General features: G+C 68.0%; 42 protein-coding genes and 1 pseudogene (1 of these 43 running past the window's edge). 27 read left to right on the top strand and 16 right to left on the bottom strand.

Features of this window, described 5'->3' with window-relative positions; genetic code table 11:
* On the bottom strand, positions 1-654 hold the beginning of the coding sequence (locus tag HUA76_RS37200) for a SpoIIE family protein phosphatase (protein ID WP_174455709.1). 1,161 nt of this gene lie to the left of the window's left edge; only the first 654 of its 1,815 coding nucleotides appear in the window; the start codon lies at positions 652-654; its stop codon lies beyond the left edge, outside the window.
* A 244-nt stretch (positions 655-898) separates the two neighbouring features.
* Here HUA76_RS37200 and HUA76_RS37195 point away from each other — a divergent pair, with 244 nt between their 5' ends.
* The 4 genes from HUA76_RS37195 to HUA76_RS37180 all read left to right on the top strand — a co-directional run bounded on the left by HUA76_RS37195 (position 899) and on the right by HUA76_RS37180 (position 4,834).
* Entirely contained in the window at positions 899-2,041 is a 1,143-nt protein-coding gene (locus HUA76_RS37195) for a M50 family metallopeptidase (protein ID WP_174463558.1), read from the top strand.
* Between the two features lie 124 nt (positions 2,042-2,165).
* A complete protein-coding gene (locus tag HUA76_RS37190) occupies positions 2,166-3,173 on the top strand; it encodes a thiamine pyrophosphate-dependent dehydrogenase E1 component subunit alpha (protein WP_174463557.1) in 1,008 nt (335 codons plus the stop codon).
* Positions 3,174-3,176: 3 nt separating this feature from the next.
* On the top strand, positions 3,177-4,235 hold the full coding sequence (locus HUA76_RS37185; RefSeq protein ID WP_174455711.1) for an alpha-ketoacid dehydrogenase subunit beta: 1,059 nt from the start codon (positions 3,177-3,179) through the stop codon (positions 4,233-4,235).
* Positions 4,236-4,339: 104 nt separating this feature from the next.
* Positions 4,340-4,834 (top strand): GNAT family N-acetyltransferase, encoded by a 495-nt coding sequence (locus HUA76_RS37180; RefSeq protein WP_141648395.1) that lies wholly within the window; start codon positions 4,340-4,342, stop codon positions 4,832-4,834.
* 29 nt (positions 4,835-4,863) lie between these two features.
* On the opposite strand, the gene HUA76_RS37175 is transcribed toward HUA76_RS37180, so the two are convergent.
* Positions 4,864-5,235: a TIGR02266 family protein gene (locus tag HUA76_RS37175; protein WP_141648396.1), complete on the bottom strand. Its 372-nt coding sequence runs from the start codon at positions 5,233-5,235 to the stop codon at positions 4,864-4,866.
* Positions 5,236-5,429: 194 nt separating this feature from the next.
* On the opposite strand from HUA76_RS37175, the gene HUA76_RS37170 reads away from it, so the two are divergent.
* Both HUA76_RS37170 and HUA76_RS37165 read left to right on the top strand, forming a co-directional pair.
* Positions 5,430-6,296 carry a hypothetical protein gene (locus HUA76_RS37170; RefSeq protein ID WP_174455712.1) on the top strand — a complete coding sequence of 289 codons (867 nt, stop codon included), beginning with the start codon at positions 5,430-5,432 and terminating at the stop codon, positions 6,294-6,296.
* Positions 6,297-6,509: 213 nt separating this feature from the next.
* The gene (locus HUA76_RS37165) at positions 6,510-7,781 is read left to right on the top strand and encodes a GDSL-type esterase/lipase family protein (protein WP_174463556.1); all 1,272 of its coding nucleotides are present in this window, start codon (positions 6,510-6,512) and stop codon (positions 7,779-7,781) included.
* 22 nt (positions 7,782-7,803) lie between these two features.
* Here the strand turns inward: HUA76_RS37165 and HUA76_RS37160 are convergent, their stop codons facing one another.
* The 3 genes from HUA76_RS37160 to HUA76_RS37150 all read right to left on the bottom strand — a co-directional run bounded on the left by HUA76_RS37160 (position 7,804) and on the right by HUA76_RS37150 (position 11,747).
* Positions 7,804-8,511 carry a hypothetical protein gene (locus HUA76_RS37160; RefSeq protein WP_141648399.1) on the bottom strand — a complete coding sequence of 236 codons (708 nt, stop codon included), beginning with the start codon at positions 8,509-8,511 and terminating at the stop codon, positions 7,804-7,806.
* 22 nt (positions 8,512-8,533) lie between these two features.
* Complete coding sequence (locus tag HUA76_RS37155; RefSeq protein WP_174463555.1) at positions 8,534-11,206, bottom strand: phosphoenolpyruvate carboxylase; 2,673 nt, start codon at positions 11,204-11,206, stop codon at positions 8,534-8,536.
* A gap of 73 nt (positions 11,207-11,279) precedes the next feature.
* Complete coding sequence (locus HUA76_RS37150; RefSeq protein ID WP_174455715.1) at positions 11,280-11,747, bottom strand: hypothetical protein; 468 nt, start codon at positions 11,745-11,747, stop codon at positions 11,280-11,282.
* Between the two features lie 266 nt (positions 11,748-12,013).
* Between HUA76_RS37150 and HUA76_RS37145 the strand changes: the two genes are divergently transcribed.
* Complete coding sequence (locus tag HUA76_RS37145) at positions 12,014-14,365, top strand: glycosyltransferase family 39 protein (RefSeq protein ID WP_174463554.1); 2,352 nt, start codon at positions 12,014-12,016, stop codon at positions 14,363-14,365.
* Positions 14,366-14,545: 180 nt separating this feature from the next.
* Positions 14,546-15,040: a hypothetical protein gene (locus tag HUA76_RS37140; protein WP_174463553.1), complete on the top strand. Its 495-nt coding sequence runs from the start codon at positions 14,546-14,548 to the stop codon at positions 15,038-15,040.
* 3 nt (positions 15,041-15,043) lie between these two features.
* Here HUA76_RS37140 and HUA76_RS37135 read toward each other — a convergent pair whose 3' ends face one another.
* Complete coding sequence (locus tag HUA76_RS37135; protein ID WP_141641234.1) at positions 15,044-17,590, bottom strand: RNA helicase; 2,547 nt, start codon at positions 17,588-17,590, stop codon at positions 15,044-15,046.
* Between the two features lie 276 nt (positions 17,591-17,866).
* Here HUA76_RS37135 and HUA76_RS37130 point away from each other — a divergent pair, with 276 nt between their 5' ends.
* Complete coding sequence (locus HUA76_RS37130) at positions 17,867-20,494, top strand: galactose oxidase-like domain-containing protein (protein WP_371823573.1); 2,628 nt, start codon at positions 17,867-17,869, stop codon at positions 20,492-20,494.
* Positions 20,495-20,518: 24 nt separating this feature from the next.
* Here HUA76_RS37130 and HUA76_RS37125 read toward each other — a convergent pair whose 3' ends face one another.
* From HUA76_RS37125 to HUA76_RS37115, 3 genes are all read right to left on the bottom strand, one after another.
* Entirely contained in the window at positions 20,519-23,257 is a 2,739-nt protein-coding gene (locus HUA76_RS37125) for a bifunctional acetate--CoA ligase family protein/GNAT family N-acetyltransferase (protein WP_174463552.1), read from the bottom strand.
* A gap of 90 nt (positions 23,258-23,347) precedes the next feature.
* Positions 23,348-24,070, bottom strand: coding sequence for a siderophore-interacting protein (locus HUA76_RS37120; RefSeq protein WP_174463551.1), 723 nt, complete (start codon positions 24,068-24,070; stop codon positions 23,348-23,350).
* 141 nt (positions 24,071-24,211) lie between these two features.
* Positions 24,212-25,111, bottom strand: a complete 900-nt coding sequence (locus HUA76_RS37115; RefSeq protein ID WP_174463550.1) for an NmrA family NAD(P)-binding protein — start codon at positions 25,109-25,111, stop codon at positions 24,212-24,214.
* Between the two features lie 80 nt (positions 25,112-25,191).
* Here HUA76_RS37115 and HUA76_RS37110 point away from each other — a divergent pair, with 80 nt between their 5' ends.
* The 13 genes from HUA76_RS37110 (at position 25,192) to HUA76_RS37050 (ending at position 41,647) form a co-directional block, all read left to right on the top strand.
* Entirely contained in the window at positions 25,192-26,205 is a 1,014-nt protein-coding gene (locus HUA76_RS37110; RefSeq protein WP_174463549.1) for a LysR family transcriptional regulator, read from the top strand.
* A 125-nt stretch (positions 26,206-26,330) separates the two neighbouring features.
* Positions 26,331-26,951, top strand: coding sequence for a DUF2378 family protein (locus HUA76_RS37105; protein ID WP_141641193.1), 621 nt, complete (start codon positions 26,331-26,333; stop codon positions 26,949-26,951).
* A gap of 187 nt (positions 26,952-27,138) precedes the next feature.
* On the top strand, positions 27,139-27,939 hold the full coding sequence (locus HUA76_RS37100; protein ID WP_141641194.1) for a DUF3014 domain-containing protein: 801 nt from the start codon (positions 27,139-27,141) through the stop codon (positions 27,937-27,939).
* Positions 27,940-28,052: 113 nt separating this feature from the next.
* Positions 28,053-30,167 carry a nitrogen regulation protein NR(II) gene (locus HUA76_RS37095; protein ID WP_174463548.1) on the top strand — a complete coding sequence of 705 codons (2,115 nt, stop codon included), beginning with the start codon at positions 28,053-28,055 and terminating at the stop codon, positions 30,165-30,167.
* Complete coding sequence (locus HUA76_RS37090; RefSeq protein WP_141641196.1) at positions 30,157-31,518, top strand: sigma-54 dependent transcriptional regulator; 1,362 nt, start codon at positions 30,157-30,159, stop codon at positions 31,516-31,518. The genes HUA76_RS37095 and HUA76_RS37090 overlap by 11 nt, the downstream gene beginning before the upstream one ends.
* An 11-nt stretch (positions 31,519-31,529) precedes the next feature.
* A complete protein-coding gene (locus tag HUA76_RS37085) occupies positions 31,530-31,889 on the top strand; it encodes an OmpA family protein (protein ID WP_174463547.1) in 360 nt (119 codons plus the stop codon).
* Between the two features lie 379 nt (positions 31,890-32,268).
* Positions 32,269-32,484 carry a hypothetical protein gene (locus HUA76_RS37080; protein ID WP_174463546.1) on the top strand — a complete coding sequence of 72 codons (216 nt, stop codon included), beginning with the start codon at positions 32,269-32,271 and terminating at the stop codon, positions 32,482-32,484.
* Between the two features lie 64 nt (positions 32,485-32,548).
* On the top strand, positions 32,549-34,111 hold the full coding sequence (locus tag HUA76_RS37075; protein WP_174463545.1) for an FAM151A/B family protein: 1,563 nt from the start codon (positions 32,549-32,551) through the stop codon (positions 34,109-34,111).
* A 173-nt stretch (positions 34,112-34,284) separates the two neighbouring features.
* The gene (locus HUA76_RS37070; RefSeq protein ID WP_174463544.1) at positions 34,285-34,746 is read left to right on the top strand and encodes a hypothetical protein; all 462 of its coding nucleotides are present in this window, start codon (positions 34,285-34,287) and stop codon (positions 34,744-34,746) included.
* Positions 34,747-34,801: 55 nt separating this feature from the next.
* Complete coding sequence (locus HUA76_RS37065; RefSeq protein WP_174463543.1) at positions 34,802-35,104, top strand: hypothetical protein; 303 nt, start codon at positions 34,802-34,804, stop codon at positions 35,102-35,104.
* A 244-nt stretch (positions 35,105-35,348) separates the two neighbouring features.
* Positions 35,349-36,809 carry a hypothetical protein gene (locus HUA76_RS37060; protein ID WP_174463542.1) on the top strand — a complete coding sequence of 487 codons (1,461 nt, stop codon included), beginning with the start codon at positions 35,349-35,351 and terminating at the stop codon, positions 36,807-36,809.
* A 196-nt stretch (positions 36,810-37,005) separates the two neighbouring features.
* Positions 37,006-38,448, top strand: a complete 1,443-nt coding sequence (locus tag HUA76_RS37055) for a hypothetical protein (protein WP_174463541.1) — start codon at positions 37,006-37,008, stop codon at positions 38,446-38,448.
* Positions 38,449-39,007: 559 nt separating this feature from the next.
* Complete coding sequence (locus HUA76_RS37050; protein WP_174463540.1) at positions 39,008-41,647, top strand: DUF4038 domain-containing protein; 2,640 nt, start codon at positions 39,008-39,010, stop codon at positions 41,645-41,647.
* 180 nt (positions 41,648-41,827) lie between these two features.
* On the opposite strand, the gene HUA76_RS37045 is transcribed toward HUA76_RS37050, so the two are convergent.
* The gene (locus HUA76_RS37045; protein WP_174463539.1) at positions 41,828-42,361 is read right to left on the bottom strand and encodes an autotransporter outer membrane beta-barrel domain-containing protein; all 534 of its coding nucleotides are present in this window, start codon (positions 42,359-42,361) and stop codon (positions 41,828-41,830) included.
* Positions 42,362-42,807: 446 nt separating this feature from the next.
* A pseudogene (locus HUA76_RS45840) lies at positions 42,808-42,960 on the bottom strand (acetyl-CoA C-acyltransferase); the annotation flags it as partial.
* A 160-nt stretch (positions 42,961-43,120) separates the two neighbouring features.
* On the opposite strand from HUA76_RS45840, the gene HUA76_RS37035 reads away from it, so the two are divergent.
* On the top strand, positions 43,121-44,212 hold the full coding sequence (locus tag HUA76_RS37035) for a hypothetical protein (protein WP_217440744.1): 1,092 nt from the start codon (positions 43,121-43,123) through the stop codon (positions 44,210-44,212).
* Between the two features lie 405 nt (positions 44,213-44,617).
* Here HUA76_RS37035 and HUA76_RS37030 read toward each other — a convergent pair whose 3' ends face one another.
* Both HUA76_RS37030 and HUA76_RS37025 read right to left on the bottom strand, forming a co-directional pair.
* Complete coding sequence (locus HUA76_RS37030) at positions 44,618-45,607, bottom strand: alpha/beta fold hydrolase (RefSeq protein WP_217440742.1); 990 nt, start codon at positions 45,605-45,607, stop codon at positions 44,618-44,620.
* Positions 45,608-45,728: 121 nt separating this feature from the next.
* Positions 45,729-46,640, bottom strand: a complete 912-nt coding sequence (locus tag HUA76_RS37025) for a transposase (protein ID WP_174463538.1) — start codon at positions 46,638-46,640, stop codon at positions 45,729-45,731.
* 158 nt (positions 46,641-46,798) lie between these two features.
* Here HUA76_RS37025 and HUA76_RS37020 point away from each other — a divergent pair, with 158 nt between their 5' ends.
* Positions 46,799-47,353, top strand: a complete 555-nt coding sequence (locus tag HUA76_RS37020) for a hypothetical protein (RefSeq protein ID WP_371823572.1) — start codon at positions 46,799-46,801, stop codon at positions 47,351-47,353.
* On the opposite strand, the gene HUA76_RS37015 is transcribed toward HUA76_RS37020, so the two are convergent.
* The 3 genes from HUA76_RS37015 to HUA76_RS37005 all read right to left on the bottom strand — a co-directional run bounded on the left by HUA76_RS37015 (position 47,317) and on the right by HUA76_RS37005 (position 53,392).
* The gene (locus HUA76_RS37015; RefSeq protein WP_174463536.1) at positions 47,317-50,010 is read right to left on the bottom strand and encodes a phosphodiester glycosidase family protein; all 2,694 of its coding nucleotides are present in this window, start codon (positions 50,008-50,010) and stop codon (positions 47,317-47,319) included. The genes HUA76_RS37020 and HUA76_RS37015 overlap by 37 nt on opposite strands.
* Positions 50,011-50,474: 464 nt before the next feature.
* Positions 50,475-50,831: a hypothetical protein gene (locus HUA76_RS37010; RefSeq protein ID WP_174463535.1), complete on the bottom strand. Its 357-nt coding sequence runs from the start codon at positions 50,829-50,831 to the stop codon at positions 50,475-50,477.
* A gap of 494 nt (positions 50,832-51,325) precedes the next feature.
* Complete coding sequence (locus HUA76_RS37005; RefSeq protein WP_174463534.1) at positions 51,326-53,392, bottom strand: hypothetical protein; 2,067 nt, start codon at positions 53,390-53,392, stop codon at positions 51,326-51,328.
* Positions 53,393-53,942: 550 nt separating this feature from the next.
* On the opposite strand from HUA76_RS37005, the gene HUA76_RS37000 reads away from it, so the two are divergent.
* The 3 genes from HUA76_RS37000 to HUA76_RS36990 all read left to right on the top strand — a co-directional run bounded on the left by HUA76_RS37000 (position 53,943) and on the right by HUA76_RS36990 (position 57,279).
* Positions 53,943-54,116, top strand: a complete 174-nt coding sequence (locus HUA76_RS37000) for a hypothetical protein (RefSeq protein WP_174463533.1) — start codon at positions 53,943-53,945, stop codon at positions 54,114-54,116.
* A 154-nt stretch (positions 54,117-54,270) separates the two neighbouring features.
* Entirely contained in the window at positions 54,271-56,742 is a 2,472-nt protein-coding gene (locus HUA76_RS36995) for an Ig-like domain-containing protein (RefSeq protein ID WP_174463532.1), read from the top strand.
* 84 nt (positions 56,743-56,826) lie between these two features.
* Entirely contained in the window at positions 56,827-57,279 is a 453-nt protein-coding gene (locus HUA76_RS36990) for a hypothetical protein (protein WP_174463531.1), read from the top strand.
* Positions 57,280-57,671 lie beyond the last annotated feature (392 nt).

Below are 57,671 nucleotides of genomic sequence, written 5' to 3'. Positions count from 1 at the left end.
CTGCACCAGTCGCTGCTCGACGACTCGCTTGGCGGGCGCATCATCGGAAGCGCCATCGGCGGCGGGCTTGTCGGGCGCATCGGCGGCCTTCGGCTCGCTGTCCGCCATCACCACGCCCTCCGGGTCGATGATCTGCACGCGGAGGATGTTGGGGTTGGCCCCGACCATGGAGCCGGCCACGCCCTGCAGGAAGTCGTAGTTGTTGTCGCGCAGGTTGGTGACGGAGGTCAGCGCCAGCGTCCTGCCCACCGTCTGCCCCAGCTCGCGGGCCTGCTCCTGGATGCGCTCGGTGGAGCGGCGCGCGGTCTCCTCGAACTGGGACTGCGTGGAGGCAACGGACAGCGCCGCCACCATGCCGACGATGACCACCACCAACGCGGTGGTGGTGAGCAGGAGGATCTGGTCCAACCGGAGGCCACGGATGGCCGCCACATTGGGCAGCTCCCCGGCTTCCAGCGGAGCGATGAGCGTGCCCGTCGCCTCGACGTGGGGCAGGCCCACGTTGGACGTCAGCCGCGTGGCGGTGGACTCGCGGGTGCCGGTGATTTCCCGAGAGCCCGTCCTATCGGCGGGCGACAGCGTGCCGCCGGGGGACGTGCCAGGGGACGTGCCGGGCTCGGGTGTGGGGTTCAGACGCGTGTTCGTGCTGGACAAGGACACACCCGGAAGGCCACGCCAAGGCGCGGCGGGGAGCGGGAAAGAGTCGCGACTCTAGCGCACTTCTCCTGCTTCGCGAGACCTTGCCCCCCACGGCACGTCACGTCGGGCCCTCGGGCCGAGGCTTCCCACGAGGTGTGGTGCGCGGGTTGGCCTGGCGGACACTTCACATCCGGTGCGAAGCGGAGCACCGGGCCTTCACCGGGCGTCCGCTCGAAACGCCGGTTAGCATCCCGGACGCATGAAGCCCCACTTCCACGTGTCCGGGTTTCCCGTCCGCGTCCATCCGCTCTTCTTCCTCACGACCGTGGCGACGGGCTGGAGCTTCGCCTCCGGGCTGGCCCACCTGGCACTGTGGGTCGCGGTGGTGTTCGCCTCGGTGCTCCTCCACGAGCTGGGCCACGCGTGGGCGTTCCGCCACTTCGGCTCCACAGCGAGCATCTCCCTGCACGGGATGGGTGGAACCGCGCAGGGCACGGACCAGCTCACGCACCGCCAGTTCGCGTGGGTGAGCTTCGCGGGCCCCGGGGCGGGCTTCCTGCTGGGCGGGCTGGTGTGGGCGGCCTCGGTCGTCACGCCGCTGGGCGAGCAGGGCGGGCTGGTGGGCCTGGCCGTGCGGCAGCTGCTCTGGGTGAACCTCGGCTGGGGACTCTTCAACCTGCTGCCCGTGCAGCCCCTGGATGGAGGTCACCTGCTCGCGTCGCTCGTGCGAGCGCGCAAGGGGTACCGGTATGAGCGGGCCCTGCACCTCGTCGGCATCGTCACGGCGGTTGTGATGATGGGGCTCGCCGTCTGGCAGCGCACCGTCTGGGTCGGGGTGATGGCCCTGATGTTCGGGGTGATGAACCTGGAGCAACTGCGACAGCTCCCCCGCGAGGTCCGCTTCCAGCCCGCTTCACCCCCTCGCCGCGTGGCCCCGCGACGCGCGTCGACGGTGGGCGCCGTCACCCTCGACCAGTTGCTGGGTCGAAGCCCCGCCCCACCCTCCCCCACCGCCACCAACGAAACGGCCACCACCGCCGAGGCCCCCGTCCTCGCCCGACGTCCCGAGCTGGAGGACACCGGACCGGAGGCCCCTCATGACCCGGCCGCGGTGGGACAGCTGCTTTTGGACAGCGGCCTCGCGACCCTGGCGGTGAAGCCCCTCCAGGAGGCCTTCTCCCGGACGCCCTCATCCCACACGGGACATGCCCTGGTCCTCGCGCTGCTGGAGGCCGGACGCACACCGGAGCTGACCGCGCTGCTCTCGGGGCCTCGGGCCGCGAACCTGTCCGACGAGACGCTGGAGACCATCTCCGTGCGAGCCGGCGCCGACGGGGAGCTAACGGACCGCGTCACGGCCCTGCGACGGGCCGCCACTCCTAAGTTGGATGAGCAAGGCTGATTGCCGCGCCGCGCCACCGGGCGCCCTTTGACCAGGGGGCCGACAGGAGGCCATCTGCACGCTTGAGAAAAGGGGGCGCATCCGGGTTATAGGGGCGTCCCCTCCAGCCAGAGGAAGCCCGCGCGTGTCTCGACCCAGACTCATCAAAGAATCGTCCGCGCCGCTCCCGCTCGACAGGGAGCTGCTGGTTCGTATCCACGACCTCATGGTCAAAACGCGCGTCCTCGAGGAGCGCCTCATCCAGATGTACAAGCAGGGCCACGGCTACTTCTGGATTGGCGGTCCCGGTGAGGAGGCGTTCAACGTCCCGCTCGGCCTGCTGATGAAGAAGGGCCAGGGCCCCGAGTACGACTACCTCCACGCCCACTACCGCCAGTCCGGCACGCTGCTCGCCCTGGGCGAGGAGCCCATCGGCGCGCTGCGGCAGATGAAGAACACGGCGTCGGACCCGTACTCCGGCGGTCGCAACTTCGCGGGCCACTTCTCCCTGCGCAAGTACAACGTGGCCCCCGTCAGCTCGCCCATCGAGGTCCAGTACTCCATCGCACCGGGTACGGCCATGATGCAGAAGCGCGTGGGCGGTGACTCCATCACCATCGTCACCGGCGGCGACGCCGGCACGGCCGAGGGTGATTTCGCCACCTGCCTCATCTGGAGCAGCCGCCCCGCCAACCCGCTGCCGGTGCTCATCATCGTCACCAACAACAAGTGGGGCATCTCCACCTCGGCGGAGGGCCAGCACGGCGAAACGCGCGTGAGCGAGCGCGGCAAGGCGTTCAACATCCGCTCGAAGACCATCAACGGCAATGACCCGGTGGAGGCGTACACGGAGCTGAAGGAGGCGATGGAGTACGTGCGCACCGAGCGCAAGCCGTTCCTCCTGGAAGCCAACGTGTCGCGCCTGTACGGCCACTCGTCCGCGTCCGGCGCCAACTACGTGTCCGAGGAGATCGACTGCCTCAAGCAGTTCGAGACCCGGCTGGAGGCCGACGGCGTCCTGACGCGCCAGCAGATGGACGAGCTGCGCAACCGCTACACCGAGGACATGGCCGCCGCCGCCCGCATCGCCCGGGACGAGCCGCTGCCGGCCCCGGAGACCATCTGGAAGCACATCTTCGCGGAGGACAAGTAACCCATGGCCAACATGGCACAGGCCATTCGCATGGCCCTCCACTACGCCGAGGAGAACCTCGGCGTGACGGACATCTTCGGAGAGGACGTCGGCGCTCCGCTCGGCGGCGTCTTCACCTGCACGCAGGGTTTGAAGACGGCGTGGAACTCGCCCCTGGACGAGCGCGGCATCATCGGCGCGGCCATGGGAATCTCGCTGGGTGGCGGTCGGCCCGTCGCGGAGATCCAGTTCTGCGACTACGTCTACAACACCATCGACCTGCTCAAGCTGGCGGGCAACACCTGCTGGGCGAGCAACGGCGACTGGAACCTGCCCATGGTGGTGCGCACCCCGGTGGGCAGCGGCATCCGCGGGTCCATCTACCACTCGCACTCGTTCGACGCGACGATGACGCACATCCCCGGCTGGAAGGTGGTCATGCCCTCCACGCCGCTGGATGCGTACGGGCTGCTCATCTCCGCGTGCAAGGAACAGAACCCCGTCATGTTCCTGGAGCCCAAGGCGCTGTTGCGCGTGAAGGGCGACGAGCGCATCCCCGGCGAGCCGGACGACGACCGCGCGCTGTCGAAGATGATCGACGCGCCCCTGGGTGACCGCTCGCAGTGGAAGCCCCAGTGGCCCGCGGAGCTGGAGGCGTTCGCCATTCCCATTGGAAAGGGCAAGCTCCTGCGCGAGGGCACGCAGCTGACCGTCGTCAGCTACGGCCGCACCCTGCCCCTGTGCGCGCGCGCCGCGGCGACGCTCGCCGACGAGGGCATCAGCGTGGAGGTCATCGACCTGCGCTCGCTGTGGCCCTACGACTGGGAGATGATCAAGACCTCCGTCCAGAAGACGGGCCGCGTCCTGTTCGTCAACGAGGACACCGAGGTGACGAACTTCGGTGAGCACCTCTTGCGCCGCACGGTGGAGGAGCTCTTCTACTCGCTGCTCGCTCCGCCCCGCCTCGTGGCCGGCAAGTTCGTCCCCGGCATCGGCCTGGCCGACACGCTGGAGATGGCCTCCGTGCCCCAGCAGAACGACATCACCGACGCCCTGCGCTCCCTTGCTGGCGAGCAGCCGTAAGCGTCGCACCCACAAGTACGCCGTGGTTCCCGCACCACGGAAAGTTCCGGGCCGCCGTTCCTCTTTGGAGGAGCGGCGGCCCTTTCGTTAGACTCCCAACTGCCTTGTCACAGCCAATCGTCCGGACCGTCACCCCCGCGGGAACAGATGCCCCCGCCTTTCGCATTCGCCGCGCCCGTCGGGGCGACGCGGAGGCAATGGCCTTGCTGCTTCGCGAGCTGGGCTATCCCCAGGGCACGGACCAGCAGACCGTGCACTGGGTGGTGAGCCATCCGGAGATTGAAATCTTCGTCGCGGGCGACCCCCAGGACAAACCGGTGGGCATGCTGTCGTTCTCGCACCGGCCGCAGCTGCGGCTGCGCGGACGCGTGGCCACCATCGACGAGCTGGTGGTGACGGAGACCTGGCGGCGTCGGGGCGTGGGCCGCGCGCTCATCAAGCAGATCCTGGAGCGCTGCAAGGTGCTCAGCGCCCGTCAGCTCCAGCTCGTCTCGCCCATGGCCATCACCCCGGAGGCACGCAACTTCTATACGGCGTGCGGCTTCTCCGAAATCGATGCGGGCGTGTTCCGCCATGTGGAGACAGAGGGCCGCCACTAGGGCCGGCTCCATCGTGTCTCCACCGGACGTCAGCGCTTCTTGAAGCTCTCCACCACCCGGTGGAGCCGCGCGCGGTCCTCGTCGCTCACGTCCGTGAAGCGCACGCCAATGGCCTCCTCCTCATCGCGCACCCACGCGATGATGCCATTGAGGTGGAACTCCTCGCCCGCGATGTCCATGGACAGCCGCACCTGCGAACCTACGTCGTAGGCCTTGCGCGTGCGCAGGCACAGGCCGCCCGCCGACACGTTGATGGAGAACACGCGCAGCGCTCGCGCGGCGTCCTCCGTGTGCTCGAAACGAACCGCGAACTTCGCCGCCACGCGCTCATCGGTGCGACGGTTCGCGTACGCGGAAGGATCTCCTGGTGCCATCTCTGCTTCCGCCACCTTGCTAGTCATGTGCACCCGCTACCCCCTGGCCACTGCTGGCGACCCGCTGCCATCCCAACCTCAGGGATTCTGACGCGCCGAGCCACCCCTTGGGCATCGGTCATCCGGCAAGTGTCCGCTGCTTTCCAGGCACGATTCAAGTGGGCCCCCACGAATGAACTCCATCAGGTAAGTCCCCGCTGACTTCGATTCGGGAGCGTGGGATGCGCGCGTGGCTCGCGGTGTTGACGGGGACCCTCTTCCTGGCGCTCTTGGCGCCTGGATGTGATGACGATGACAACAAGCCCGCGCCCAACGGTGAAGACTCCGGGGTGCCGGGGGACCCGGATGGCGGCGGGCATCCGGGAGACGGCGGGCCGAGCCCTGACTTCGCATGCAACGTCGCAAGGCAGGAAGGCTGTGGAACGGGCCAAAGCTGCCACTTCGCGGACCTGGGGAGCGGCAAGACGGGCAGCCGGTGCTTCGCGGCGGCATGCGACGTCGTCCAGCAGAACTGTGCGCAGGGTCAGCGCTGCACATACGTGAGCGCGGGCGCGACGACGGAGCGGCGGTGCGTGGAGGCGGGTGCGAGCGCGGAGGGCGCGCGGTGCACGCTGGCGCCCACGGATGGCGGCGTCGAATACGACACGTGCGCCGCGGGCCTGTTCTGCAAGGACGAGCGGCAGGACGACGGCGGCACGGGCTTCTTCTGTCGCCGGCTGTGCCACGCGACGACGCAGTGCGGGGATGCGGGCGAGTGCAACACGGTGCTGCGGCTCGCGGGCACGTCGGAGCTGCCGCTGCTGTGCGGGCCGCGCTCGCAGGCGTGCGACCCCTTCGCCCAGGGCTGCACCGCGCCGCTGAGCTGCTATCCGGCCTCGTCGGGCCCCGTCTGTGCGGGCAGCGGCACGCGCGGCACGGGCGAGACGTGCGACTTCAGCAACCAGTGCGCGCCGGGCAGCGCGTGTGTGAATACGGGGCGTGGGCTCAACTGCCGGCCGCTGTGCCGGCCCTCGGGCACTTCCGCCTGTACCGCCGGGACGTGTCGTCCACTGAATGACAATCCCGGTGTGGGCGCATGCATCCCCTGAAGCGGAGTGCCCACGCGGGGTAACTCCGTTGCCCTGAGTGGACGCCGCGAGGCCACGCAAGGGCGGCGAATGCGCACGCGAGGGACACTCGCGGCTCCGTCTCGCCCGGAGACCAGGGAGGCGTGCGCCGCGCGCCTCGGGCCTTGCGCGTGTGTCGGGTGGTCGTCGCGGGAATGAGCGGTGAGCATCGTGCGTCCTCGGGAGGGAGCGACGATGCGAATGTGGCGGACGTGGCTCGGAGTCCTGGCGTGTGTGGGCGGTGCGCAATGGGCGTGCACTCCCAGCAACGCGGAAGACCCCGTGTGGGAAGAGCCCTCTCAGGAGCAGAATGAAACCTCGAATGCGCCGGACGCGTCCGTGGAGGTGGCACCGCCGCTGGTGCTGAACGACGAGGGGCAGGTGCGAACCGCGCCCCCACCCGCGCAACCGACACCGCCGGCCGTGAGCTTCCAGCCCGGCTTCCATCAGGCCCTGCGCTGGTCCTACTCCGTGAGCAGCGTCACCACGTTCCGCATGCGGGTGCCGGTGGCGCGGGCCGGAGAGCGAATCCAGGTGACGTTCCGCGCGGGTGACGGAGCGCTCACGCTCCAGCGCGCCACCGTGGCGCGGGCCGGCGCGGACGGCTCGCTCGTGACCACGCCGGTGGCCTTGAGCTTCGAGGGCAAACCGGGCTTCACCTCGGGCGCGCGCGCCCTGGTGAGGTCGGACCCGCTCACCTTTCCGGTGACGTTCCGCGACGACCTGGCCATCACCTTCGAGGTTCGCGGCGCGCTGGCGGCCAGCGCCATCAACGCGTTTCCCGGCAGCTTCGCGCGGGTCGGCACGCACTCCCAGGCGTCGGAGGCGCTCGGTGGCGAGGCCTTCGAGCGCTCCGTGGGCGTGGCGACGGTGGACGTGGAGGGCCCCACGGGCCGGGCCTTCCTGGCGATGGGCGACAGCATCACCGAGGGCTATGTCGACCTGCGCAACGACACGCGCAACGCGTGGCCCGCGCTGGTGGAGTCCCAGCTGGGCGTGCCCGTGGTCAACGCGGGCGTCAGCGGCCAGGGCTTCTACGACGCGCTGATGCTGCTCGACGACGAGGTGCTCGCGGTGAAGGGCATCACCGACTGCCTGGTGCTCCTGGGCACCAATGACCTGGGCGACGAGGGCGCGGAGGAGCAGATGGAGACGCGGATGCTCCTGCTGGTGCAGCGGCTGGAGCCCTTCTGCCACGTCTGGGTGAGCACGCTGCTGCCAAAGGAGAAGACGAACTACGGCGCCTATGAGTACGTGAAGTCGCAGCGGCTCAGCTTCAACGCGTGGCTGCGCGCCGGCGGCACGGGCGCGGAGGTCATCGACCTGGAGTCGGTGATGAGGCGCACGGGCAACGTGCACCTCTACCTGGAAGGGCTGGGCGTGGACGGCATCCACCCGAGCACCGATGGCCACCGGGTGATGGCGACCGAGGTGGTGCGCACCCTGCGCGAGCGCGGCCAGTTGTAGCCGCGCGCGTCGCGGCGGCGGCTCAGCGAGGACCGAGCACGCCGTGCAGGACGAGCAGCTCCGCCAGCCCTGGCGGCAGCAGGAGCCAGTCGTTCTCCGCGGGCACCCAGCGCACCGGCGCGCCCGCGGCCTCCAGCTGTGCATTCACGCGCAGCAGCAAGGGCGCGAAGGTCTTCGCGGGCGCATCCCAGTCACCCTCGCCGACCTCGACCTCGACGGCGCCCGGGTCCACGACGAAGGCGTTGCGCCCTTGCAGCGGCTTCACGGCGAAGCCCGGGAGGTAGGGCTGCATGGCCGCCTCCAATCGCTCCAGCAGCGCGCCGTCCTTGAACGGATGCGACAGCTCGAAGTCAAAGAACGTCGGGAGCTGGGACAAAAGCTCCTGGCGCAACGGGTCCTCTCGGCTGTCGCGCCAGTGATGCTCCGCGAGTTCCATGGCCGTGGCAGGCACCTTCAGCTCCCACGGCTCCAGCTTCGCGAGCAGCTCGCCCATGCGCTCCACCAGCTCGTAGGGAGGCTCCGCGCGCGACACCCAGGCCACGTCGGCCACGGCCTGGCCCCGGCGCAGCCCCGTCACCCGGTCTCCCTTGCGAAGCTGGAAGGGCGGCGCGCCGGACTCCGGCTCCGGATAGAGCGGCGCGTTGAAGAGCCCCTCGCCCGAGTCCGGACGCAGCCGCGCGAAGCCGTGCTTCGGGTTGACGTCCTCCACCGTGAATGTGTCCCTGGCCATCCGACGCCTCCTCCCGGAAAGACTAACCCGTGTTGCGCATGCCGGCCGCGATACCGTTGAGCGAGAGCAACAGGGGCCTGTCGCAGTCACACGCGCTCTCGCGCTTGCGGCGCATCAACTCCACCTGGAGGAAGGACATCGGGTCCACGTACGGGTTGCGCAGGGAGATGGCGCGCTGGAGCTGGGGGTTGTGGTCCAAGAGCCGGGCCTCCCCCGTCAGTCGCTTCACCTGCCGACGCGTGCGCCGATGCTCCTGTTGAATCAGGCGCCACAGCGGACGCGTGGACGCGGGGGCAAGGGCCGCGTACCGGCCCGCGATGGCCATGTCCGACTTGGCCAGCACCATGGTGACGTTGTCGATGACGGCCTTGAAGAAGGGCCACTGGCGGTACATGCGCTTGAGCAGCGCGGGTCCACCGGGCTCCTTCGCGAACGCCTCCAGCGCGGAGCCCACGCCGTACCAGCCGGGGATGATGGCCCGGTTCTGCGTCCAGGCGAACACCCACGGAATCGCGCGCAACGTCTCCAGTCCTCCCGCCTTGCGCTTGCTGGGGCGCGAGCCGATGGGCAACGCGGAGATCTCCTCCACCGGCGTCGCGGCGGTGAAGAGTTCCAGGAACCGGGGGTCGTCCCACACCAGGGCGCGGTACGCCTCGCGGCCCGTCTCGGCCAGCGTGTCGAACGCGGCGCGAAACTCCTTCTCGTCTTCTGGCGACGGGCGCGGCTGCGCATCCAGCAGGTGCGGCAACACGCCTCCGACGATGAGCTCCAGCGTGCGGCGCGCGAGCTCCGGGCGCGCGTACTTGTGGTCCAGCGCCTCGCCCTGCTCCGTGGCCTTGTAGCCACCCGCCACCGCGCCAGGAGGCAGCGCGAGGATGGCCTCCTGCGCCGGGCCGCCACCGCGAGCCACCGACTCACCTCGCCCATGGAACAGCCGCAGCGGGACACCCGCCTCGCGCGCCGCCTCGGTGAGCGCCACCTGCGCGCGGTAGAGCGCGGCGCTGGCGGCCAGCAACCCCACCTCCTTGCCCGAGTCGCTGTAGCCGACCATGACCTCTTGCGCGCCCCGCGCGTCGACGTGCTTGCGGTATTCGGGATGCGCGAAGAGCGTGCGCAGCACGTCAGGTCCGGAGTCCAGCGCGCCCAGTTGCTCGAACAGGGGAACCACGTCCACGGTGGCGCAGCCCCGTTGCGCGTCCCACAGGCCCGCGTGCTTGATGCAGCGGAAGGCCGCGAGCACGTCCTCGGCGGTGCTGGCCATGCTGAGGATGAGGGTGCGGCAGGCGGGCTCTCCCGCCTCGGCCTGGGCCTCGCGCAGCTTTTCCAGCACCGCGAGCAGGCGCTTTCCACCTTCTGACGGCGCGGGCCCACCTGGCGCCAGAGAGGCCGCCGCGCTCACCGCGTCCTCGGCCGGAACACGGGCCTCCAGTTCAGCCAGGGACAGGCCCAGCGCGCACACCCGCTCGCGCATGCGCCGCACCTGTCGGAGCCCCGCGTTGCCGGCCTTCGCCTCCACCAGTGAGCGCGCCAGCAGGTCCAAATCGGAGAGCAGCGACTCCGGCGTCCGGTACGCGCTCTCGGGCATCGGCCCCGCGTCGCCGGTGCGCTGGGCCAGCACGTGGCGCAGCGCCTGATGCAGCCGCTCCTCCATGAAGCGCAGCTTGCGACGCCAGGGCTCGCCCACGGTGCGAGGCCCCAGGCGCTGCTCGGCCTCGGGAAGCTGCGCCGCATCGCGCTCCAGCGAGGCGAGCAGCTCCTGTGATGGCTTCGCGTGTCGATCCGACTGGGAGAGCATTCCGCCCAGGCGCTCCAGGCCCTGCATCAAGAGACGCAGCCCGCGAGCCCGGTGCGCGCGCAACGTGTCGCCGAAGACCTCGGGCGTGACGAGCGGGTTGCCATCCATGTCCCCGCCCACCCACGAGTGGACGCGCACCGGAGTGTCCACCTGCCCGAGCGGCTCGCCGTACGCGCGCTCGAAGGCCCACTCCAGCACCTCGGGCAGCTCCGAGAGCTGCTCGGCGAGCACCTCCTCCACGTACCAGAGGATGTTCTTCACCTCGTCGCCCACGGTGGGCCGCTCGCGGCGCAGCTCGTCCGTCTGCCACAGCGTGGTGATCTCCTCGCGGAGCGACTCCACGTTGTCGGCGCTCTCGCGCGGGGTCAGCTCGCAGCGGTCCCGCTCCTCCAGCAGCCCCGCCATCCGGTAGAGCTTCTCCAGCAACGTGCGGCGCACGGCCTGCGTGGGATGCGCGGTGAGCGTCAGCGTCACCTTCATCTGTCGGAGCGCTTCGCGCACGCGTGAGGCGGAAATGCCCGCGTCCTTGAGAGACAGCAGCGTCGCCTCCAGCGAGCCTCGCTGGGGACTGGGGGACTCGGCGCCAGCATGGGCGCGGGCGCGGCGGATGCGGTGGTGCTGCTCGGCCAGATTCACGAGCTGGAAGTAGACCGAGAAGGCGCGAAGCACGGGCTCGGCCTGTTCCAGGGGCAGACGTTTCAGGATGTCCGCCAGCTCGGCCGCGGAGGCACGTCGCCCCGGCACCGGGCCACGCCGCCGCTGGATGGCCAGCCGGCGCACCTCTTCCTCCAGGTCGAACAGCTCCTGCCCTTCCTGTTCGACGAGCACTTCTCCCAACAGTCGCCCCAGCAGGCGGACATCACGACGGAGCGGCTGATCCACGGCGCGCATACGAGCCATATGTCGTGGACCGTAACCGCTTCCGCCAGGGTTCGCGCGGGCAATGTCCGGGGGCCCCCACTTCTCGTCCGACTCAGAACCCGAGGTACTCGAGCTCGTCATCCGTCAGCTGATGCAACGGCTGCCGGCTCTTGACCTCTCCCGTCCTGGGGTCGTTGTACAGCTCCGACTCGGGGAGGTTCCGCAGGACCAGCTCCAGCTTGCGGATTTGACCTCGCTCCGAGTCGATCATCTCCCGCTCACGGATGATGTTGGCGATGACCCCAGCGGGCACGACGGTGTCACGGGGAGAGCCGCCTTGAGCCTGGTAGGAGACGAAATCAGACTCTTTGTTCTGGTACTGGATGACCAGGGTGGCCAGACGCTCGGGGTCGATCTGGTACTCGTCGCGAATTCGCTGCAGCCGGCCTTCGCGCTCTGCGATGCGCTTCTCAAGCTCCTCGACCTTCTTCCGCATTGCCCCGCGAAGGTCGGGGGTCGTCTTGGTGTTGTAGCGAACGGACTCGAACAGCTCCGCAGGACGCTCGATGCGATAGCCCATGGTCCAGCTCCTCGTTTGATTCGTCGTATTGGGATGGCGATGGCCGCGCTGAAGGCAACCTGAACCGACCCGCTGGGGGGGTCGGCCAGCGAGCCACCGCGCCGACGGCTCGGCCAGCAACGAGCTGACCAGGCTCCGTGCCAAAGGGGGGCTCTGATGCGGTCCGGCCATGAGCAGGAGCGGCGCCCCTTCACACCACCTCTCGCCCCCCACCCGACCAGGCGAGCGCCGACGATTCCAGCAGGCACATCCGGTATGGTCCCCCCGTGAGCTTGAGCCGCCCCTTCCCCCGTGGGCTCCTACCCCTCGTCCTGCTGGTGCTGTGCGTCGCGCACGTCGCGCTGGGGCTGGTGCTGCTCCCCGGGAGCATGTTCGCCAAGTACCCCGACAGTGCTCGCCTGCTGATGACGGACCGGATGCTCCCCGAGCAGGGCGCGGACTTCAGCCCGCTCTACCTGCTCCTCAACGTCGCGCTGTCCCCCACTGCGCTGCGGTGGGTCCAGAGCCTCGCGGGCGCCCTCGGACTCATCGCCGTCTATGTGCTCGGCGCCCGACTGCTGTCGCGAGCCGTGGGCCTGCTCGCCGCCGCGCTCGTCGCGGTGACGACGCCGGTGCTGCTTTATGAGGCCACCCTGGAGCCGGACCTCCTGGTGATGGTGCTCAACCTGGGCGCGCTCGCGCTGCTCGCCCACGCGAGGCCTGGCTTCCGGACACGTTGGCTGGTAGGCGCGGGCGTCCTGCTCGGACTCTCCGCGGCGACGCGCCCCACGGGGCTCGCCATCCTCGTCCTCGCCACGGGCTGGGTGCTATGGGAGACCCGGCACGCGGCGCGACGCACCGGCCTCAAGGTGGCCGGAGTGCTGCTCGTCACGGGGCTGTTCTCCTCCTGGCTGCCCGCGCAGGTCATCCGCGCGACGGTGGGCTCGCATCTCGGCGCGACCATGAGCGCGGGCGCGGTGCTGCACATGGGCAACCGGCCCGAGGGCACCGGCCTGGGCGCCCAGCCCCCCACGCTCATCAAGCAGTACGAGGCCCAGCTCCGCTCTCCCGAGCGGCCTGACCACGCCCACAGCCTCTACCGCCAGTTCGCTCGCGCGGAGGCAGGTGAAGACCTCTCCCCCACTCGCACCGAGTTGTACTGGATGCGCAAGACGCTGAACTTCGCGCTGGAGGAACCGGGCACCTTCCTGGGCCTCTTCGGTCGCAAGCTGGCGTTCTTCCTCTTCGGCCCGGAGGGACACGACCTGGTCGAAGTGCGCCGGGCCGAGGCGGGGCTCGCGGGCCTGCCGCTCCTGAATGCCCAGGTCCTCGGGCTGCTGGGACTCGCGGGGCTGGGCGTGATGTTCGCGCGGCGACGGCCCATCGGTCTCGTCGTGCTGTACCTCGCGGCGAGCACCGCGCTGGCCGTGGGCTTCTACGTGGTGAGTCGTTATCGGGTGGCCGCCCTACCCGCGTGGGCACTGCTCGCGAGCGCCCTCGCCGTCGCGATGTTCGAATCGCGACGTCAGCCTCGCGTGTTGGGCGCCAGCGTGGCGGCCTTGGCGCTGTGCCTGGCGCTGCCGTCATTCTTTCCCTTCGTCCGTGACGTGGACCGGATGTTGGAACGCACCGAGGCGGTCGGCAGCCCGGGCACCGCGCTGAACGAGGCCCTGCGCGCGGGCCACTATGACGAAGCAACGCGGGCCTTCGAACAGCTCCAGGCAGCGCATCCGTTCACCGCGCTCAGCCGAGCCTTGCGCGGTGTCCCCTTCGAGTCACCCGCCGTCGCCGAGCGTTCCGGAGCGCTGTCCGTGGAGAAGCTCGGGCTCGATACGCCCATGGACCTCTACTTCGCCTCGGAGCTGGCGCGGCGAGCGGGCCACTGTGAGCAGGCGCTCGACGCGGCGAGGGCGGCACAGGCCGCGGGCTATCGGGGCGCTCTCTATGACACGTCGCTGGATCCGGCCCTCGTCGTGGCGGACTGCCTGCTCACACAGGGCGACCGCGCGGGGGCACTCAAGGCAGCGGCGGCGTCCCTGGAGCAGCGAGGCGGAACGCTGGATGCGCTGGCCTTCGCGGTCGTGGGAGCCGAGGTATTGCCCGAGGCAGCGGGCGAGCAACGCGCGCCCTGGGAGGCAAGTCTCTTCGCGATGCACGACCTGTTGAGCGCACGACATGCGCGAGGACTGGCGCGCGTGCGGTGGGGTTTGTATGCGGGCGCGCTGGAGGATGCGGACGCGGTGCTCGCCGCCGTTCCCGACCTCGCCGTCACCCACCATCTGCGGGCCGTGGCACTCACGGGCCTGGGCCGATACGCCGACGCGCTGCGAGCCTATGCGCGGGCGCTGCAGGCCCTGCCGGGCTTCAACTTCGCGACCGCACCCCTGGAGAAAGCCGTGGCGGCGGGACTCGCGGCGGCCCCCAAGGCGCCAGCCATGCTGAACGTGGCCGCCGAGCATCACCTCCGCGCGGGACGCCTGGAGCTGGCACGCGAGCTGGCGACACGCGCGAGTACCCTCGCCCCGAATGACGAGGGCCTCGCGTGGCTCGCCAAGGAGCTGGCCGAGGCGCGCTCCTCCGAAGTCCCCATCCCGCCCCCGCCCGCCCCGCCGCAGCTCCGCTCCACGACGACCCCTTGAATCAGAGCGAAGCGCCCGCAGGTCACCGCGCGCGGAACCACGGGAGCGGACTGAACGCCCCCCAGACACAGGCTCACCGCTGTGTCTCCGCGCCCGCACGCAGGCCCGGTCCGCGCCTTGCAGAACCCCTGTGCACGAGACGCGGCCCACAGCGCCGCTCAGGAGCACAAGGTCATGTGGATGACACGGTGTTGGAAGGTGGCGGCGATGTGCGGCTTTCTGGCCGCGCCCGGGGCCCTGGCGAAGCCGACGACGCTCGCTCAGCCCTCCGAGCAGACAGACACGACTCCGTCCCTCTTCGACGCGGGGATGCCGGAGCGCGAGGACCTCTTCGAGGGCGCGCCGGACGAGATGGCCCCGCCCCGCCTGCGCCACGCGGAGCCCGTGTCCTGCATCGCCGCGCCGGAGGGCCGCCTGTGGGTCGCCTCCACCGAGGAGTGCGGCGACACCGAGTGCATCGACAAGATGACGGTGTGGGTCGGCTCGTGGACCGTCGAGGACGTGGCGGTCGACGTCCAGTGCGACGCCGAGCACGTCATCCTCTCCACCCACGACTGGCGGATGGTCCTCATCTCCGACGGCAAGGGCGACTTCGACGTCGAGGAGTCCACCCTGGGCGAAGAAAAAGCCCCGCTGGCCGGAGGCGAGCTGACGACGCCCGCCTCCGAGAGCTGAACCTCACGGACCGATGCGGCGCAGGATGAGGATGGGGCCTTCGTCCAGCCGCCTGTCCCGCAGGTCAATCTCGCAGTCGATCATCCAGTCACCATGGCCCTCGGGGTCCATGATGCGCTGCTGGACCTCCCAGAGCCGCTGTCCCGACTCCTTCAGGAACGTGTTGGCCGGCTTGCGAGCCTGGGGCGTGAGCACCACGATTTTGTGCTCCTCGTGGTACGGCACCATGGCCTGCTCCAGCTTCGGCGCGGTCCACTCGCCCAGGGCGTTGTCCAGGAGCGACAGCGCATCCGAGTAGCGCTTCTGCCCCAGCGCGCGCAGCAGCCGGTGCAGCTCCTCGCGCACGCGGGCCGCGAAGGCGCGAGGGTCCTCGGTGAGCTCCTTCGGCTTGAGCTCCACGGCCGGCTTCGCCTCGACGACGGCGCCCGGGTTCTTCATCCGCTCCCACTCGTCCACGAGGCTGGAGTCCACCTGACGAATGGTGGCCCGCAGGTGGTCGATGATGTCCTCCACCTCCTCCGTGCGGAAGCGCTCCGGCACCGTCTGCGACAGCGTCTTGTACACGTCGCTGACATAGCGCAGCAGCACGCCTTCGCTGCGCTGCAGCCCGTACTCCCGCACGTAGTCGTGGAAGGACATGAAGCGCTCGAACATGTCGCGCACCACGGCCTTGGGCCGGATGTTCTCCTCGCCCACCCACGGATGCTTGCGCGCGAAGGCGTTGAACGTGCCGTAGATGAACTCGCGGTTCGGCTTCGGCCACTCCAGCTTCTCCAGCTCCTCCATGCGGTCGTCGTATTCGACGCCGCGCGCCTTCATCTCTTGAATCTTCTCGCCCTTGAGCTGGTGCAACTGCGCGTAGAGCACCACCTCCGGGTTCTCCAGGATGGACTCCACCAGCGTCACCACGTCCAGCGCGTACGTCTCCGTGGTGGGGTCCAACAGCTCCAGCGTCTCCAGCAGGTACAGCGACAGCGTGTGGTTGAGGCTGAAGTCGTACTGGAGCTCCTGCGCCACCTTCACCGTGGCCCCCGAGCCGCCCTCGCCACGCATCACCTCCACGATTCCCGCGCCGCGCAGCGTGCGGAAGTCCCGCGCCGCCTCCCTCAAGTGCCGCCGCTTCAGGAAGTCCGAGTCATGGCAGCGCTGGATGAGCTGCACCAACCGGTGGTAGCCCCCGGTGCCCCGGATGTGGTCGCTCTGGAGCAGGTTGAGAATCATGCCGTGGGACACGGCGAAGCGGGACTCCAGCGGCTCAGGCATGCCCGTCTGGAGCCGCTCGAAGGTGCTCTTGTCGTACTGGACGAAGTTCTTCTGCGGCGGCTTCGCCTTGGGCGTCTTCTTCTTGCCCGCGGCTTCCTTGGCGGCCTGCTTGACGTTCTCGACGACATACTCGGGCGCCTGGGCGACGACGCTGCCCTCGTTGTCGAACCCCTTGCGGCCCGCGCGACCTGAAATCTGCAGGAAGTCGCGCACGCTCAGCGTGGTGAGCTTCTCGCCGTTGAACTTGAAGAGCTGCGTGAAGAGCACCGTGCGGATGGGGATGTTCACGCCCACGCCCAGGGTATCCGTGCCGCTGATGACCTTGAGGTGGCCGCCCTGGGCCAGCTTCTCCACCAGCAGGCGGTACTTGGGCAACAGGCCCGCGTGGTGCATGCCGATGCCGTGGCGCAGATAGCGCTGGAAGTCCTTGCCGTACGGCGTGTCGAAGGGCGCGTCCATCAGCGCGAGGCGGATGGCCTCCTTCTCCTCCTTGGTGGAGAAGTCCACGCTCATGAGGTTCTGCGCCTGCTCGGCGGCGGCGCGCTGCGTGAAGTTCACCAGGTAGATGGGGTACTTCTTGCGCGCGATGAGGTCCTCAATCGTCTCGTGCAGCGCGGACTCGCGGTAGTCGAAGTCCAGCGGCACCGGGCGCTGGGTGCTGCGCACGGTGGCGACCTCCCGGCCGGTGAGCTTCTGGAGGCTCTCTTCGATGATGTGCGTGGGCCCCAGCGTGGCCGACATCAGGAGGAACGTCGCCTGGGGCAGCGCGATGAGCGGAATCTGCCACGCCACGCCACGGTCCCTGTCCGAGTAGTAGTGGAACTCGTCCATCACCACGTAGTCCACCCGGGCGCCCGCGTCGCGCAGCGCCAGGTTGGAGAGGATTTCGGCGGTGCAGCAGATGATGGGCGCGTCGCGGTTGATGCTCGCGTCGCCGGTGAGCATGCCCACGTTCTCCGCGCCGAAGGCATCACAGAGCGCGAAGAACTTCTCGTTCACCAGCGCCTTGATGGGGCAGGTGTAGAAGGAGACCTTGCCCTCGGCCATGGCCTTGAAGTGGAGGGCGGTGGCCACCAGGGACTTGCCGGAGCCGGTGGGTGTCTTGAGGAACAGGTGCTTGCCCGCCAGCAGCTCCAGGATGGCTTCCTCCTGGGCCGGGTAGAGGCTGAGGCCGTTCGTGGAGACGTAGCCGACGAAGCGGTCCAGGATGCTGTCAGCGTCGAGCGGGGGCTCGCCCTTCTTGGGAAGCAGGGCAGCGAGCGGCGCTTGGGACTCAGGGGTGTCCATCACCCGGCGGACTCTAGAGCAGCCACCGTTTCGAGTCCGCTGGGAAATCAGACACCCGTGTCCCACGAACGGTCCTGACCCGGACGCGGGCGCCGGGATTCGGTCCACCCCGCGTCATTGTCCACGCACGCCGGAACGATGTGGCTCGCAGGGCCCGTGCCTACCGTTGCGCGACCTTTCGACCAACAAAGGGGCAGCCTGATGTTCCATCCGTGGCGTCTTGCCTTTCTCGCTGCCTGGGCCTCGTTATCGGTCGCCCAGGCACAACCCGCCTCCGTGGGACAATGGACCGCCGTCCAGAAATGGCCGTACTCGGCGGTCCACACCCACCTGCTGCCCACGGGCAAGGTGATGTTCTTCTCCGAATTCGGAGACGGCGACACCCCCACGCTCTGGGACCCGCAGACCAACGTCCTCACCACGCTGCCCAAGGCGGGCTTCAACATCTTCTGCGCGGGCCACGCCTTCATGCCGGACGGTCGGCTGTTCGTGGCGGGGGGCCACATCGACAATGACTCCGGCCTGCCCTACGCCGCCACCTTCGACCCCTTCAAGCTCACCTGGACGCGGCTGCCGAACATGAACGCCGGCCGCTGGTACCCCACCGTCACCACGCTCGCCAACGGGGACATGCTGGTGATTGGCGGCGCGAAGGAGGACAGGACCAAGAACCTGATTCCTCAAGTCTGGCAGACGTCGAAGAACTCCTGGCGCAACCTGACGGGCGCGAGCCTGGACCTCATGTACTACCCGTGGATGTTCGTGACGAACACGGGAAAGACGCTCATGGCGGGGTACTGGAAGCCCGCGCGCTTCCTCGACACGGATGGCACCGGCTCCTGGACCTCCGGGCCTCGCACCAGCTACGCCCACAGCCGCAACGCGGGCAGCGCGGTGATGTATGACGACGGCAAGGTGCTGGTCACCGGTGGCGACAATCCCCCCACCAACAACGTGGAGATTCTGGAACTCAACGCCACGAAGCCCACCTGGCGCACGGTGCCGCCCATGCGCTACGTGCGCCGCCAGCACAACAGCACCGTGCTCCCGGACGGCACGGTGCTCATCACCGGCGGCCACAGCGGCCCCGGCACCGACAACCCCAAGTACCCCCGCCTGGAGACGGAGCTGTGGAACCCCGTCACCGAGCAGTGGTCGGTGCTCGCGCCCGCGTCGGCCTATCGCGGCTACCACTCCACCACCCTGCTGTTGCCGGATGGGCGCGTGCTCTCCGCGGGCAGCCGCAACGTCAAGACGATGCAGGTCTTCTCCCCGCCATACCTCTTCAATGGCCCGCGCCCCACCATCGCCTCCGCGCCCGCGTCCATCGCCTACGGAGAGACCTTCCGCGTCAACACCCCCGAGGCGGCCAGCATCACCATGGCGTCGTGGGTTCGCCTGGGCTCCGTCACCCACGCCTTCGACGAAAACCAGCGCTTCATGAAGCTGCGCTTCACCGCCAGCGGAGGGGGGCTCAACGTCGTCGCGCCGCCCAATCCGAACGTGGCGCCGCCCGGGCACTACATGCTGTTCCTGCTCAACTCGAAGAAGGTGCCGTCGGTCGCGAAGATCATCCGCATCGGCGGAGGAGGCACGACGCCGCCCCCCACCGACCCTCCTCCCAACACCGGCTACACCGCGGTGGCCTTCGGCTCCGAGTGGAAGTACGACGACCGCAACGTCGACCCGGGCTCCGCGTGGACGTCTTCTGGCTTCAGCGACGCGACCTGGAAGAAGGGACCGGCCCAGCTCGGCTATGGCGAGACGGACGAGGAGACGGCGCTGACGAAGACGACGCCGGCGCAGCCCACCGTCTACTTCCGCCGCAAGTTCACCGTCCACGGCATGGTGGAGCAGGCCACGCTCCAGGTGATTCACGACGACGGCGTGGCGGTGTTCCTCAATGGCACCCAGGTGTTCTCCAAGTACGTCGGCTCCACCGCGCACTCGGCCTATGCCTCCGGCACCGCCTCCGACAACAGCCTGAGCGAGACGACCATCCCCGGCTCTCGCTTCTTGATGGGAGAGAACACGCTGGCCGTCATGGTGAAGCAGGCGAACGCCACCTCCAGTGATTTGTCCTTCGACCTGGAGCTGAAGGTGGCCACCGACGGCATGCAGCACGATGCCCTCATCATGGAGAGCCCCAACGGCGGCGAGACGCTGCGCCCGGGCAACGTCCAGATGCTCCAGTGGATGACCCACGGCGCGGGTGTCGACACGGTGCGCGTGCAGTTCTCGCCCGACGACGGGGCCAACTGGACCACGGTCGACCAGGGTATCCCGAACATCGGCTTCTATGAGTGGTCGGTGCCGGGCACCGAGACGGCCAAGGGCATGCTGCGAATCTCGGACGCCTCGCGGCCGGACATCGACGACCGCACGGACCTGCCCTTCACCATCTCCCGGACGCCCCAGTTCCAGGCCATCGCCTTCGGCGAGTACTGGAATTTCGATGACCGCAACGTGAACCCGGGCACGCAGTGGACGTCGCTCAACTTCGACGACGGCGCGTGGCGCTCGGGCCCCGCGAAGCTCGGCTACGGCGACGGGGACGAGCACACCGTGATCACCAAGACGACGCCCCTCCAACCGAGCGTCTACTTCCGCAAGAAGCTCACGCTCGGCGAGGCCATCCGCACCGCCAACCTCCGCGTCCTGCATGACGACGGCGTGGCCATCTGGGTGAACGGGAAGCTCGTCTACTCGCGGTACGCCGACAACGGCCTCGGCCATGGCACCTTCGCCAGCGGCGTGTTGAAGGACGCCGTCATCAGCACGGCCAGCTTCGACGGTTCGGCCTTCGTCGTGGGGGAGAACATCATCGCGGTGATGGTGAAGCAGGCCAACGCGGAGTCGAGCGACGTGGCGTTCGACCTCGAGCTGAACCTCGAAGCGAAGTAGCCACCTGGCGGCCCCGGATGTGACTCAGAGCACCTTCACCGCTTTGACCATGTCCGGGGCCAGCTCCTCGTGGGGGAGGATGGAGAACCCCAGTCGCTTGCTGACGTTCTGCATGGCGCGGTTGCCCGCGAGGATGTCCGCGACGATGCGCTGCATGCCCCATGCGCGGCCCACCTCCACCAGTCGCCGCAGCATCTCCGAGCCCAGGCCCTGGTGCTGCACCTCGTCGCTGATGAGGATGGCGTACTCCGCGTCCCGAGTCCCCCTGAGCCGCGTCAGCCGCCCCACCCCCAGAATCTCCCCGCCGCGCCGCTCGGCCACCAGCGCCATCTCCCGCGCGTAGTCGTTGAAGCAGATGCGCGCCAGCCGCTCGTGCGCCACGCGCGTGCTCAACTGCATCAGCCCCGCGTAGCGCAGGAACACCGTCTGCTCCGAGAGCGTCCGGTGAAAGCGCTCCATCTTCGGCTCGTCCTCCGGACGGATGGGCCGCAGCAACAGCTCCTCGCCGCTCTTCATCTTGAACGGGGACACGTACTGCTGCGGATAGGGCTCGATGGCGAGCCTGGGCAGCTCCGCTTCCGTCACCTCGGGTGGGTGCAACACCACGCGCGCGTCCAGCGCGAGCAGTCGCTCCGGTGAGGCCAGCAGGGGGTTGATGTCCACCTCCTTCACCAGGCGTTGCTCGACGACGAGCTGACCGAAGCGCACGAGCAGCCGCTCCAGCGCCGGCAGGTCCACCGGCTTCGCCCCGCGCACCCCGCGCAGCGCCTGGAGGATGCGCGTCTGCTCCATCATCCGCCGCGCGAGCGTCGTGTTCAGCGGAGGCAGCCCCAGCGCCCGGTCCTTGAACACCTCCACCAGCGTCCCGCCCGCGCCGAAGAGCAGCACCGGACCGAACTGCGGGTCCAGGCTGCTGCCCACGATGAGCTCGTAGCCACCCAGCTTCACCATGGGCTGGACGGTGACGCCGTCGAAGGCCTCCCCCTGCCCCAGTTCCACCAGTCGCTCGCGGATGCCTCGGAACGCGGCGCGCACCGCCTCCGCGTCCGGAAGGTCGAGCCGCACGCCGCCCACGTCCGTCTTGTGCGTCACCGTGAAGGAGTGGAGCTTGAGGACCACGGGATATCCGAGCGCCTGCGCCTGGGCCACCGCGCCCTCCTCCGTGGTGGCAAGCCGCGTCTCCACGGTGGGGATGCCATAGGCGGCCAACAACTGCTTGGACTCGTGCTCCGTCAGGAGCGTGCGTCCTTGCGCTCGCGCGGCGTCCACCAGTCGCCGCGCCGCGTCCCTCCCGCCCGTGGGCTCCTCGGCCAGCGTCGGCGTCTCGTACAGGCCCGCGAGGTTGTACGAGTAGCGCCACATGTAATTGAAGATGCGCGCGGCCGTGTCGGGATAGCCGAACGTGGGAATGCCCGCGTCGTTGAGGATGCGCTCGCCCGCGACGACCTCCGAGCCGCCCATCCAGCTCGCTAGCACCGGCTTGCCGGAGAGCTTCGCGTAGGGCTTGAGCTGGTCCGCCGTCTGCGTGGGCTCCGTCATGTCCTGCGGCGTGAGGATGACCAGCAGCCCGTCACTGTTCGGGTCCTTCCCCGCGACCTCCAGGGCCTTCGCGTAACGCTCCGGGTCCGCGTCGCCCAGCACGTCCACCGGATTGCCATGGCTCCACTGGGGCGGCAGAAAGCCGTCCAGCGCTTTCCGCGTCTCGTCGCCGAGCACCGCCAGCTCGCCGCCCCCCGACACCAGCGCGTCCGTGGCGAGCACGCCAGGCCCGCCCGCGTTGGTGAGGACGGTGAGGCGACGACCCGCCGGGCGCGGCTGCTTCGCCAGCGTCTCCGCCATGTAGAAGAGGTCGGAGATGGACTCCACGCGCAGCACACCGGTGCGACGGAACGCGGCGGTGAGCACCTCGTCGCTGCCCGTCAACGTGCCCGTGTGGGACGCGGCGGCCTGCGCGGCCTGCGCGGTGCGCCCCGCCTTGATGACGATGATGGGCTTGGTGAGCGCCACCTCGCGCGCGGCGGAGAGGAAGGCTCGCGCATCCCCGATGGACTCCATGTAGATGAGGATGGAGCGCGTCATCGGGTCATCGGCCAGGTAGTCGATGAGGTCACCCCAGCCGACGTCCAACATGGAACCCACGGAGACGAAGGCGCTGAAACCCACCGACTCGCGCAGGCTCCAGTCGAGGATGGCGGTGAGCAGCGCGCCACTCTGGCTGATGAAGGCCACGTTGCCCGGGCGCGCCATCGACCCGGCGAATGTCGCGTTGAAGCCCGTGGGCGGACGCATCACTCCCAGACAGTTGGGGCCGATGATGCGCATCCGCGCCGCCTGGGCAATCTGGAGGATTTCCCGCTCCAGCCGCGCGCCCGCCTCGCCCGTCTCCTTGAAGCCGGCGGAGATGATGATGGCGCCCTGGACGCCCAGCTCCGCGCACTCGCGGATGACCTCCGGCACCGCGGGCGCGGGCGTGACGACGACGGCCAGGTCCACCGGCTCCGGCAACGCGCGCAGCGACGGCCACGCGCGAATGCCCAGCACGTTGGGGCGCTTCGGATTGATGGGATAGACGGTGCCGCCGAAGGGATTGCTGATGAGGTTCCAGAGGACGGTGCGCCCCACGCTGCCCGGACGCTCACTGGCACCCACCACCGCCACGCTGCGCGGCTTGAAGATGACATCCAACGGCTGCCGCGTGCCCTGCTGGTGCAGCACGTTGTAGGAAGGGTCCGACTTCCGGGGGCCAGTCGCGCGCTCGTCCATGAGGGCATCGTGTTTGAAGCGGTGCGGGCGCGCACGCAAGCGCTTCACTCGTCAACCGTGCGGCAGCCGTCATCCGCCCGGCCCTATCGCTCAGTCGAGACCGCTCTTCCCCTCGGCCCAGTACGCCTTCACCTTCTGCCCCGCGTGCGCGATACCGCTCGAACGGAGCCGGGCCCTCACGGCCTGGATGGCGTGCGCCCGCCCCGTCAGGACCAGGTGCGCGCCACGCCGTCGCTCCAGCGCCGCCCGCAGCCGGGCTTCCACGTCCGCGAGATGCGCTTCGTCCGACCGCTTCTCCACCACCGAGGCGCCCGCGAGGCCCAGCTCCCCCAGCACCCCCTCCGACTCTCCTTGCGAGGAGACCTCGAACACGTGCTCGACGTCCGCCGAGCCCGCCTTCAGGTTCTTCAGCGTGTGCGCGACGGCGAACGACGTCTCGTCCCCGAAGAGGACCACGGGCCCGGGGAGCGATTTGAGCGCGAGGGAGCCTCTCGGCCCGAAGAACTGGCAGCGGTCTCCCACCTTGAGGTCGCGGCCCCATCGCGCGCCGGGGCTGTCGCCGTGCATGTAGACGAGGAAGCGCGTGGACCCCAGCGTCGAGTCCCAGCCCAGCGGCGTGTACGTCCGCATGCCCACGTCCGGAAGGAAGACCTGCACCTTGTCCCCCGGGCTCCACTCGACGTCACGCAGCCCCTCGCCCACCCACTCCATCCAGCGGAAGTGCGGCGACACGTCCCGCACCTGTCCCACTCGCGCTTCCTTGAACAGGAACCGCCCCAGCAGCCCGCCGATGATTGCCTGCCCCGACGCCATGCTTCTCGCTCCACGTTCGGTGACACCCGTCACGCTTGATTGACGGGCGCCATTCTCGCGCCGTCCCGGCCCAGCGGGATGAACAGAGATGACGCGCTCATGAAGAAGTGTGAAGCCACACAGGGACAGGCCCACCACGCCCTACGCCGCGGAAGCGCGAGCCTGCGCCACCGCGGGCTTGAGGACCTCTCGCGCCCACTGCGCCAGCGTCGTGGACGTGGTGGTCTCCGCCGACCGGGGCTCGGCCGCGTCCATCCGTCCTTCGGGGATGGCCTCGTACATCTGCACGAAGAGGTCGACCATGAACGCGGGCAGGCCCATGCCCAGCATCGCCTTGCGAGCGTCGTCGAAGGAGACCTGCACGTAGCGCACGGGCTGACCGAGCTCTCGCGAGAGGATGCCCACCACCTCCGTGTACGTGAGGTCCTGGGGCCCGTGAACGCCGATGTACCGGTGCCCCTTCCAGCCCGCGTCGAGCAGCACGTCCGCCGCCTTGTGCGCGATGTCCACCGTCGCGACGAAGGGGGCGCGGCGCTCGGGAGAGGTCGTCAGGAAGAGCGTGCTCGCGTTCACGAGCGACGGCAGGTCGCGCAGCAGGTTCTCCATGAAGTAGCCCGGACGGAGGATGGTGACGTCGGCGACGGCGGCCTTGAAGGCCTCCTCCACCGCGAGGAGCACGCCCACCGGCCCCGTCCCTGGACCCGACTGCGCGCCGACGCTGGACAGCACCACCACGCGCTTCACGCCATGCTGCTTCGCCTTCTGCGCCGCCAGTCGCCCCATGGCCTGGGTCCATTCGACGAAGTCCGGGCGCATGGCGGGCGGCGTCAGCCAGAAGACCGCCGAGGCTCCGGCGAAGGCCTTGTCCAACACGGCCGCGTCGTCCGAGGACCCCTCCACCACCTTCGCGCCACGCTTCACCAGGTCCGCCACCTTCTCCGCGCTCCGGCTGATGAGGGTGAGGGACTGCCCCGCCTCCAGCAGCCGCAGGGCGAGGTTCCGGCCAATGTTTCCATTCGGGGTGTTGATGACGACGCTCATGGACGCCTCCGGTGACTTCGAGATGGCTCCAGAGTGTTCCTCCCCCTATCATGAGGCCATCGCATGTTATTCATTGGCACATGAGCAAGTCGCATGTTGCCCGGGGAAAGAGCCGCGTCCCCACCCGACGCAAACCTCGCGTCTCCCCTGCGCCGAGCCAGCCGTCGAACACGGGACTGGACCTGTCCGGCGTCAACCTCAACCTCGTCGTGGCCCTGGATGCGCTGCTCACGGAAGGCAACGTCACCCGGGCGGCCGCGCGCGTGGGCATCACCCAGTCCGCCATGAGCCACGCCCTGCGGCAGCTCCGGGAGCAGTTCGGAGACGCCCTCCTCATCCGGGGCCGGGGAGGGATGATTCGGACCCCGCGCGCCGAACAGCTCGCCGCCCCACTCCACCGGGGACTGCTGGAGGTCCAACGAGCGCTGCGCAACGAGTCCGTCTTCGAGGCCCGCACCTCGGCGCGGCGCTTCACCATCGCCTCGGGTGACTACTTCGCCGCCGCCCTGCTGCCCCCGCTGCTGGAGATGTTCGACGACGAGGCCCCCCGGGTGGACCTCACCATCCGCCCCCTCGTCGTCTCCCAGGTGGAGGCCCAGTTGGAGAGCGGCGAGGTGGACCTGGTCATCGGCGCCTACCCGGACCCCGCCCCCGCGCTGCGCCAGCAGAAGCTCTTTACCGAGGACTTCGTGTGCGTCGTCCGTCGCGACAACGCCCTGGTGAAGGAGGAGCTGGACCTGGAGACGTACCTGCGCCTGCCCCATGTCCTCGTCAGCCCCCGGGGCGAGGGGGCGGGCGCCGTGGACGTCGCGCTGGAGCGCCTGGGCCGCAGTCGACGCATCGGCCTGCGGATTCCCTACTTCCTCACCGCCGCCATCTCCATGGTCCGCTCCAACCACGTCCTCACCGCCCCCCGCCGACTGGCCGAGCTCTTCCTCGACCTCTGCCCCCTGCGCATCCTTCCTCCGCCCGTCTCCCTCAGACCGTTCGACGTCCTCCAGGTCTGGCACGAGCGTTTCGACGACGAACCCGCCCACCGGTGGCTGCGCGGCATGGTCTCCCGCGCCGCCGCCGCACCGCGTGATGAGCGCTAACCCCATGGGAATCCAGCGCTTTTCATGACGGAGCAGGCCGGCTGTCGCTCGCCGACAGGGACACTGAACGTCAATTCACCTGTGGGCGAGCATCCGACGGGCCGACCGGTGTAGGGTGCGACCCTATGACTTCTTCCGAGAAGCTGATTTTCACGCAAACCGTGGAAGCGCTCTTCGTGCGCGCCCTCGAGAACCGCCTCACGCCAGCGTGTCGGGAGCACCTGCGCCGTGCGGGCCTGGACCTCGACCAGAAGCTTGGGCGGACGTATTCGCTGGAGCAGTGGAAGGAGTTCCTCCGCATCGCCGCTGGGCACGTCTACGGCGGAGTTCCCGCTGAAGCCGCGTACTACTCGCTGGGCGAGCGGTTCATGGACGCCTACTTCGGGACCTTCTTTGGCCGCGCGCTCCTGGGCGTCGTCCGGCTGGCAGGCCCCCGGCGGATGCTGCTGCGCGCGGGGATGGGCTTTCGCGCCGGCAACAACTTCAGTGTGGTCGAAATCGTTGAGCGCAGCCCCACCTTCGTGGAGCTGCGGATGAACGATGTGCTGGCGGACGTACCCACGTTCTCCGCGGGGCTGCTGGCTCGGGCGGTGGAGCTGTGTGGGGGCTTCCGGGTGGTGGTGCTACCCGAGGAGTTCGACGGGACGTCGGCGACGTTCCACATCCGTTGGGCGGAAGTCACGGCCGAGTCGGCGATGCCGCCCCCGGCGGCCGGTTCCGCGGGCGCGCCTCGGCCCCGAGCCTGAGTGAGTCCCGCGCGCCCCCGGTGCAATCCGCCAGGGTGGCGCGCGGAACGCCATGCTCGCGTGGCTTGCGAGCGGGCGCGCTGACGGCTCCGGGAGCACGCGCTCCCGAGTGAAGCCTCGCCGCCCACCCTGTCCCCTTCCCGCTGGCATCACCGCTGCAATCCCTGGGTCCGGTCGCGGAGGACACATGGACAACGACGGCGGTGCGATGGTGAAGCTCGAACGGGGCGCGCTCTGGGGTTGGGGGCTGGTGATTCTGGTCGCGGCGGTGCTCGCGGGAGCCGGGGTCTGGCACGGCCTGCTCCATGGAGCGCCCGACACGCCGACCGTCGTCGTCGCCCAGGCGCCCGTGGTGCCCTCGGTGGTGGACCGGGCTCCGGATGCGCCCCTGCCGCCCACGGCGGAGGTCGACGCGCTCCTTCGCTCGCGGCTCTCGGGGGCCTCGTCGATGTCGCAGTTCGGCGCCTGGCTGCGGGAGGCGGACCTCCTGCGCCGCTTCGTCGCCGTGGTGTCCAACATGGCCAGCGGAGAGAGCCCTCGGGCCGTGGTCGCCTTCCTGGCGCCGTCCGGGGACTTCCAGGTGAGCAGCACCCGCGACGGCCGCACGCTCGTCGGGAAGAAGGGGTACACCCGGTACGACACGCTGGGCCGGGTGGTGGGCAGCCTCGACTCCACGGTGCTGGTGGACACCTGGCGCGAGGTGCACCGGCTGGCCGAGCGGCTCCACCAGGAGAGCGCGCCGCCGGGCAGCTCCCTCGAGGCGACACTCCGACGGGCCTTCGAGCAGGTGCTGGCGGTGCCGGTGCTCGACGGGGACGTGGAGGTGGTGGCGAAGGGCGCACTGTACGTCTACGCGGACCCCGCGCTGGAGGCGCTCACTCCCGCGCAGAAGCACCTGTTGCGGATGGGTCCGACGAACCTGCGCCACATCCAGGGCAAGGTCCGCGAGGTGTCGCAGAAGCTCAACCAGCAGGCCTCGAGGCCCTGAGGCCCCGCCAGCCCCCCGAGTGGGCCTCCGACGCGACGAGCCGGTTCCTGGGGAGGGAGCCATCTGACGGGCTTCCCCCACCCCCTCGCGCCGGGATGTTGGTATCTGCCCTCATGCGCTCCTCCCTCCTGCCAGTCTTGCTGCTGTGCACGGCGCTCACCGGCGTCATCGGCGGCGCCGTGTATTTCATCCAGCGGGACAGGCAGGCGCTGGTGGACCAGTTCGCCCGCGAGCGACAGGCCCAGCTCCAGGAGGCCGCGCGAGGGGTGTCCGAGGCGCTGGAGGACGTGGGCGAGGACCTGCGCTTCACCGGTGAGTTGCTGTCCCAACCGGGCACGGCCGAGGAGCACCGTCGCGAGCTGCGCGCGCTGTTGGAGGCCGTGGGGCAATACAAGGCCATCGTCGTCTTCGGGCCGGATGGGAAGGAGCGGCTGCGGCTTTTGGACAAGCGCACGGGCGCGTCGCTCGCGAAGCAATACCCGGCGGAGGAGCTGGCCCGCACCGCGAGGAGCGTGCTGGAGGGAGCTTCGGGTCACATCGCGTCCTCGCCTCCGCTGTCCGGGGATTCGACGGGGTGGCTGCGGGCCTTCGCCACCTCGCTGCCCGAGGATGCTCCCGGGGGCGGAGGCGCGGTGGTGGTGCTGGTGGACGCCGAGCCGCTGTTCGCGCCGCTGAAGCTGCTCACCGCGGAGAGCGACACGCATCTCTTGTTGCTCGGCGCGCATGGAGCGCCCACCGCGCTGAGCGCGCCGACGCTGGCGGCTCGCTATCAGGGGCTCGCCACGGATGTCCGTGGCACTCCAGGGCTCGCGGCGCTGTCACGGCGCATGCTCGCGGGTGAAGCGGGTTCGCTGGTGATTGAGCGGACGGAGGCGGTGGGGTTGGGATTGGGAGACGCGGAGGTGGTGGCGAGCTTCGTCCCGGTGCGCATCAAGAACGGCGCGCTGTGGCCGCTGGCGACGCTGTCCTCCACGCGAGGGCTGCGTTCCCATGAGCGAAGCCTGGTGCTGCGGTTGTCCTTCGCGGCGTTCCTGTTCTCGTCCTTCCTCATCGCGTTCGGTGTGTATGTGGTGCTGGCGCGCAGCCGCGCCGTGGCCCTCCAGGAGAGCCTGCGCCACGCGAGTCGGCTGGCGCACCTGCACGACAAGACGCAGAAGATTCTCGACCACATCCCCACGGGCGTGCTGGCCCTGTCGACGACGGGGCGCATCACCTCGGCGAATCGCGCGCTGAGCACGAAGATGCCGCCGGATGTGGTGGGCTCGACGCTGGCGGCGGCGTTCCCGCAGGCCCATGCGCCCGTCATCCAGCGACTGGAGGAGCTGGTGAATGCGGCGGGCGGCGACAACCGCGTGCGCAGCCTGCACGGCGAGCCGCTGCGGCTCTTCGCGGAGGAAGGACAGTACAACGTCCACGCGGTGCCCCTGGAGCCGCACCAGCCCGACGTCCGCACGCTGTTGGTGCTGGAGGACCTGAGCAACCTGCGCGCCCTGGAAGGACAACTGCTGCGCGCGGAGAAGCTGGCGACGGTGGGCGTGCTGGCGGCGGGAATCGCGCATGAGATTGGCACCCCGCTGGGCGTCATCCGGGGCCGCGCCGAATACGTGCAGGACAAGCTGGGCCCCGAGCACCCGCAGTCCGCGGGGCTGGGGACCATCGTCGAGCAGATCGACAGGGTGAGTCGCACCATCCGGCAGTTGCTGGATTTCTCGCGGCTGCAGCCCGCCGAGTCGCGGGCGGTGACACTGTCGTCCGTGGTGAAGAGCGTGCAGGAGCTGCTGCGCGTCGAGACGGAGCGGCGGCGCGTGGTGCTGAGCATGGACGTGTCGCAGCCGTTGCCCGCGTTGGCGGCGGACTCGGACCAGCTCCAGCAGGTGCTCGTCAACCTGCTGCTCAACGCGTGTGATGCGTGTGAGCCGGGGGGACGGGTGCGACTGACGGCGACGCCGGGCGAGGCGGATGCGTCGGGGGCCTGGGGTCGGGTGCGCATCACCGTCGAGGATGACGGCTGCGGCATCGCCGCGAGACATCTGCACCAAGTGTTTGATCCATTCTTCACCACCAAGAAGCGCGGACTGGGCACGGGCCTGGGGCTGACCATGGTGGCGCACATTGTCCGGAACCATGGCGGGCGCATCGAGCTGGACAGCGCACCCGGTCAGGGGACGCGTGTGATGCTGCAATGGCCCGCCGCGGCCCCCGCGCGAGAGGAGCAACATGTCGGTTAGAGCCCGGGTTCTCGTCGTCGATGACCACGTCGAGATGGGACAGATGCTGCGCGAGCCCTTGTCCGATGCGGGTTACGCGGTGGATGTGGCCTCGGGAGGCGCGGATGCCATCGCGCAGCTTCGCGCCGGGGTGTACGACGCCGTCATCTGTGATTTGCGCATGCAGGACGTGGATGGCTTCGACGTGCTGGAGACGGCGCGCAAGCTGGACCCGGACCTGCCGGTGCTGATGATGACGGCCTTCGGCGGCGTGGAGAACGCCGTGGAGGCGATGAAGCGCGGGGCGTGGCACTACTTCGCCAAGCCCTTCCGGCTGGACGAGGTGCGGCTGTACGTGGGCCGCGCGCTGGAGGAGCGGCGGGTGCGCTCCGAGCACCGCACACTGAAGCAGCAGGCGGAGGACCGGGGCCGGCTGGGAGCGATGGTGGGGCGCAGCGCGGCGATGCGGGCGCTGTATGCGCTGGTGGAGCGCGTGGCCTGGTCCAGCGCGCCGGTGCTGGTGCGGGGTGAGAGTGGCAGTGGCAAGGAGCTGATTGCCCGGGCCCTGCACTTCGAGGGCACGCGTCGCGCGGGGCCCTTCGTCGCCGTCAATTGCACCGCCCTGCCCCACTCGCTGCTGGAGAGTGAGCTGTTCGGCCATGTGAAGGGGGCGTTCTCCGGAGCGACGAGCGCGAGGCGCGGGCTCTTCGTGGAGGCGGATGGGGGCACGCTGTTCCTGGATGAAATCGGGGACATGGCGCCGGAGCTGCAAGCACGGCTGTTGCGAGTGCTGGCGGAGGGCGAGGTGCGGGCGGTGGGGGCGGACGGCTCGCGGATGGTGGACGTGCGGGTGGTGGCCGCGACGCACCAGGACTTGGAGGCCCGGGTGAAGGAGGGCCGATTCCGGGCAGACCTGTTCTATCGGCTGAATGTCGTGACGTTGCAGGCGCCGCCGCTACGGGAGCGGCCCGAGGACATTCCCGCGCTGGCCGAGCACTTCCTCGAGCAGGCGCGGGCGAGGAATCCAAGGTCTCCGGTGCAGCGCTTCGCACAGGAGGCGGTGTCGGCGCTGTGTGCGCAGCGCTGGCCCGGGAATGTGCGAGAGCTTGAGAATCTGGTGGAGCGGCTGGTGGTGCTCGGGACCCGGGACACGGTGGACCTGGAGCAGCTCCGTCCCCATGTCAGCGAGGGCGGCGCGGAGGAACACCCGTTGTTGGAGGCGCAACGGGAAGTCATTCCCCTGCGCCGGCTGGAAAGCGAGTACATCGCCTGGGCCGTCGCGCGGTGCGGCGGAAACAAGACACGAGCGGCGGAGTTGCTCGGGATTGATGTCTCCACCATCCACCGTCGGGAGCGGTCGGAAGGCAAATAGCCAGAGGTACCATGACCGAGCCCTCAGACACGGACCTGCTCCCCCTGGCCCTGGAGCCTGTCTATTTCGAGCTCGACTCGACGACGCTGCGCCCCGAGTTCCGCGACACGTTGACGCAGCTCGCGGACGCGCTGCGCAAGCGGCCACAGGCACGGGTGAACATCACCGGGCACACGTGTGAGCTGGGGACGACGGAGTACAACCTGGGCCGGCGCCGTGCTTCCGTGGTGAGGGATTACCTGCGGCGACTGGGTGTGGAGCCGGCGCGGTTGTCGACGCTGTCGTTTGGAGAGGAACAGCCGCTGTCGACGACGGAGCTGGAGAAGAACCGGCGCAAGGAGCTGCTGGCTTCGACGGAGTGGATGAACTGAGCTGGGGGCTTGGACGGGTTTGTCGCCCATATGAGACCGCGGGAATCGAGCCCTCTGCACAAGACAACCCAGTTCCGAGGCAGGGTCGCCTTGCCCCGCGATTTTCCAGGGGATTTTGGACCTCCGCCATCCCGCCCCGTACCGCTCCGTTCGGCCAAATTCCCCCGGGAGGGGCTATATGGAGGCAATGGGCCTGTCCCCTTTCAGGGCTCGAACCCGCCCACGTTGTGGAGCCGGGTAGCAGGCGACTCGGGTTCCCCCTCACACTTCTACAGTTGTGGCTGAAACGACTTCACCAGCCCAGCCCGCGCCAGCAGCCCCCGCACGCGCCTCGACAGCGCCACATTGTCAGGGGCACACCGGAGCCCCCCGCGCCGAGTTGGAGGGCAGCACGGAGCCCCAGGACGTCACCCAGCGGCGCTATTGGGAGAGCCTGGGAGAAGGCCCGACCGCCTTCCATCGCTGGATGGACCCCACGCCCATCGCTCACTTCCAGGACGCATTCGAGGCTTGCGAAATCCTCCGCGACGGCATCGCCGTGGGCCACGGACGCACCCAGAAGGACTTCCTCTACGTCCTGGGGATTCACCAATAAATGAGCCACCCGGCGCCAGGGGCACTCCACGGGATGAAGTCCCCTCATCCCGGAGCGAACTCCCATGTCGTCCTGGCTCAATATCGCGTTCCGCAGTCCCACCGCGACTCCCACGCAGGTACAGCCGCCACCGCCACCACCACCACCGCCGCCCGCCCCGCCTCCCGCGGTCGGCCCGTCGATGAAGGACGAGTTCGTGGCAAGCACGAAGACCCCCGCGGGACCGGACCTCACGGGCGCGCCACAATTCCAGACGCTGGCCGCCCCCCCCGAGGGTGAGAGCACTCCCTCCACGGGCCCCATCGCGAAGCCCGCGTCGGAGTACAACAAGCCGGGCGGGGTCGAGGGTGATGCGGTGGACGTCGACCTGGCCTTCCAGCAAGGCGGCCCCTCCCAAGCAGCGCAGACGCTGGCGGACCTCACTCTCAAGAACCGCGACGTGCCCGGCTACGCCGACTCGCTGCTCAAGGCCTCCTCGAAGACGCTCCAGGCCATCTCCGACAAGCTGGGTGAGCGCACGAACAAGGGCGACCTGGACGACAAGAAGAAGGACTCCTCCGGCAAGTACAACACCACCTACGAGACGCTGAAGGGCCTGTCCGTGGTCGCCGACAAGGCCGGCCCCGAGGGCCTGAAGCTCCTGGGCCAGTCCCTGGCTTCGGCGACGCCCAACAAGGGGGAGATCAACCAACTCGACGACAAGCTGAACGAGTTGGGGGATGAGAAGATGCCAGGGCTGGAGAAGCTCGCGGGCACGCTCGTGACGGAGCTGGAGGCCACGGGCAAGAACAAGGCGGCGAAGGAGCTGCGCAAGCAATACAAGCCGCTCGCGGAGGTGCCCGCCGCGCCGCCCCCGGGCAACCGCTGGGAGCCGGGCACTCCGTTGAGCGAGGCCAAGAACGCCCACACCACCAACACGCGCGCGGACTTCAACGACGCCAAGAAGGGGGACGCCACCTGGTTCGAGGGTGACGTCCGCATGGAGTTCAACCGCGAGGGCAAGATTGAGATGCGTCACGACCTGGGCAATGAGACCGGTGACAATCTCACGCTCACGGAGTGGCTGAACAAGGGCAAGGAGCTGGGCGTCGGCCTCAAGCTGGATGTGAAAGACGAAGACGTCTTCAACAACCGCTTCCTCGAGGAGGTCCGCGCCTCGGGCGTCCCCGACAACAAGCTCATGTTCAACTACGGCTTCGGCAAGGCGGAGGCCGAGGGCGCCAAGACGCGGGCAATGTTCCCCAACTCCACGCTCGCCCTCAATCCGCCGGGCGGCCCGATGAATGAGCAGGTGGACAAGCTGATCGGGCAGGTGACCCGCATCAACGACGCGAACAATCTGCCGAGCACGGGCCCGAACAAGCCCCCCGCCACCTTCGTCTTCAAGTACGGCGAACACCCCACGGACCCGGCGCTCATCAACAAGCTGAAGGAGTACGGCACCATCTCCATCTGGCGCGGCGACAGCTTCCAGAGCCTGAGCGTCGAGGACTCGACGAAGAACCTGAGGGCCCTGGGCATCGACGGGATGATCGACCTCAAGGAGAGCGTCGTGAGCTCCATCACCAACAAGGCCAAGGACGCGGTCAAGGACACGGTCAGAGGCCTCGCCCGCCCATTCCCCTGACCTTCCGGCACTGACGCGCGGGACTCGAGGTGGACCCGGGGTCGCCAGGGCATCGGCGACCCCATGTTCCAGGTGCTCGCCCATGTCCATTGGAGGTGCGCGGGTCGCCCGGGTTTTCGGGCTTGAATCCGTGCGCTCGAACGCGGGCGAGGAACCCATTAGGGTGCGCCGCCATGCGATGCGACCACTGTTCCCGGTCCGAGACGACGGTCTTTGTTGAGCTGCACCACAACGTGGGCATGTTGTTCGCGCGTCGCTCCCATACGACGGCCGCCGACCTGTGCCGGGCGTGTCTGGGCAAGGCGTTCTGGCACCACACGCTGCGCAACGTCACCCTGGGCTGGTGGGGCACGATTTCCTTCTTCGTGACCTGGTACTACCTGCTGTCCAACATCGTCACCTACGTGCAGGCCCGCGCGGAGATGGGCCGCTCGCGCCGGCGCGCGGCGCCCGTCGTCCAGGAAGCCCGAGGCGCGGACGCACTGCGAATCCTCCAGCCCTTCGAGCACAACATCCGCATGCAACTGCGCATGGGAGATGACCCCTCCGCCATCGCGCGCGACATGGCGCGACTGCATGGCGTGGAGGCCTCCGCCGCCCAGGCCTACGTCGAGCAGCTCCGCGCCGCCGATTGAGGCACGGAGCCGCCAAGGGCGACTCCGCACGCTCTTGAATCAAGGGGTTGACTCGATGGATGGCGAAACCAAGGCAAGCAACCGGCAGGTACGTTTCCGCAACACCTCCGGTTTATTCATCTGGCTTTGCATCGCGTTCCCCACCACTGCCAACTGTGGGGGCTCGCTGGGGGGGCACCTGACACGCGGGTGGTGGGGAATCGGCCTGAATCAGGAGGTCCATGTCCTCACGACGCAGGAATCGTGGGTCTACTTCATGGCCGAGGCCGATGATGGAGCAGGCTGGAACATGTCACAGGTGGCCGTGCAGACCCACGTGGTGGCCTCGGAGTCCAGCCACGGCTCGGGGGTCAGCTAAAACGCGGTCTTGAAGGACCGCAGCGCCGCCGCGGGGTCCCCTCCTCCGCGAGTGCGTCTCCCTCCGCGCAGAGCGCCTGGATGCGCTCGCGAATCGGGCAGGGATATGCGGGCGACGGACTCGCGGTTACATCGCAGTGACATCAACCGCTTCGAATCACGATAGGGATATGAGGCCAGCCCGAGCGCTGGCCGGGCGTGGCCGGCATGCCGGCCCCTGTATCGACTCATACGAGGGGAACATCATGGGGCGCATCTATACCGGGCTGGTCCTGGCCGCACTCTGGGGAGCGGGCTGCGGCGATACGACGGAGCCCGTGGCGACGGAGCCCATCGAGCGCCACGTGGACGGCTCACGGCTCAAGGCCCAGGTCATCTCCACGAGCGATGGCCTGCGCTGGTTCAAGCGGGTCTACGACAGCCAGCGACAGGCAACGTGTTTCTGGCAGAAGGCCGCGCCCGATGGGGCCTACTACTGCGTGGACGACGGCGTGGGCCTGGTGTCCCGAGGTGGCTCGCATTTCAGCCACGACGATGAATACACCGACGCCGAGTGCACCGACCCGCTCACCGACCTCTTCCAAGCGCCGGGGCCGAACACCTTCATCAGGAGGTCAGATGACTCCTGCGAGGGGCTGCAACGCTTCCACTCCGTGGGGGAGCACTGGACGGGGGCCTACTACCGCCGGAACCAGGACGGGGATTGCGTCCGGGAACCGCTGGGCCACTCCACCCACTACCGGATAGGCCCCGAGCTGGTGACCGGCGACCACTTCGTTCGAGGGACCCTGCGGGAGAAACAGAGTGGCGAGGGCATCAAGGCCTACGTCATCGCGGGCGAGGATGGGTCGGAGACCTTCGAGACGCTCCAGGACACCACCCACGACACAAACTGCGTCGTCAACCGGGCGCGTGACGGGAAGCTTCGATGCCTTCCGAGCAGCGAACCCAGGGGCTGGCTCGCCTCCGTCTCGGTGGACCCGACATGCACAGAGCCCGCGCTCACGACGTTCACCCCCCGCGCCTGCACCCCGCCTCGATTCTCGCTGATGAGCGACGGGGACGATGCGTGCTCTCCGAACGTGAAGGTCATCGCGGTTGGAGAGGAAGTCACCCAGGTCTACGCGCCCGCCAGTGCAGTCGACCCCACGTGCCGGCCGCTCACACCTGGGTCACGGGAGGGCCGCTACTACCGGGCGGGCGCGGAGCTTCCCGCCACGAGCTGGCCCGAGGCGAAGGAGATCGACCTCAAGGTGCATGGCCGACTCATCGTGCGCGGCGCGGAGGTGGCAGGGGCGGTGAAGGTTCCCGCCAGGCTCTTCGACACACAGTTGGGGACGGAGTGCTTCTTCAATCCGGACCCCTCGGGCACGGAACGCTGCTTCCCCGCGGGCCACGGCATCGACCTCAAGCTCGGATACTTCGCGGATGCCGCATGCACGACGCGGGTGTCCCCTGTCTTCCCCGCGCCCTGCACTGTCGGCGGGTACGCCGTCTTCGTGGACTTCGCCCAGGGCCCTTGGCTGCGGTACCGCGCCTTCCATCTGGGCCCCAAGCACGAAGGCCCCGTCTATGTCGTCCAGGCGGACGGTGCCCAAGCGGGAAGATGCGCGGAGCTGGAAGGGGCGCCGCCGGCGTCCGTGTATGAGGTTGGGGCGGAAATCGAGGCGACCTCGCTCGTCGAGGGGACTGAATCGATGAATTGAGGGATGCCGGCTTCAGGCTCGGGGAGCCGTTGCCTCCCGCACGGAAGTCAAGAAGAGGCCCCTGTTGGTTGGCCATCACACCCGGCGGGTTGCCATCACCTCTCCTCGGCACGATAAAGGACGGATGCCGGCTCGAGCGCTGGCTGGGCGCGGCCGTCATGCCACGCCCTGTATCGACTCATTCGAGGAGAACATCATGGGGCGCATCTATACCGGGCTGGTCCTGGCCGCACTCTGGGGAGCGGGCTGCGGTGATACGACGGAGCCCGTGGCGACGGAGCCCATCGAGCGCCACGTGGACGGCTCACGGCTCAAGGCCAGGGTCCTCTCCACGAGCGATGGCTTGCGCTGGTTCAAGCAGCTCTATGACAGCCAGTTCCAGACGCCCTGTACCTGGCAGAAAGCGGCGCCCGATGGGGCCTACTACTGCGTAGCCTCCGACACGGGCAACATCACGGACGCCGAGGACAGCCGCCTCCAGGGCTACACCGACGCCAACTGCTCCATCCCCCTCGCCTACTTCTCCACCCCCCCGGGCCCCAACACCCTCATCTCGAAGACGGATGGCACCTGTGATGGGCTTCAACGCTTCCACACCGTGGGGGAGGCCTGGAGTGAGAGCTACTTCCAGCGGGACTACAACGGAGATTGCGTTCGGGAAGTGAGATACGCCGCCTACCTCTACCGGGTGGGACCCGAGGTGGCCGCCAGCGACTACCTCGTTCGTGGCGTCCTTCAGGAGAAGCAGAGCGGCAGGGGCATCAAGGCCTACACCATCAAGGGCGAGGATGGCTCGGAGAGCTTCCAGTCGCTCCAAGACACCACCCGCGATACGGAATGCACCGTTCGGTTGGCGCGTGACGGGACACTTCGCTGCTTGCCGTCGGGTGAGTCGACAGGCGCGAGCGCCTCCGCCTCGGTAGACCCGGCGTGCACCGAACCTGCATTCGCGACGACCTCCTACCTCTTCTGCACCGCGCCGCGCTTCGCGGTGTATGCCAATCCGGAAGAGACGTGCCCTTCGGGTCTGCATGTCGTGGCTGTCGGCGAGGAAGTCAGCCAGGTCTATGGTTCCCTCGGTGAAAACAACCCCGGGTGCCAGCCTCGGCCGCCTCAGCCACGGTACGTCCGCTACTACCGGGCGGGCGCCGAGCTTCCCGCCAGGAATTGGGTCGAGGCGAAGGAGGTCGACCTCAAGACCCATGGCCGACTCACGGTGCGCGGCGTGGAGCTGGGAGGGGCCGTGAAGGTGCCCACCCAGATTGTCGATACGCAATTGGAGACGCGGTGTACGTTCAGGCCAGACCCCACGGGCACGCTTCGCTGCTATCCAAGCCAACACTTGATCAACCTCGAGCCCGGATATTTCGCGGATGCCGCATGCACGACACCGGTGTCCCATGTCTCCCCTGAGTCCTGCACCGTCGGCGCTTACGCCGTCTACATTGACGAATCGCAGGGCTTTCCTGGAAAGAATCGTGCCTTCCATCTAGGCCCCAAGCACGAAGGCCCCGTCTACGGCAGAAATCTGGCCGGCCAGTGCTTGACGTGGCGTTTCACTCCGTCGGAGCCCTTGTATGTGGTTGGGGCGGAGATCGATGTGACGTCGCTGGTCCAGGGCACTGATTCGATGGAGTAACAGGCACCTGTGAGAAGCGCGGGCCCCCGGTGCGCTGGAGCGGCTGTCACGAGCGGAGGACGGCCGCATCGCCTATCGGATGAAGCGCCCACTGCCGGACGGCACCACGCATGGGGCGGCCCTCGGTCGCGCGTCACCGCGCAGGACTTGTCCGGGGGGCCCCGCTGCTGAAAAACACCCCGTAAAGTTCCAGGAAAGTCTGGCGGGCCTCATGCGTAGAGCCCCCACACTCTCGACGAAGGTGTTGCGCGAATGAGGTTCGACAGGAAGGTCATCGACGCCTGCCAGGTGATTCCCTCCGTGCCGACCTCCAGAGGAGCGTGGGCCGCACTCACCGCACGATGAGCACCACGGCTTGGACGACCCCTCGTCCAGTCGTGATGCCCCTCCGCGATTTCGCGGGGGTTCCTTCCCGGTTCGCGCACGACAGGGTGCCTCATTCCAGCCGCGAAGCCGGTTCGCTGGCTGGGTTACTCGGAGTTGTTTCATGAGCTCATGGACATGCAGTCCCAATGACGTTGGCGTTTCTGAATCGGGCCGCCCTGCCCGCCTTCTACGGATGGCCCTGCTCGGCGCCATCTGCTCGGTGATGACAGCCTGTTCGGCGCAGGTCGAAACTTCAGGCGACGCCGTTGCTCTCGACACCACGGGCCAGAAGAGCATCGGACCAACCTTCACCTTCCCACTGAAGGTCAGCGCCAACCAGCGCTACCTGGTCGACCAGAACAACGTCCCGTTCCTCGTGAACGGATTCAATCCCCAATCCATCGTCACCGGAGTCGACCCCGCAGACTTCAATACCATCTTCGCCACCAAGGCCAGCCAGGGCGTCAACGCCGCGGATGTCTGGTTGATTCAGGACTACTCCAAACCTGACTCCTCCACCTGGGACGGCATCAAGCCCTTCACCGGGACGCTCGCCCAGACTTGCGACTATGGCCCTTGCTGGGACTTGAGCACGCCGAACGAGGCCTACTTCGCCCGGGTCGATGCCCTGGTGGCGGCCGCCAACCAGAACAACATCGTGCTCTTCACGACGCCCATCGACGGTCCCGTCGGCTTCCACGAGACCCTCGTCGCGAATGGAACGACACGGGCGAACCAGTACGGCCAGTATCTCGGCAACCGCTACAAGAACCACCACAACATCGTCTGGTGGATGGGCGGCGACTACTTCGATGTCGACGTCAATGACAAGGCGCGCATGGCCGCGGTGGCGAGCGGCATCAAGAGCACGGACACCGTCAAGCCGAAGCTCTTCGTGCTCCAGCTCGCCCCCACCACCGGGACCAGCTCCCTGGATGGCGACTGGTCGGTGTGGGGAGGCCTTGTCACCCTCAGCGGCGTCTACAACTACAACGCGGCCTACTACAAACAGCACGTTGACTATGGGCGAACCCTGCCGGCGATCATGCCCAGCTTCCTGATGGAGCCCAAGTATGAAGACGAAGGAGTGACTGGGCGAGACACCCGGAAGGTCGCCTGGTGGTCCATCACCTCCGGCTCCGTCGGCACTCTCTACGGGGCGTCTCATGAGTGGCAACTGGGGGCGCCGTTCCCCAACAAGTCCCTGCTCAACAACCCGACGCACCCAGGCGCCCTCTTCATGCAGCACTTGCGGACCTTCTTCGATGGTCCCAGTGGGTTCAACTGGTGGGACCTGGTCCCCGACCGAGGGCCCGGTGACCCGGTCAACGGAAGCACCATCGTGACCCAGGGCATGTGCACCAGCGGGAGCAACAGCACCAGCTGCTATGGCAACAACGCCGTCCGGACCAACTACTACGCGACGACCGCGCGGACCTCCAACGGGTCGGCGGTGGTCATCTACATCCCGTCGTCCCGCACCGTCCGCGTGGACATGACGAAGCTGTGCGGCACCTCCACTGTCAAATGGTTCAACCCCACCAACGGTGCGTACACGACCGTCGGCACCAGTTTCGCCAACACCGGGACCCAGGACTTCACCACCCCTCCGTGGACCACGAGCCACCAGTCGAACTGTGACGACGCGGCGCCGCAGTCCACCACCTGCAACGACTGGGTGCTCACCCTCAACACCAATGCCCCATGCAGCGGCGCAGTGGCTCCGACCGCGACCACCTCGGCGGCAAGCAATGTCGGCGCATCAGGCGCCTCGCTCAACGGCTCGGCCAACCCCCATGGCGCGCAGAGCACGGGCTGGTTCCGGTACAGCTCCACCCACCCCGGCAGCTGCGACGACACCTTTGGAACTCGCGCTCCCGCCACCGGTGGCGTGAGCCTGGGCAGCGGCGGCTCGACGCTCACGTACACCCAGCCAGTGACGGGGCTCGCGGCGAGCACCACGTACTACTTCTGCGCCATCGCCAGCAATCCGGTGGGAGTGACGCCCGCGAGCGCGGTGCTGTCGTTCACCACTTCGGCCACGGGAGCCGCTCCAACCGTCGTCACCTCGGATGCGACCAGCGTCACTTCGAGCAGCACCACGTTGAACGGGGCGGGCACCCCCAATGGTGCCGCGACCACCGGCTGGTTCCGCTACAGCGCGACCCATCCCGGAAGCTGCAACGACACCTTCGGGACCCGCGCCCCGACCAGCGGCGGCGTCAGCCTTGGCGGCGGAAGCACCCCGGTCACCTTCAATCAGCCTCTCACCGGCCTGACGGCTGGCACCACGTACTACTTCTGCGCGCTCGCCAGCAGCACCGACGGCACCGGCGTGGGTCAGGTGAACTCGTTCGTGACCAGCTCGAGTTCGTCAATCACCATCGGTGAGACGAACATCCTGTCGGGCACGGACTCGGGCCTCGCGGATCTGCTGGTCGGCAACCAGGTTGCGCTGACACAAACGGCCACGCTCCAGACCTTGAGAATCAACGTCAAGGCCTTGGGGACCTCGACTGGCAACCTGACCCTGGCCGTCTATGACAGCCTCGCTGGTGGCGCGCCCGGCAGCCTCAAGGCGACGACAACGTCGTTCGTCCCCGTGGTCGGGTGGAACACCGTCAACGTCGTCACGCCGGTCTCCCTCCCGGCGGGTACCTATTGGCTCGTGGTGGGGTTGAACAGCGGCAGCACCGTCCTTGCCTATGGCAGCGGGTCAGGGACCGAGCGTTGGGTCAGCAGGACGTACGGCGCGATGCCCGGGACCTTCCCCACCACCGGCGTGACGCAGGGCGCAGGCCACTACTCGTTCAACGCGACGCTCACACCGTAGCGCCGCCGCGTTCTGGACGAGGGGTCGTAGCGGTCCATCCGTCGAGGAGCGCCCGGCGAGGCTCCTCGACGTCGGCATCGACTACGAAGCGTCGCAACGAGCCTCGCGGCCTCAAGGTCGTCATCGAGGGCGTCCGCATCCCGCCCCCGAGCCCTCCCGCCTGAAGCCGCCACCCGAGCGCTACAGTCGCGCCTGGAAGCGCACGCCAGGCATCACCCAGAACTCCAGGTCGGAGTTTGCGGACGTCGATGACGCCGGGTAGCCGTCCGTTTTCATGGAGCGCCAGAAGTATGAGGACATGCTGCCCGTGACGTAGGGGCCCACCCGGAAGCGGCCAGCGAACGTGAAGTCAAGGCCCGCCTCGAGCCGCATGAGCTCGAACCCCGACTCGACGGTTGAAGTGTCCCCATACGCGAGGTGCTCCTTCTGCATGTGACGCTGATAGCCCACGCCCGCCCCCAGCCAGGGGCTCCAGGGACTCTCCGGCGCGAACTGGTACTGCAGGCCCACGCCCAGGCGCAGCACGCCGCCGCGACACGACTCCTCCGAGCAGAAGCGCGAGTACCGCCCCACCCCGTACTGGCCATACAGGCCGAGGGAGAGGTGGGACGAGAAGAACCACGAGACATCCACCTGGGGCGCGATGAGACCCTCGAGGCCCATGGCCAGCCCCGAGGCCTCGGAGACCTTCTCCTTCGGGATGCCATAGGCCATCCGAACGCCCAACCCCAGGTGAGGACCATCGGACGGCTGTGACGGAGCGGAGGCGTCCTGCGCGGCGGCACGCGGGCCCACGAGCGCGAGACAGCACAAGGCGAGCCCGAGGAACGGGCGACAAGAGCGAAGTGACAGGGAAAGGTCGGGCATGGGCAAGCGGAGGCAACTCCAAACAGGCACCCCGGCCGGGCCGCCGGCATCTCACGCGAACGCGTGCATCAATGCAAGCCAATACAGGCTCACGAATTTCTGAGGGGCGCCTGCGCACCCAGCGCGGGCAGCAGGTGACGGCGATACCGGCCCCACGCTCGCGCTCACCATCGCGACGGACAGACGCGCCCGGAGTCCATCGCCGGCTTCGTCCGCCAGGACCAGGTGGAGGCAGGGGTGGGCTGGCTGCGAACGCGCCTCGATGTGGCCGAAGGAGCGTCGCTCCGCCTGACTCAGAGCGCCCCGACGAACACTGCGTTGCCCTGCCCTCCTCCGATGAGGGCCGCCGCGATGCCATACCGGCCACCGCGCCGCGCGAGCTCGTAGACCAGCGTCAGGGAGGGATGAGCCCTCGCGGCGCCCGGCGGATAACCAACCGCGAGCGCACCGCCGTTGACATATCAGACAGCCCACGACCGCGCCCCGGTGAGCGCCAGGACGCGGCGCGGGCCTCTCGCGCCTGAGATTGGGTGAGGAGAATCCGGGGGATTTCCCGTTCCAGGGAGTGACGGCGAATGGACGCCGTCGCCTACTGGAGCCTCCTCCTTGAAATCATCCGTGTCCTTTCTCGCGCTGGCGCTCGCCAGCGCCGTCTGCCTCGTGGGCGTGACTCCCGCGCACGCCGAGCTGCCCCGGACTCCCCTCCCTGGCGAGCTGGCCCGCGTCGGAGACGCGGACAGCGCTGTCATCTGGCTGGCGGGCCAGAACGGTGACGTCGGCATGGCCGTCGTCGCGAAGTTCCCGCATCGCCCGCTCGTGGCGCCCCACTTCTTCCTGAAGCACTCGGCGGAGGAGGTGTTCCTGGCCGTGGCGCCCGACTCCCAGCCCCCGCCGGCGGCCCTGCGGAGCCGCGAGAGCCTCACGCGCACCTCCTCGCAGAGAGAGCAGCTCCGGCGGGACAACGCGGCCGAGCTCGCCACGCTGCCAGAATCCTTCGCCGAGCAATCCTCCTCCCTGGCGGGGAGCTGCACGGCGCAGCAAAGAACCTGGGCCGCATCCATCTATGGTGACCCCACGTGCGGGCAGCCTCCGGCAGGCAATCCCGTCTTCACCGCCACCGTGAGCGACTACTACTGCGAGGGCTGCGAGAACCCGCTCGGCAGCGACGAGCCCAGCGCATGCACGCCGGCCCTTCTCCCTTGCGACAGGGTCCGCCGCAATTCAACTAGCGTTCGTCTGCGCACCACCAGTTGGAATGGCCCGGTGACGTTCCAGCATTCGGGGCACTCAATGCACTTCGCGGTGCATAACTGCAGTGGAAACGGGCCTGTGACTTTCAACTTCAGCCGCGCCGGCTGGTCGGGCAGCGGCAGCATCCAGCTCGCCCCCCTGGATATGTGGAACGTCAGGGTAGGGGATTTCTCTGCCGCCAACGCAGCGAAGAAGGTGACCATGGGCCAGTGGACCGTGGGCCGGCCCGAAAGCGGCCCCACCTATGACTTCAACGCCATGTCGGTGGATGCCAATTCGGGCGCGACGGATGCCATTACCGCGTGTGGGGACATCATCACCAAGTACAGCATGGAGGACCTCACCATTCCCGCCTGCCACGGCAGTGCCGATGTCGCGCTCTGCAATGGAACAAACTGCAACAATGCCTGCTTCCATTGCTACGGGCCAAACGGCTGCCCCAACTAAGTGGCCTCTTGTACCGCACTGGATTGTTGAGACACCAGGCGGGTCGTAATCAGGCGGGTTGCTTCAGCATCAGCTCCCGCCGGGCCTGACCCGGAGAGCGGAAGCCGTGGTCAGTCGGAGCTGGCCGGTACCGGGATTCTCGATGGCGGCAAGGGCGGCGCGCAGCAGGTAGCATCCCGGGTCTTCACCGCGCAGGCGAGCCATTTCCCCCAAGCCGGGGCGAGGCCGGAGCCGGAGGAAGAGAGCCCGTCCTTTGCCGCGACGAGGGAGGAGCCGAAGAAGGAGCGCACACCACGATTGGACTCTCGCCAGGCTGCTACGCAGGACGGAAAGCGCTGGACGTGTTCGCTTGCTCGAAGTGTGGAAACAGGAGATGCGCTCATCCAGCGCGCCTTCGCCGCCCTTTCAAAATGTCTCGAGGAAGGTCTTCATCTCGCGCAGCACCTCGTCATGGTTGGTGAGCCAGACGTAGTGCCGCGCGTGCTCGAGCTTGATGCCCTTCCAGTTCGGCATGCTCATCACGCTCAGCATTTCGGCGTCCCGCTGGAGCGCCCTGGCCCTCAGGTTCCTCAACTTCTCCTGCACGGGAAGGTCCATTTGGGAGAAGCCTGGGAGGTCCTCCGGCCGCCCGAACCGAGGCTGATCCACGTAGAGGAAGAGCACGGCCGCCGTCACGGCCGCGAAGTCCACCTTCGAGAAACCCTTCATCACCCGCTCCTCCGCGTGCGGCCACTTGCGGTCGCGCAGGTAGTGCCCGGTCTTCGGATCGAACTCGTTCGCCTCGTCGATCTCGTGCGCGGGGAACGCTCCTCCGACGTTACGCGCGACCGCGGCGGCGAGCGCGGCGCGTGAGGCCACGTCCTCGGGAGCGGGCTCGCTCGGAGGAGGCATGGGCAGGACCGTAAGGAGCTCCGCCAGCAGGTCACCGTTGGTCCTCACGTCCAGGTAGACCACCTTCTCCACGCGCTCCGGGTGATGGGTTGCCACCCAGGTGAGCTCTGGCCCGGCGACGGAGTGGCCCACGAATGACGCCTTCGCGATTCCCAGCCCCTCCAGCACCCGGACGACGTCCTCGCCCAGGGTGGCGGTGTCGTAGCCCTGCTCGGGCCAGCTCGACGAGCCAAATCCCCGGCGGGTGACGGCGTAGACGTGATGGGCCGCGGTGAACTGCGGCGCGAAGGTGTCGAACACATGGCCCGTGTTGCCCAGGCCCGACAGGAAGACGAGCGCGGGTCCCTGGCCTCCGAAGTCGAGCAGCTCGAGCTCGACCCCCTCGGCCACCTTCACCCGCTTCACCTGATGCAACGCGCTGGAGTCGGCAGAAGCCGGGACCGGGACGGACTTCGTCGTCACACAGGCGAACAGCGGCAAGCAGAGGAGGAAGAGTTTTCGCATGGACTGACTCAACTACAGGAATGCGGAGACCACCAGGGAAGCCCATGGGTAACAGCTCGCCGCGCCCCATCTGGACGGGGCGTGGATGTGCCCCCGCCCGGCTTCGATGGGCGCGGTGGTGTCAGTCGGAGCTGGACGGGAGCGTGACGGTGCCGGGAGTCTCGATGGCGGCGAGCGCAGCGTGCAGCAGGTAGCGCCCCGGGTCCTCACCGCGCAGGCGGGCCGTCTCAATCAGCGAGTAGAAGAGGGCCGCCACCTCGGTGCCGCGCAGCGACTTGGAGCCGTAGTGATTCTTGCGGCCCACCACCATGTCGCGCAGCTGCCGCTCCACCAGGTTGTTGTCCAGCGGCACCCATGGGTTGGAGAGGAAGACGGTCAGCGGGCCAGCGCCCACTCGCGGATGACAGCCACCAGCGGACTTCTCCTGTCGCACCGCGAGCCGTTGCGCCAGTGCCGCGGCCTGTTGCTCCCCCCGCAGTACGTGCGGTTGTGGTAGGTCGGCCTCAATGGCATACAGCTGGCCAATGAGCGACAGCACCTCGGCGCACACGGGGGCCACTCTCTCGGCCTCCACGAATTTGCGTCGCACGTGGGCCCAGCAAAACACCGGGGAGCGGGAGGCTGGCCCATCCGCTCCAGGCTTCGTCACCGTCTGGTAGGCGGCGTAGCCATCCACCATGACGACGCCCGCGTTGTCACCGAGTACCAGCTTCGCGGTGGCCCCGGAGCGACTGGGCAGAATCCGGTGGTACACCGCGTCCGCACAGGCCACCGTCCACGCGTACCACTTCTTCCCCGGTCCCTGGTTCAGCATGTACCAGTGCGTCTCGTCCGCGTGGATGAGCGGGGAGGAGAAGACAACCGCGGGCTGCGCCTCGTAGCTGGGCTGCAGGTGGTGGGCCAGCGCGTTGAGCTGGTCCCAGAGCGTCTGGCTGTCCACCACCAGGTCCTCTCGCTGAAACATGCGCTCCTGGCGCGCCAGTGGCAGGTGGAAGCCATACTTCTGCAGGGCGACGTGGACGGCGAAGTCCACCGAGTAGCGGCCCCCTCAATGAGGCGCGGCGAGGCCCGGCGAGCAGCTACGTCAATCCACCGGGCGCCTCTCCCTCCACACACCTGACGGGCCTCACCGATGTCCAGGGGACGCTCTTCTTCACCATCACCCCCACGAGCGGGGGCAGCGGCGCGGTGTTGTGGCGCAGCACTGGCACGGAGGCGGGCACCGTTCAGGTGAGGGTGTTTCCGGCGGGGGTCGTCGCGGAGGGAGCCTCGGTGGCGGTGGGCAACAAGTTCTTCTTCCCGCTCCATGACCAAGGCACGGGGATGGTGCAGCTCTGGGTCAGCGACGGGACCACCAGCGGAACCCGGTTCCTCGAGGACTTCACTCCGGACCTCAACGGCCCCTCGCTGCACGGCGCCACCGCCATCAACGGCCGGCTTGTCTTCTTCCACCTGACCTCGTCGGCGAACACGGAGCCGTGGAGTTCGGACGGAACGAGCGCGGACACGGTGCGGGTGGCGAACCTCACCGGTGTCCTCGCTCTCTATTTCAACCAGACATTGCAAGTCGGCAACGCCCTGCTCTTCTTCCAGTCCCAAGGCGGGGCCACGACGCTGTGGCGCACCGACGGCACGTTGGCGGGGACCAAAGTCCCTCAAGCAACTGGGGAGTCCCCATCACCCACGAGAGGACTTCCGCGGTCCGGTGGCTACTCGAAGCCGAGGAAGACAGGCACCGGACGGTAGTATCGGATCGTGGGGGAGCTCCGCACGTCGCTGGGCAGGCTCTTGATGGAGGGGTTCGCCGCGTTCGGCTGGAAGTACGCGAGCTGGGACGAGCCCGAGCCATCCAGGGTCAGTGCATCCCAGGCACCCAGGGCCTTCATGTATGCGGCCAGCCCCCGCGTGGTGCTCCCCGTCGTCCCATCCTGGACGCAGCTCCCCTGGGCGTCCTGGCCGGGGTTGATGACGGCGACGACAAGGATGTCGCCCTCTCGCGTCAGACCCACCGCTGTCCGAGGACGTCCGCAGATCGGGTCGATATCATTGGGATGCGTGACGTACTTCCCATCCCTGAGCATGCGGAAGCCGGAGACCGCGTTGCGAAAGAGGAGGGCGTTCGCGCCCGTGACGTCCGCGCGAATCTCCGCCGGACGATTCCTGCGCATCGCCTCGGCCGGTGTGTAGAACACCAGGGTCTCCAAGGCCTGTCCATACAGGCCCCCCGCGGGCGAGACGAGCACCCCCTCGCTGATGACCAGTCCCTTGGCCTGGGTGCAGTAAGAGGAATAGGGCCGCTGACCCACGGAGACATCGAAGAAGTTGGCGTTGAACATCAGCCGAGCCCCCGCATACTCCGGGACCTCCCGCCAGTTCCCTGTGTAGATGTCTCCAGGCGACCACGTGTCCAGGTAGTTCTTCCCCACGGACCTGTACAGAAGCGGCGTGGATTGCGGGCAGCCGTCGGTCGGCGTCGGATGTGGGACGAAGACCTTGTCGATGTAGTTCAGGAACACCTGGGCGGAGTGGCCCTGGGTGATATGGACATTGCCCTGGCGCGGGTCGATGAAGTGGGCCGGCCGGCAGCAGTCGAAGACACTGGCCTGGCACTGACGGGAGGCTCCGGTCCAGACGGCCTCGTAGCCTCGCTCACAAGAGTAGTAGCCCTCCGAGCAGCTCCGCTGGCTGCCGGTGCATCCGGGTCTCCAGATGGTCGTCCAGCAGGCGAGCTGTTCCGCTCCACCACAGTCATTCCCCAGCTCCAGTGAGCGGCGATGCGGCATGTGGGGCGCGTGGTCGGAGACGTTCTGGATGCCCAGGAAGGCTGCGTCGAGTACGCCGTGTCTGGCTCCGTCTTCCCACCGGACGAAGCGGACGTCCGGCGGCATCTCCTCGAAAGCATGTGACAATTCCTCCCAGTCGCCACCGGGCTGCTGACAGGGGAGCTGGGGGCCCGAGTCCCAGGAGGTGATGACCTGCTGGGACGCGTCCAGCAGCGACACCTTCAGGAAGTAGGGCGACACGCAGTCGGTGGACCGGTACAGGCCCGAGACGAAGAGGGTGGGCTCGCTGTCGAGCAGCAGGTCCGAGACGCCTCGCGCCACCAGGTCCACCACCTGGGTTCGCGTCACCTGCGTGGCCTGGGTCTGGAGGCCCAGGTTGCCGGAGATGCCGTCGCGCGCCGCCGGCACCACCGTGGCGGCGCCTGTCGGCGCGAGCTGCCAACCGGTCAAGCCTCCGGTCTGGACGCCGGGATTGGTCAACAGATTCTCCCCGAAGACGACGAGCGCCGCGTCGTCGAGGATGGTGCCGTACTGGCCCCCCCACTGCTCCCCATCCTTGCCGCCGTCCTCGAAGCGCACATAGCGGACGTTGGGCCCGTAGTCGGCGAAGACATGGGAGAGCGTCACCCAATCCTTCTCGCCCCAGGAGCAGAGCTGTTCGTGGGTGCGCACCCCCGAGTCCCAGGACGCGACGACGGCCAGGTTCTCGTCCAGCAGCTGGGCCTTGAGGAAGTAGGCGTCTCCGGGGCAGTACGTCTGGGTGAAGCGCTCCGAGACGCGGATGAGCGGCTGGCGCGCGAGCGTGTCCGGGTCGAACCCATGCTCCCAGAGGTCCACGAGCTGGTGGCGAAGGTTCCACGCATAGGACGTGATGAAGTAGGGCTGGTCGGGGTCCGCCACGGCGAGCCAGCCGGCGCCGCCATTGGCATCCACCTGCCAGCCATCCAGGTTCCCGGTCTCCGCGCCGCCATTCTCCAGCAGGTTGTTGAACCAGGAGGGATGGTTGTCGTCGAAGACGGTGAGCATCGCGTTGTCGAGCGCCACGCCATAGTGGCCGCCCCAGTGCTCCGAATCCTGGCCCCCATCGGACCAGCGCACGTACCGGACGCTGGGGCCATAGTCGCGGAAGGTGTGCTCCAGCAGCACGACGTCCCCCAGTCCCGGCACGCAGGGGCCGGTGGTGGTCCTCACGCCGGAGTCCCAGAACGTCACCACGTTCATGTCCACATCGAGCAACTCCACCCGCATGCCATACGGGTCGGGACAGTGCATGTGGCGCACCTCCTCGCGAATCACGATGAGCGGTGACTGGGCCAGCGTCTTCTGGGTGAAGCCCCGCGCATACAGGTCCACGACCTGTATTCGGCTGCTCCATGCATAGGAGGTGAGGAAGCGGCGCTGCCCTGGATCTCCTATGACCGCCCAGCCGGCGCCGCCATTGGCGGTGATCTGCCAGCCGCTCAGATTTCCCGTCTCCGCATCGGGGTTGACCAGCAGGTTGGTGAAGAAGGGGTCCACCGGCGGCTGCTGGGCGGGGGTGGAGGTCGCGAAGAGGAACACGGCGAGAAAGAGGCAGGGCCACGAAGGACGCGGCCACCACCCCGAGATGCGCGAGCGCAAGCGGGACTCCTGACGAGAGGTGGTTGAGGGCGGTCCGGCGGTCCGGCCAGACCCAGGTCGAATGAAGACCCGGGCAAGGATGGCTCAATACATCCCAGACGTATACATTCATGCGCTGGAGCGTGGCCTGGGCTCCGGGATGGATTGCCAGCGTGTGGCCGTCTCATCGCGAAGAGAGCGTCTCTTCGCAAGCTGCCGTCGCCATCTTCCGGCGGTGGCTCGGTCCTTCCCATGCTCTCGAATTCCTATCGAGTCCAAGATGGCTTCGGCACAGCACAGCACCGCGTGAGCGACTTCATGGCTGCGAAGACGCGGCGTGAGGCGATACCCGGGACGCGTCGCATCGAGTGCTCCGCGTTCGCGCGTCAAGATGTGCCTGGCTCCAGCTGAGATTCCCCCCCGTCAACACCAGCTTCCCCGACGCCTCCCTCTTCCGCTGGTACTCGTCCAGCTTCACGAACGTCTCAGAAGTGGCCCCCGAGGCCGAACACGGCACTGTCATTGACGACTCCCACGGAAGGGGCGAGCCACCTGGGCAGACTGGACCGGGGGCGGGAGGACGGTTGCTGGCCCTTGCGTGAGGACCGGGAGCGCCGGGCCTCGTCCGCATCACAGCTGGAGTCTTCGTCGGAGCAGTCCGTGCTGAAGTCATCACCCGCGAGGACCTGGAGATAGCCCAGCGCGAGCGCGAGCCCCAGCCCGACGCCCATCGCGACGCTGTTCCCACACTCCCCATCACCCACCTCTTCGACGACGCAGATGACGATGCCAAGGAGGAGCCCAGCGCCGATGAGCACCATGGGCACGAGCCAGACGTGCATGGGAACCGCTTTGTCAGCCGAGACGTCTTCGTCGAAAGTGAGCGCCTGGAGGCGGTTGCCTTCCGTCACAAGGCCTCTTCCTTGGAAGGCGCTCGGCTCCAACAAGCGCATGAAACGGGCGCCTCGGAAGTCGAAGGCACGGGGCTCCGCGCGAACGGCACCGGGCGTCACGAGCCACAGGCAGAGACCGACAAGGGCGAGGACAGGGTTCTTCATGGGGGACGTCCACGAAGCGAGGCCGGCCCGTCGCGCAAAGGAGTGAGGATTATGGACCTCCCGACGAAATGGGCGCGGCGATATTCACCGGGAGGTCGGGCTTCCACGTCGTCAGCGTCCCTCCCCGCGGCGGGTTGGCGCGTTCCAACCCTGGAGGCACGCTTTCAGGCCTGCACGCCCTTCTTCTGCCAGGCGAGCTTTGTCCACGGACCCTCGGGCGTTGCCTGGCAGTCCGTGGTGATGGCGGAGAGGCCGCTGAGCATTCCGTCTTCGCAACCTCAGTCCAGCGTCAGCCGGAATGCCCCGTATTGGTAGGCATACCAGGGGTCGACCTTGACCACGACATGGTGGCTCCCCGAGAGCAGCGGCGTGAACTCGCCCACGGAGTTCACGGCCACCGGCTGGCCCATCGGGTCCAACACCTGGAACATCGAGTAGGCGCCCAGGACCTGGACCCTGCGCGGCTGACCTGCCACCAGGTCGGCCGCGAAGACATCCACGTCGTAGAAGGAATCCAACGCGGCCATGAACGACGAGGGGAAGGTGATGACCGTGGCATGGGCCACGTCGTCCCCATGGTCATCCACGGCGGCCACCTCCAACCGAAGGTCATAGAAGGCCCCGACGAACGCCTGGTTGACGGTGACATAGATGGGCCCCGCCTCGACCGGATCGAAAAAGAACCGGGTCGGGCCTCCATGGTGAATCCGACGCGCCGGCCCGTTGGGCGTCTCGAAGGTGAGATCGCACACGGTGCAGTACAAGTTGTAGAGGGTCTGGTCCTGCGCGTGGAAGACGAAGACATCCCGGTCCTGCTCGCGATGCCGCCAGCCCGTCGCGGTCTGCCCCGGCACCAGTACGGTCGCGCCCACTTGCGTGTTCGCGTGGTCGTCAGGCCCCATGTCGGTGGCCTCGATGACGTACGTTCCTGGGTAGCGGATGCCACCGGGATCAAGCTTCACCTCCAGGGTGTACTGCGCGTCCTCCGTGGCCTCATGAATCAGATGCCCGGAGTTCGAGGTCTGGAGCGACTGCCCCTGGGCATTCCTGAGCTGGAGGGCCTGGGAACTCCCCGTGCCGCTCGTGCGAAGGAAGCGATAGATGCGCCCCGCCTGGACAGGGAACGCGAACACATCCACGTCCCCGCGCGTCTCCAGGTGGCCGTCGAGCGTCGTGGGGAACGCGATGGCCGTCGCCACGCCGGCCGAGTCCCCATGGTCATCCAGCCCCAGGTCCTCAAGGGCGCAGGTGTAGGGGCCGACGAAGTTGTCGTGAAAGAGTTCGACGGAATAGCCACCAGCAGCGGGCGCCTCCACGGAGACACTCGTGCTCCAACCCGACACATGGACCGAGCCCTCCACCGCCACCCCAGCGCCGTCACGGAGCAGGAGGCCAGGGCTCGGTGGCGCACTACAGGTGAAGCGATAGAGATGGTCCTGTACCGCCGAGAAGGTGAAGACATCCCGGTCCTTGGCATTCGACACCCTGCCGGTGAAGGGCGTGGGCGAAGGACTTAGCGGCGTGGCGAACTCCAGCACGTCCCCATGGTCGTCGGCCTCGAGGTAGTCGAGCTGGAGGGCGTAGGTACCATTGAGGAGCAAGGGCGCGTACCAGTCCGGGGTGACCTCTACGCTGTAGGTCCCCGGGTGCGTGGCATTGAAGACGGCTGCCTGGACCGTCGCTCCCGTGGCAGTCCCCACCGGCGAGGTGACATTCACCTTGCAGGGGTTCAGCGTCGTCGACTCGCAACGCACGCGATAGACGGCTCCCCGCGGAAGGGACAGCGAGAACACATCCCGGTCGAAGACATACTCAAGGACGCCCGTAGCAGCGGTCGATGGGTTCCAGGGCGTCGCGGTGGCGGCCAGGTCCCCATGGTCGTCCAAACCCAGCTCGACGATTTCACAGGAGTAGGGACTCACCGTCACCGCGGGCCGGGAGGAGATGCTCAGGTACGTGGGCTCCGTGACCGCCACCTTGAAGTGGATGCCCATTCCAGGCGGCGCCCAGACACCCTCGGTCTCCGCCCCCTGCATCTGGGCGTCAAAGCGACGAAGGGTCCACTCCGAGAGCGGGCCGGAGAAGAGGCACTGGAAACGGTAGTAGCGCCCAGCCTGGGCGGTGAAGGAGAAGACGTCGTGGTCCCCGTCGAAGTCCAGGGCGCCCACGATGGGGCCGGCATGGGGATCGACGGGGGTGGCCTCCCACGGCACGTCTCCGTAGTCATCCTGGACCAGCGACCCGCGCGAGGTGGAATGGGAGGCCAGGTCGGAGGACTCACCTCCACACGCAGCCAGCAGCAAGATGCAAAGACACGAGAAGAGGCGTCGCGATTGTAGCGGCATGATGGAACTCCACGAAGAATTTCCGGCCCCGCCACGGATTGTACATCACCAAGGGAGTGATTAGCGCCACATTCCGGGCGCAAATCCTGCCATCAAGGCCACGCGAAGGTTCCAGCCCCAATCAACTACCACTCCAGAGGAATCTTCCAGGCGACAAACACAGTCGCACTTCTGTCCGGCGAGTCGACCCGGAACGAGCCAGCCCCCTGCACCTCATCATCGCCGTTGCCATTGAAGTCACAGGCGTCTGAAATGACCATCGCGCTCTCGACAGGGCCCTGCTGACTTCAATCCAAGACACCATTGGATGATGCCTCCGAGGAGCCTTCCTCCCTGCCCTCTCCGGACCACCTACACACGATTCGGGACCTGGCGCAAAGACGCGCGGCAGCACCAACGTGCCAGACGACGGACGGACTTGAGGAGATTCACGCACTGCCTGCCGAGTGTTCTCCAGGCATGAGGTCACACGCGCGGAGCCGGGGAATGAAGCTGCAGCAGCCTGGGCCGGACTCGGACGACCCTCGGGGGCGTCGGCTCGAGCCGACTGGTGAAGAACAAGGACCTCAATGGCCCCGCCTACAGCCCCGCCGTCGAGACCAAGATTGGCCGGTTGCGGTCGATGTATCACCTGCTGGGACTGCTCAACAGCGAGGTCGTGGCCCTGGACCGGCCGCTCTACGGCCACCTGGGCGAAGGGGCCGCGTGGCACCTCCTCCGCTGAGCCCGGACGGCGTCTCAAGGCCCGCGGGGGGGCCACCTTTCCGGCAGCCTGGATACAGATACAGTGGTACTACGACAGTCAAAGGAACACGAAATTCATGTAAATATGGCCAGGCCTGGATACCATGGTGGTGAACCAAGGAGGGTTCTCCATCATGCGTATCCCCCGCCGGGCACTGCCCGGACTTCCCATGTTCGCGGTGGTCTCACTGCTCCTCCAGGTCTGGGGCGCCTCCGAGGCCGTCGCCGCCGAGCGGCGCTTCCTCGTCGACTTCGGTGACGGGCCCACCGCCACGCCGGGGTGGAACAATCTCCACTTCGGCTCCACGGGCTCATCGCTGAGCAACCTGGTGGACGCCACGGGCGTGGGCTCGGGGTTGTCGCTCCAGATAACGGACGGGTTCTGGCAGGGCTGGACGGGCGCCTACAACGGCGGGGGCACCACCGCGAGCACCGTCTATCCCGCGTCGGCCACGCGGGACACGTTCTTCATTGGCACCAACGAGGGGACGACGGACTCGCAGGCGCAGGTCCGCCTCTCCGGGCTGGCCATCAATGGCACCTACTCGCTGCGCTTCTATGCGTCGCGGATGGCGGGTGACACGGCGGACAGGACGACGCGCTACACGGTGGGCACGCAGGCGGTGGATCTGCAGGCGACCAACAACATCGACGGCGTGGTGCAGTTGACGAACCTGGTGCCCTCCAACGGGGCTTTGGACATCACCGTGACGATGAAGCCCGGCGCCATCTTTGGCTACCTGGGCGTGCTCGAGGTCATCGAGCAGGACGGTGGCGTGGTGGTGAATCAGCCCCCCGTGGTGAACGCCGGGGCCGACCGCACCGTGCCGCTGCCCACCAACACGGTGGCGCTCCAGCAGTCCTTCTCCGACCCGGAGGGACAGAGCATGACCTTCGTGTGGTCCCAGGTCTCGGGTCCCACCACGGCGCGGCTCTACCAGAACCCCTGGACCCCGCTCGTCGCGAGCAACCTGGCGCAGGGGACCTACGTCTTCCGCCTCACGGTGACGGATGCCCAGGGCGCGAGCGCGTCCGATGACGTGAGCGTGTCCGTGGTGCCGAGCACGGGAAGCGGTACGCCCTTCCTGCGCACGCTCACCGAGAAGTCCGTCACGGCGGGCGGCAAGCTCATCCACTACTACGAGTCGCTGCCTCGCGGGTACAACACGGACCCGAACCGCAAGTGGCCGGTCATCGTCTTCCACCACGGCGTCGGCGAGAAGGGCAGCACCCCGGAGTCGCTGCCGAGCGTGCTCGGCAACATGACGCTCGTCCGGGACAACCTGCCGTTGGAGTTCGCGATCAACGGAGTGACCGAGTCGTTCATCGTCATGATTCCGCAGCTCCACGGAAACTACGGCGACTGGCAGGACTTCTTCACCCAGGCGATGATCGACTCGGCCAAGGCGAATCTCCGCGCCGACGCGGACCGCGTGTACCTGATGGGCTTCTCGCTGGGCGCGTTCCACACCTGGAGCTTCCCGCAGCGCTCGGACGCGCACGCCCGCCAGATTGCCGCCATCGTTCCCTTCTCGGGCGGGCGCGTCTACAGCGTGAACGGCGTGTCGCAGGTTTGCCGACTGGCCACCGAGGACGTGCCCGTGTGGGCCTTCCACGCGGCGGATGACGGCACGGTGCACGTGAGTTCGACGGACGCCGCGGTGAACGGCCTCAACGCCTGCTCCCCCGCGCCGGACCCGGCGCCGCGCTACACGCGCCCCGCGACGGGGGACCATTGGATCATCGGCTCGGGCGCTTCCCCCACGCAGCCGGTGGCCAGCAACATCTACCACTGGATGCTCTCCCACCGGCGTGCCAGCACGCCACCACTGCCCGTCACCCAGCGCACCCTCACGCCAAGGGTGACCACAGTGCCCAAGCTCTGGAACGGTCAGATGGGGTACTACGAGTCGTTGCCGCGTGGGTATGACGCCGACCCGCTCCGTCGGTGGCCGCTGCTCATCTTCCTCCACGGCATCGGGGAGCGTGGCAATGGCACGACGGAGCTGTCCAGGACGCTGGCCAATGGCGTGCCCGCGCAGATCAACGCGGGGCAACCGCTGGAGTTCACCGTCAACGGGGTGACGGAGTCCTTCGTGGTGCTCGTCCCGCAGTTGAGCGAGAGCGGCTCGAGCTGGCATCCCTATCAAATCGAGCGCCTGCTCGACGTCGCGCAGGCCGGCTTGCGCATCAATCCCAAGCGCGTGTACCTGACGGGCCTGTCGCTGGGAGGCTTCGGTACCACCGCCTTCGTGGAGTTCTCGCTCGCGAACTCCCAGCGCATCGCGGCCATTGCCCCCACGGATGGTGCCCACTACGGCGGCATCATCTGGACGCCGGACCTGGACAACGTGACGACCGACGCGTGCCATCTCGCGCAGGCGGACGTGAAGGTCTGGCAGTTCTACGGGGCGAACGACAGCAGTTGGGGTCGGACGGCCACGGACTTCGTCGCGCGACTGAACGCCTGCTCGCCTCCGTCACCGACGGTGGTGACTCGCTACGAGAACGTGGGACATGCGGCCTACACCCGGGCCTACTACACGGACCACACGTATCACTCCCCGAACCTCTACGAGTGGTTGCTCGCTCAGCAGCGCCCGTAGGCGATGACGGGAGGCCCCCACTGCTCGCGCGGAGTGGGGGCCTCGGGTCCGAGGGAAGGTGACGCCGTCGTGAGTTGATTCGAGGTGGCCGGTCCACCCATCGGACTGGTCTCCCTCCCCGAGGTCGAGCGTGCGCGAGAAGAGGAGCCGGTCGTCCTGGACCTCCGTAAGCGACCGACGGCCGACGTCCTGAACTGGGGTGGACCTGCCGGTTCACTCCGGCATGCGACGACCCAGTCCGGATTCGAGCAGGAAAACCTCACCCTCAAGGAGCGCGTGGGCAGCATCGAATCCCAGCTCGCGCTCCTCCAGCGGACTGTCTTCGGAAAGAAGAGCGAGAAGCTCCCCCGCGTCGAAGACGAACTGCGCAAGGCCTCGGGCAACGCGCCCAGGCCGCGTGAAGCGACGCTGAAGGAGCGGCGATTGAAGCGCGCGAACGTCACCCGTCGGTCGGCTACTGCTCACCTGCACTGGGAGCATGCGCACGGCTGGCTCGGCCTTGGTGCTCACCTGGCGCCGACGGCGGTAGACCCATGACTGCACCGTGCTCAGCCGCAACCCCCGGCGCCCGGCGAACTCCCGCTGCGTCAGCCCGCTCGCTTCGAACTCCTCCGCGACGCGTACCCACTCCGGCTTCTCAGCTCTCTTCAGCATCCGTCGAGGGATGACCTGCCACACTCATCCCGGCAACACCCCGCAGCACGTCGTCCGTCGGACGGATACGGCCAAGCGAGCGGGGGGCTGGTACGCGCGGGCGCTTCACGGACGCGCTGCGGCAGGAGGCACTCGCGGTGCTGGCGGCGCGCAAGCCAAGAGGGCGTGGCCGAGGAACGGGGCTGAGTCCCTGGACTCTCAGCCGCTGCAAGCAGCGGTCAGCGCGCGCAGGAGTGACAGTCGCCGCGTTTCAGCCGGTGCTCGTGGTGTGCGAG

It is taken from the genome of Myxococcus sp. CA056 (assembly GCF_013336715.1).
In the GTDB taxonomy this organism is placed as follows: domain Bacteria; phylum Myxococcota; class Myxococcia; order Myxococcales; family Myxococcaceae; genus Myxococcus; species Myxococcus llanfairpwllgwyngyllgogerychwyrndrobwllllantysiliogogogochensis.
This window is presented reverse-complemented; position numbering and strand designations above follow the sequence as displayed.

Bases quoted from the DNA above. Each gene is read 5' to 3' on its own strand.
- HUA76_RS37195 (WP_174463558.1), top strand. From the start codon at position 899: ATGAAGCCCCACTTCCACGTGTCCGGGTTTCCCGTCCGCGTCCATCCG.
- HUA76_RS37185 (WP_174455711.1), top strand. From the start codon at position 3,177: ATGGCCAACATGGCACAGGCCATTCGCATGGCCCTCCACTACGCCGAG.
- HUA76_RS37175 (WP_141648396.1), bottom strand. From the start codon at position 5,235: ATGACTAGCAAGGTGGCGGAAGCAGAGATGGCACCAGGAGATCCTTCC.
- HUA76_RS37170 (WP_174455712.1), top strand. From the start codon at position 5,430: ATGCGCGCGTGGCTCGCGGTGTTGACGGGGACCCTCTTCCTGGCGCTC.
- HUA76_RS37165 (WP_174463556.1), top strand. From the start codon at position 6,510: ATGCGAATGTGGCGGACGTGGCTCGGAGTCCTGGCGTGTGTGGGCGGT.
- HUA76_RS37160 (WP_141648399.1), bottom strand. From the start codon at position 8,511: ATGGCCAGGGACACATTCACGGTGGAGGACGTCAACCCGAAGCACGGC.
- HUA76_RS37155 (WP_174463555.1), bottom strand. From the start codon at position 11,206: ATGGCTCGTATGCGCGCCGTGGATCAGCCGCTCCGTCGTGATGTCCGC.
- HUA76_RS37150 (WP_174455715.1), bottom strand. From the start codon at position 11,747: ATGGGCTATCGCATCGAGCGTCCTGCGGAGCTGTTCGAGTCCGTTCGC.
- HUA76_RS37140 (WP_174463553.1), top strand. From the start codon at position 14,546: ATGACACGGTGTTGGAAGGTGGCGGCGATGTGCGGCTTTCTGGCCGCG.
- HUA76_RS37135 (WP_141641234.1), bottom strand. From the start codon at position 17,590: ATGGACACCCCTGAGTCCCAAGCGCCGCTCGCTGCCCTGCTTCCCAAG.
- HUA76_RS37125 (WP_174463552.1), bottom strand. From the start codon at position 23,257: ATGGACGAGCGCGCGACTGGCCCCCGGAAGTCGGACCCTTCCTACAAC.
- HUA76_RS37120 (WP_174463551.1), bottom strand. From the start codon at position 24,070: ATGGCGTCGGGGCAGGCAATCATCGGCGGGCTGCTGGGGCGGTTCCTG.
- HUA76_RS37115 (WP_174463550.1), bottom strand. From the start codon at position 25,111: ATGAGCGTCGTCATCAACACCCCGAATGGAAACATTGGCCGGAACCTC.
- HUA76_RS37110 (WP_174463549.1), top strand. From the start codon at position 25,192: ATGAGCAAGTCGCATGTTGCCCGGGGAAAGAGCCGCGTCCCCACCCGA.
- HUA76_RS37105 (WP_141641193.1), top strand. From the start codon at position 26,331: ATGACTTCTTCCGAGAAGCTGATTTTCACGCAAACCGTGGAAGCGCTC.
- HUA76_RS37100 (WP_141641194.1), top strand. From the start codon at position 27,139: ATGGACAACGACGGCGGTGCGATGGTGAAGCTCGAACGGGGCGCGCTC.
- HUA76_RS37095 (WP_174463548.1), top strand. From the start codon at position 28,053: ATGCGCTCCTCCCTCCTGCCAGTCTTGCTGCTGTGCACGGCGCTCACC.
- HUA76_RS37090 (WP_141641196.1), top strand. From the start codon at position 30,157: ATGTCGGTTAGAGCCCGGGTTCTCGTCGTCGATGACCACGTCGAGATG.
- HUA76_RS37085 (WP_174463547.1), top strand. From the start codon at position 31,530: ATGACCGAGCCCTCAGACACGGACCTGCTCCCCCTGGCCCTGGAGCCT.
- HUA76_RS37075 (WP_174463545.1), top strand. From the start codon at position 32,549: ATGTCGTCCTGGCTCAATATCGCGTTCCGCAGTCCCACCGCGACTCCC.
- HUA76_RS37070 (WP_174463544.1), top strand. From the start codon at position 34,285: ATGCGATGCGACCACTGTTCCCGGTCCGAGACGACGGTCTTTGTTGAG.
- HUA76_RS37065 (WP_174463543.1), top strand. From the start codon at position 34,802: ATGGATGGCGAAACCAAGGCAAGCAACCGGCAGGTACGTTTCCGCAAC.
- HUA76_RS37060 (WP_174463542.1), top strand. From the start codon at position 35,349: ATGGGGCGCATCTATACCGGGCTGGTCCTGGCCGCACTCTGGGGAGCG.
- HUA76_RS37055 (WP_174463541.1), top strand. From the start codon at position 37,006: ATGGGGCGCATCTATACCGGGCTGGTCCTGGCCGCACTCTGGGGAGCG.
- HUA76_RS37050 (WP_174463540.1), top strand. From the start codon at position 39,008: ATGGCCCTGCTCGGCGCCATCTGCTCGGTGATGACAGCCTGTTCGGCG.
- HUA76_RS37045 (WP_174463539.1), bottom strand. From the start codon at position 42,361: ATGGCCTATGGCATCCCGAAGGAGAAGGTCTCCGAGGCCTCGGGGCTG.
- HUA76_RS37030 (WP_217440742.1), bottom strand. From the start codon at position 45,607: ATGCGAAAACTCTTCCTCCTCTGCTTGCCGCTGTTCGCCTGTGTGACG.
- HUA76_RS37010 (WP_174463535.1), bottom strand. From the start codon at position 50,831: ATGCACGTCTGGCTCGTGCCCATGGTGCTCATCGGCGCTGGGCTCCTC.
- HUA76_RS37005 (WP_174463534.1), bottom strand. From the start codon at position 53,392: ATGCCGCTACAATCGCGACGCCTCTTCTCGTGTCTTTGCATCTTGCTG.
- HUA76_RS36995 (WP_174463532.1), top strand. From the start codon at position 54,271: ATGCGTATCCCCCGCCGGGCACTGCCCGGACTTCCCATGTTCGCGGTG.